The 56122-nt window shown below is 73.0% G+C and carries 49 protein-coding genes, 1 tRNA gene and 3 pseudogenes (2 of these 53 cut by a window edge); 25 read left to right on the top strand and 28 right to left on the bottom strand.

The features are described from left to right. Together ACFY0O_RS16320 and ACFY0O_RS16315 are read right to left on the bottom strand one after the other, a co-directional pair. On the bottom strand, positions 1–1304 hold the 5' portion of the coding sequence (locus ACFY0O_RS16320; protein WP_388947353.1) for an AMP-dependent synthetase/ligase. Its footprint begins 520 nt before the window's first position; the window shows 1304 of its 1824 coding nt (coding positions 1–1304); its start codon is at positions 1302–1304; the stop codon falls past the left edge of the window. A 176-nt stretch (positions 1305–1480) separates the two neighbouring features. Next, a complete protein-coding gene (locus tag ACFY0O_RS16315) occupies positions 1481–2332 on the bottom strand; it encodes a LysR substrate-binding domain-containing protein (RefSeq protein ID WP_358897073.1) in 852 nt (283 codons plus the stop codon). Between the two features lie 143 nt (positions 2333–2475). Here ACFY0O_RS16315 and ACFY0O_RS16310 point away from each other — a divergent pair, with 143 nt between their 5' ends. Together ACFY0O_RS16310 and ACFY0O_RS16305 are read left to right on the top strand one after the other, a co-directional pair. Beyond that, entirely contained in the window at positions 2476–3528 is a 1053-nt protein-coding gene (locus ACFY0O_RS16310; protein ID WP_388947352.1) for a bile acid:sodium symporter family protein, read from the top strand. Positions 3529–3537: 9 nt separating this feature from the next. Further along, on the top strand, positions 3538–3969 hold the full coding sequence (locus ACFY0O_RS16305; protein ID WP_388947351.1) for a (2Fe-2S) ferredoxin domain-containing protein: 432 nt from the start codon (positions 3538–3540) through the stop codon (positions 3967–3969). A 60-nt stretch (positions 3970–4029) separates the two neighbouring features. On the opposite strand, the gene fdhD is transcribed toward ACFY0O_RS16305, so the two are convergent. Then, the gene (fdhD, locus tag ACFY0O_RS16300) at positions 4030–4875 is read right to left on the bottom strand and encodes a formate dehydrogenase accessory sulfurtransferase FdhD (protein ID WP_388947350.1); all 846 of its coding nucleotides are present in this window, start codon (positions 4873–4875) and stop codon (positions 4030–4032) included. Positions 4876–5107: 232 nt separating this feature from the next. Here fdhD and ACFY0O_RS16295 point away from each other — a divergent pair, with 232 nt between their 5' ends. Together ACFY0O_RS16295 and ACFY0O_RS16290 are read left to right on the top strand one after the other, a co-directional pair. Further along, positions 5108–6049 (top strand): beta-ketoacyl-ACP synthase III, encoded by a 942-nt coding sequence (locus ACFY0O_RS16295; RefSeq protein ID WP_388947349.1) that lies wholly within the window; start codon positions 5108–5110, stop codon positions 6047–6049. 162 nt (positions 6050–6211) lie between these two features. Beyond that, positions 6212–6299, top strand: a tRNA-Leu gene (locus tag ACFY0O_RS16290). Positions 6300–6387: 88 nt separating this feature from the next. On the opposite strand, the gene ACFY0O_RS16285 is transcribed toward ACFY0O_RS16290, so the two are convergent. Next, on the bottom strand, positions 6388–7374 hold the full coding sequence (locus ACFY0O_RS16285; RefSeq protein ID WP_388947348.1) for a tyrosine-type recombinase/integrase: 987 nt from the start codon (positions 7372–7374) through the stop codon (positions 6388–6390). Positions 7375–7927: 553 nt separating this feature from the next. Between ACFY0O_RS16285 and ACFY0O_RS16280 the strand changes: the two genes are divergently transcribed. Then, on the top strand, positions 7928–9301 hold the full coding sequence (locus tag ACFY0O_RS16280; protein ID WP_388947347.1) for a DUF3987 domain-containing protein: 1374 nt from the start codon (positions 7928–7930) through the stop codon (positions 9299–9301). A 75-nt stretch (positions 9302–9376) separates the two neighbouring features. Here the strand turns inward: ACFY0O_RS16280 and ACFY0O_RS16275 are convergent, their stop codons facing one another. The 6 genes and pseudogenes from ACFY0O_RS16275 to ACFY0O_RS16250 form a co-directional block, all read right to left on the bottom strand. Next, positions 9377–9808 (bottom strand): hypothetical protein, encoded by a 432-nt coding sequence (locus ACFY0O_RS16275; RefSeq protein WP_388947346.1) that lies wholly within the window; start codon positions 9806–9808, stop codon positions 9377–9379. Positions 9809–9878: 70 nt separating this feature from the next. After that, a complete protein-coding gene (locus tag ACFY0O_RS16270; protein ID WP_388947524.1) occupies positions 9879–10310 on the bottom strand; it encodes a hypothetical protein in 432 nt (143 codons plus the stop codon). A gap of 163 nt (positions 10311–10473) precedes the next feature. Next, the gene (locus tag ACFY0O_RS16265; RefSeq protein WP_388947345.1) at positions 10474–10695 is read right to left on the bottom strand and encodes a hypothetical protein; all 222 of its coding nucleotides are present in this window, start codon (positions 10693–10695) and stop codon (positions 10474–10476) included. Between the two features lie 289 nt (positions 10696–10984). Then, positions 10985–11833, bottom strand: a complete 849-nt coding sequence (locus ACFY0O_RS16260; protein WP_388947344.1) for a helix-turn-helix domain-containing protein — start codon at positions 11831–11833, stop codon at positions 10985–10987. Positions 11834–11859: 26 nt separating this feature from the next. Next, complete coding sequence (locus ACFY0O_RS16255; RefSeq protein ID WP_388531291.1) at positions 11860–12390, bottom strand: DUF6879 family protein; 531 nt, start codon at positions 12388–12390, stop codon at positions 11860–11862. Continuing rightward, positions 12365–12598 (bottom strand): annotated as a pseudogene (locus ACFY0O_RS16250) (hypothetical protein); the annotation flags it as partial. The gene ACFY0O_RS16255 and the pseudogene ACFY0O_RS16250, both read right to left, overlap by 26 nt. A gap of 377 nt (positions 12599–12975) precedes the next feature. Between ACFY0O_RS16250 and ACFY0O_RS16245 the strand changes: the two are divergent. Continuing rightward, positions 12976–14628, top strand: a complete 1653-nt coding sequence (locus tag ACFY0O_RS16245) for a serine/threonine-protein kinase (protein WP_388947343.1) — start codon at positions 12976–12978, stop codon at positions 14626–14628. Positions 14629–14944: 316 nt separating this feature from the next. On the opposite strand, the pseudogene ACFY0O_RS16240 reads toward ACFY0O_RS16245, so the two are convergent. Both ACFY0O_RS16240 and ACFY0O_RS16235 read right to left on the bottom strand, forming a co-directional pair. After that, a pseudogene (locus tag ACFY0O_RS16240) lies at positions 14945–15688 on the bottom strand (IclR family transcriptional regulator C-terminal domain-containing protein); the annotation flags it as partial. A gap of 788 nt (positions 15689–16476) precedes the next feature. Beyond that, a complete protein-coding gene (locus ACFY0O_RS16235; RefSeq protein WP_388947342.1) occupies positions 16477–17079 on the bottom strand; it encodes a sigma-70 family RNA polymerase sigma factor in 603 nt (200 codons plus the stop codon). Positions 17080–17424: 345 nt separating this feature from the next. On the opposite strand from ACFY0O_RS16235, the gene metG reads away from it, so the two are divergent. Together metG and ACFY0O_RS16225 are read left to right on the top strand one after the other, a co-directional pair. Beyond that, entirely contained in the window at positions 17425–19140 is a 1716-nt protein-coding gene (gene metG / locus ACFY0O_RS16230) for a methionine--tRNA ligase (RefSeq protein WP_388947341.1), read from the top strand. Positions 19141–19314: 174 nt separating this feature from the next. After that, complete coding sequence (locus ACFY0O_RS16225; RefSeq protein ID WP_388947340.1) at positions 19315–20721, top strand: glycosyltransferase 87 family protein; 1407 nt, start codon at positions 19315–19317, stop codon at positions 20719–20721. A gap of 660 nt (positions 20722–21381) precedes the next feature. Here the strand turns inward: ACFY0O_RS16225 and ACFY0O_RS16220 are convergent. The 3 genes from ACFY0O_RS16220 to ACFY0O_RS16210 are packed head-to-tail and all read right to left on the bottom strand — an operon-like array spanning position 21382 to position 24926. Beyond that, on the bottom strand, positions 21382–22053 hold the full coding sequence (locus ACFY0O_RS16220; protein ID WP_388947339.1) for a response regulator: 672 nt from the start codon (positions 22051–22053) through the stop codon (positions 21382–21384). Then, the gene (locus ACFY0O_RS16215) at positions 22041–23354 is read right to left on the bottom strand and encodes a sensor histidine kinase (protein ID WP_388947338.1); all 1314 of its coding nucleotides are present in this window, start codon (positions 23352–23354) and stop codon (positions 22041–22043) included. Before ACFY0O_RS16215 ends, ACFY0O_RS16220 begins: the two co-directional genes overlap by 13 nt. Positions 23355–23396: 42 nt before the next feature. Continuing rightward, the gene (locus ACFY0O_RS16210; protein WP_388947337.1) at positions 23397–24926 is read right to left on the bottom strand and encodes a YfcC family protein; all 1530 of its coding nucleotides are present in this window, start codon (positions 24924–24926) and stop codon (positions 23397–23399) included. A gap of 288 nt (positions 24927–25214) precedes the next feature. On the opposite strand from ACFY0O_RS16210, the gene ACFY0O_RS16205 reads away from it, so the two are divergent. Further along, positions 25215–25781: a hypothetical protein gene (locus ACFY0O_RS16205; RefSeq protein WP_388947336.1), complete on the top strand. Its 567-nt coding sequence runs from the start codon at positions 25215–25217 to the stop codon at positions 25779–25781. Between the two features lie 75 nt (positions 25782–25856). Then, the gene (locus ACFY0O_RS16200) at positions 25857–26633 is read left to right on the top strand and encodes a hypothetical protein (protein ID WP_358897053.1); all 777 of its coding nucleotides are present in this window, start codon (positions 25857–25859) and stop codon (positions 26631–26633) included. 39 nt (positions 26634–26672) lie between these two features. Here ACFY0O_RS16200 and ACFY0O_RS16195 read toward each other — a convergent pair whose 3' ends face one another. The 3 genes from ACFY0O_RS16195 to ACFY0O_RS16185 form a co-directional block, all read right to left on the bottom strand. Continuing rightward, entirely contained in the window at positions 26673–27863 is a 1191-nt protein-coding gene (locus tag ACFY0O_RS16195) for an MAB_1171c family putative transporter (RefSeq protein ID WP_388947335.1), read from the bottom strand. Then, positions 27860–28417 carry a toxin-antitoxin system, toxin component gene (locus tag ACFY0O_RS16190; RefSeq protein WP_388947334.1) on the bottom strand — a complete coding sequence of 186 codons (558 nt, stop codon included), beginning with the start codon at positions 28415–28417 and terminating at the stop codon, positions 27860–27862. The genes ACFY0O_RS16195 and ACFY0O_RS16190 overlap by 4 nt, the downstream gene beginning before the upstream one ends. Before the next feature lie 64 nt (positions 28418–28481). After that, complete coding sequence (locus ACFY0O_RS16185; protein WP_358897047.1) at positions 28482–29150, bottom strand: helix-turn-helix transcriptional regulator; 669 nt, start codon at positions 29148–29150, stop codon at positions 28482–28484. A gap of 335 nt (positions 29151–29485) precedes the next feature. Here ACFY0O_RS16185 and ACFY0O_RS16180 point away from each other — a divergent pair, with 335 nt between their 5' ends. The 3 genes from ACFY0O_RS16180 (at position 29486) to ACFY0O_RS16170 (ending at position 34048) form a co-directional block, all read left to right on the top strand. Beyond that, positions 29486–30358: a helix-turn-helix domain-containing protein gene (locus tag ACFY0O_RS16180; protein WP_388947333.1), complete on the top strand. Its 873-nt coding sequence runs from the start codon at positions 29486–29488 to the stop codon at positions 30356–30358. 190 nt (positions 30359–30548) lie between these two features. Beyond that, the gene (locus ACFY0O_RS16175) at positions 30549–31907 is read left to right on the top strand and encodes a 6-phospho-beta-glucosidase (RefSeq protein WP_388947332.1); all 1359 of its coding nucleotides are present in this window, start codon (positions 30549–30551) and stop codon (positions 31905–31907) included. A 164-nt stretch (positions 31908–32071) separates the two neighbouring features. Further along, positions 32072–34048: an MDR family MFS transporter gene (locus ACFY0O_RS16170; protein WP_388947523.1), complete on the top strand. Its 1977-nt coding sequence runs from the start codon at positions 32072–32074 to the stop codon at positions 34046–34048. On the opposite strand, the gene ACFY0O_RS16165 is transcribed toward ACFY0O_RS16170, so the two are convergent. Continuing rightward, positions 34045–34548: an NUDIX hydrolase gene (locus tag ACFY0O_RS16165; RefSeq protein ID WP_388947331.1), complete on the bottom strand. Its 504-nt coding sequence runs from the start codon at positions 34546–34548 to the stop codon at positions 34045–34047. The two genes, ACFY0O_RS16170 and ACFY0O_RS16165, sit on opposite strands and share 4 nt — an antisense overlap. 187 nt (positions 34549–34735) lie before the next feature. Here ACFY0O_RS16165 and ACFY0O_RS16160 point away from each other — a divergent pair, with 187 nt between their 5' ends. Continuing rightward, positions 34736–36244, top strand: coding sequence for an FAD-dependent oxidoreductase (locus tag ACFY0O_RS16160; RefSeq protein WP_388947330.1), 1509 nt, complete (start codon positions 34736–34738; stop codon positions 36242–36244). Here ACFY0O_RS16160 and ACFY0O_RS16155 read toward each other — a convergent pair. After that, positions 36236–36451, bottom strand: a pseudogene (locus ACFY0O_RS16155) (DUF664 domain-containing protein); the annotation flags it as partial. The gene ACFY0O_RS16160 and the pseudogene ACFY0O_RS16155 sit on opposite strands and share 9 nt — an antisense overlap. A 69-nt stretch (positions 36452–36520) precedes the next feature. Beyond that, positions 36521–37582, bottom strand: coding sequence for an ATP-dependent DNA ligase (locus ACFY0O_RS16150; RefSeq protein ID WP_388947329.1), 1062 nt, complete (start codon positions 37580–37582; stop codon positions 36521–36523). A gap of 75 nt (positions 37583–37657) precedes the next feature. Between ACFY0O_RS16150 and ligD the strand changes: the two genes are divergently transcribed. Beyond that, positions 37658–38689 carry a non-homologous end-joining DNA ligase gene (gene ligD / locus ACFY0O_RS16145; protein WP_388947328.1) on the top strand — a complete coding sequence of 344 codons (1032 nt, stop codon included), beginning with the start codon at positions 37658–37660 and terminating at the stop codon, positions 38687–38689. Positions 38690–38739: 50 nt separating this feature from the next. Here the strand turns inward: ligD and ACFY0O_RS16140 are convergent, their stop codons facing one another. Continuing rightward, positions 38740–39675 carry a GDSL-type esterase/lipase family protein gene (locus ACFY0O_RS16140; protein ID WP_388947327.1) on the bottom strand — a complete coding sequence of 312 codons (936 nt, stop codon included), beginning with the start codon at positions 39673–39675 and terminating at the stop codon, positions 38740–38742. Between the two features lie 116 nt (positions 39676–39791). On the opposite strand from ACFY0O_RS16140, the gene ACFY0O_RS16135 reads away from it, so the two are divergent. After that, positions 39792–40034 (top strand): WhiB family transcriptional regulator, encoded by a 243-nt coding sequence (locus ACFY0O_RS16135; protein WP_388947326.1) that lies wholly within the window; start codon positions 39792–39794, stop codon positions 40032–40034. Positions 40035–40049: 15 nt separating this feature from the next. On the opposite strand, the gene ACFY0O_RS16130 is transcribed toward ACFY0O_RS16135, so the two are convergent. From ACFY0O_RS16130 to ACFY0O_RS16115, 4 genes are all read right to left on the bottom strand, one after another. Continuing rightward, entirely contained in the window at positions 40050–41021 is a 972-nt protein-coding gene (locus tag ACFY0O_RS16130) for an acyl-ACP desaturase (RefSeq protein WP_358897022.1), read from the bottom strand. Between the two features lie 243 nt (positions 41022–41264). Then, positions 41265–42911 (bottom strand): ABC-F family ATP-binding cassette domain-containing protein, encoded by a 1647-nt coding sequence (locus ACFY0O_RS16125; RefSeq protein ID WP_388947325.1) that lies wholly within the window; start codon positions 42909–42911, stop codon positions 41265–41267. 195 nt (positions 42912–43106) lie between these two features. Beyond that, positions 43107–43523, bottom strand: coding sequence for an SsgA family sporulation/cell division regulator (locus tag ACFY0O_RS16120; protein WP_388947324.1), 417 nt, complete (start codon positions 43521–43523; stop codon positions 43107–43109). 179 nt (positions 43524–43702) lie between these two features. After that, entirely contained in the window at positions 43703–44152 is a 450-nt protein-coding gene (locus ACFY0O_RS16115) for a (4Fe-4S)-binding protein (protein WP_388947323.1), read from the bottom strand. Between the two features lie 74 nt (positions 44153–44226). Between ACFY0O_RS16115 and ACFY0O_RS16110 the strand changes: the two genes are divergently transcribed. Next, on the top strand, positions 44227–45345 hold the full coding sequence (locus tag ACFY0O_RS16110; protein WP_388947322.1) for a WD40/YVTN/BNR-like repeat-containing protein: 1119 nt from the start codon (positions 44227–44229) through the stop codon (positions 45343–45345). Positions 45346–45394: 49 nt separating this feature from the next. On the opposite strand, the gene ACFY0O_RS16105 is transcribed toward ACFY0O_RS16110, so the two are convergent. Next, positions 45395–45694 carry a YciI family protein gene (locus ACFY0O_RS16105; protein ID WP_388947321.1) on the bottom strand — a complete coding sequence of 100 codons (300 nt, stop codon included), beginning with the start codon at positions 45692–45694 and terminating at the stop codon, positions 45395–45397. Between the two features lie 25 nt (positions 45695–45719). Here ACFY0O_RS16105 and ACFY0O_RS16100 point away from each other — a divergent pair, with 25 nt between their 5' ends. Further along, positions 45720–46412 carry an endonuclease V gene (locus tag ACFY0O_RS16100; RefSeq protein ID WP_388947320.1) on the top strand — a complete coding sequence of 231 codons (693 nt, stop codon included), beginning with the start codon at positions 45720–45722 and terminating at the stop codon, positions 46410–46412. 76 nt (positions 46413–46488) lie between these two features. Here the strand turns inward: ACFY0O_RS16100 and ACFY0O_RS16095 are convergent, their stop codons facing one another. Then, a complete protein-coding gene (locus ACFY0O_RS16095; protein WP_388947319.1) occupies positions 46489–47700 on the bottom strand; it encodes a saccharopine dehydrogenase family protein in 1212 nt (403 codons plus the stop codon). A gap of 96 nt (positions 47701–47796) precedes the next feature. Here ACFY0O_RS16095 and ACFY0O_RS16090 point away from each other — a divergent pair, with 96 nt between their 5' ends. The 7 genes from ACFY0O_RS16090 to ACFY0O_RS16060 all read left to right on the top strand — a co-directional run. Further along, a complete protein-coding gene (locus ACFY0O_RS16090) occupies positions 47797–48183 on the top strand; it encodes an MmcQ/YjbR family DNA-binding protein (protein ID WP_388947318.1) in 387 nt (128 codons plus the stop codon). Positions 48184–48304: 121 nt separating this feature from the next. After that, positions 48305–49444: a CaiB/BaiF CoA transferase family protein gene (locus ACFY0O_RS16085; protein WP_388947317.1), complete on the top strand. Its 1140-nt coding sequence runs from the start codon at positions 48305–48307 to the stop codon at positions 49442–49444. Continuing rightward, entirely contained in the window at positions 49444–50469 is a 1026-nt protein-coding gene (locus tag ACFY0O_RS16080) for an LLM class F420-dependent oxidoreductase (protein ID WP_388947316.1), read from the top strand. The genes ACFY0O_RS16085 and ACFY0O_RS16080 overlap by 1 nt, the downstream gene beginning before the upstream one ends. Positions 50470–50477: 8 nt before the next feature. Continuing rightward, the gene (locus ACFY0O_RS16075; protein ID WP_388947315.1) at positions 50478–51620 is read left to right on the top strand and encodes an acyl-CoA dehydrogenase family protein; all 1143 of its coding nucleotides are present in this window, start codon (positions 50478–50480) and stop codon (positions 51618–51620) included. Between the two features lie 56 nt (positions 51621–51676). Next, positions 51677–52891: an acetyl-CoA C-acetyltransferase gene (locus ACFY0O_RS16070; protein ID WP_358899481.1), complete on the top strand. Its 1215-nt coding sequence runs from the start codon at positions 51677–51679 to the stop codon at positions 52889–52891. 45 nt (positions 52892–52936) lie between these two features. Next, positions 52937–55108 carry a 3-hydroxyacyl-CoA dehydrogenase NAD-binding domain-containing protein gene (locus ACFY0O_RS16065; RefSeq protein ID WP_388947314.1) on the top strand — a complete coding sequence of 724 codons (2172 nt, stop codon included), beginning with the start codon at positions 52937–52939 and terminating at the stop codon, positions 55106–55108. A 137-nt stretch (positions 55109–55245) separates the two neighbouring features. After that, positions 55246–56122, top strand: the 5' portion of a protein-coding gene (locus ACFY0O_RS16060; protein ID WP_388947313.1) for a hypothetical protein. 2 nt of this gene lie beyond the right edge of the window; the window shows 877 of its 879 coding nt (coding positions 1–877); the start codon lies at positions 55246–55248; only part of the stop codon is in view: it crosses the right edge, with 1 base visible at position 56122.

Genomic DNA, 56122 nt, shown 5'->3' with positions numbered 1-56122 from the left:
AGGTAGCCGGAGAAGACATGGGGGCCGTGCAGCCACACCTCCCCGTCCTCGGCGATGTGCACCGTGGTGCCGGGGATCGGCGGCCCCACCGTCCCGTACTTCACCGCCCCCGGCGGGTTCGCCGTGGCCGCCGCGCACGACTCCGTCAGCCCGTACCCCTCGAACACCGTGATCCCGGCGCCGTCGAAGAACAGCCCCAGCCGCCGCGCCATCGCCGAGCCGCCCGACATCGCGTGCCGCAACCGCCCGCCCAGGGCCTCGCGGACCTTGCCGTACACCAGCTTCTCGAACAGCTGGTGCTCCATCCGCAGCGCCGCCGACGGCCCCGGCCCGGTCCCGAACGCCTTCTGCTCCCGCGCCTGCGCGTACCGCACCGCCGTCTCCACCGCCCGGTCGAAGGGCCCCGCCCGCCCCTCCGCCTCCGCCGCGCGGCGCGCCGCCGCGAAGACCTTCTCGAAGACGTACGGGACCCCCAGCACGAACGTCGGCCGGAAGGCGGCCAGATCGGGCAGCAGCTCCGAGGCGGCCACCGCCGGCTGGTGCCCGAGCTTGACCCGCGCCCGGACGGCGGCCACCTCGACCATCCGCCCGAAGACGTGCGCCAGCGGCAGGAACAGCAGGGTGGACGGCTGCTCGCCGGGGCCCGCCCGGAACACCGACTTCCAGCGGGCGACCAGCGTGTCGGCCTCGAACATGAAGTTCGCGTGGGTGAGCACGCACCCCTTGGGGCGGCCCGTCGTCCCCGAGGTGTAGATGACGGTGGCGACCGCGTCCGGGGTCACGGCCCGGCGGTGCCGGTGCACCACGTCCTCGTCCACCCCCCGCCCGGCCGCCACCAGTTCGGCCACCGCCCCCGCGTCGAGTTGCCACAGCAGCCGCAGCCGCGGCAGCCGCTCGATCACCGAACCGACCGTCATCGCCTGGTCCTCGTCCTCCACGACGCACCCCGTGCAGGAGGAGTCGTACAGGATCCAGTGCACCTGCTCCGCCGAGGAGGTCGGATAGACCGGGACCGGCTGGGCCCCGATCGCCCACAGCGCGAAGTCGAACAGGGTCCACTCGTAGCGGGTGCGCGCCATCACCGCGACCCGGTCCCCGAACCGCACCCCCTGCGCCAGCAGCCCCTTGGCGAGTGCGAGCACCTCCCCGGCCAGCTCCCCGGAGGTCACGTCCCGCCACACCCCGGCCGTCTTGCGGCCGAGCGCCACCCCGTGCGGGTCCTGTCCGGCATGCTCGAAGACCACGTCGGCCAGGCCGCCGGCCGGCGGGCCGCTGACCACGGGGGGCACGGTGAACTCGCGCAACATTCCGCTCCTTGGGTCCCGGGCGCCGAGACGCTACCCCACCGCCCCCTCCGCCCGGCACCCCTGCGGAAACCTCCACAAGATCCCCTCGCCCGGCGCCCCCGTGACCTGCGCACTCACCGACCACGGGGGCGAGCGCGCGGCCCGCCCGGGCCGGCCGCGACCGACCGCCCGCCCTACGCCGGCCGGCTCAGCCGGTCCCCGCCCGCCAGCACCGCGGCCGCCAGGGCCTCCGCCGCCGGGGTCGGGCGGCCGCCCTGCACCAGGGCGAACTCCACCGGCCCCAGCTCCGGCAGCCCGCCCACCCGCACCAGACCCGGTGGGATCAGTCCCCGGGTGTGCGCCATCACCCCGAGCCCCGCACGGGCCGCCGCGATCAGCCCGCTCAGGCTCCCGCTCGTACAGGCGATCCGCCAGGCCCGCCCCTCCCGCTCCAGCACCTCCAGCGCCCGCGCCCGCGTGATCCCGGGAGGCGGGAACACGATCAGCGGTACCGGCCGCTCCGGGTCCGGCCGCAGCCCCTCCGCCCCGATCCACACCATCCGGTCCCGCCACACCAGCCGGCCCCGCTCGTCCCCCGGCCCGCGCCGCTTGGCCAGCACCAGGTCCAGGCGGCCCTCGTCCAGCCGCTCGTGCAGGACGCCCGACAGCTCGACCGACAGCTCCAGGTCCACCTCGGGGTGCTCGTGCCGGAACCCCTCCAGGATCTCCGGCAGCCGCGTCAGCACGAAGTCCTCCGACGCCCCGAACCGCAGCCGCCCCCGCAGCCGGGTCCCGGCGAAGAAGGCCGCCGCCCGCTCGTGCGCCTCCAGGATCGTGCGCGCGAAGCCCAGCAGCGCCTCCCCGTCCTCCGTCAGCGCCACGCTGTGCGTGTCCCGGGCGAACAGCGGCCGGCCCGTGGCCTCCTCCAGCCGCCGCACGTGCTGGCTGACGGTGGACTGCCGCACCCCCAGCCGCCCCGCGGCCTGGGTGAAGCTCAGCGTCTGCGCCACCGTGAGGAAGGTGCGCAACTGGACGGGGTCGTACACGCCCCCAGCGTAGTACCGCTCATCACGGCACGCGATGGCAGTCAGAGCGGTGTGCGCATTTCCCGATGACCGCGCACCGGCGACGATGGAAGCCGCCCGCCGCCACCGAGCGCGCCCGGAACGACAGCAAGCGAGCCAAGCCCATGCGACGCCCCCGACCCCCCGCCCGGCTCCCCCTGGACCCCTACGTACTGGCGCTCCTCGCCACCGTGGGCCTCGCCGCGCTGCTCCCCGCCCGGGGCCCCGCCGCCACGGCCGCCGACGGCGCCTCCACCGCCGCCGTGGCCCTGCTCTTCTTCCTCTACGGAGCCCGGCTCTCCACCCGCGAGGCCCTCGACGGACTGCGCCACTGGCGCCTCCACCTCACCGTGCTGGCCTGCACCTTCCTGCTGTTCCCGGCCCTCGGCCTGGCCGCCCGGCTCCTCGTCCCCACCCTGCTGACGCAGCCCCTCTACAACGGACTGCTCTTCCTCTGCCTGGTCCCCTCGACCATCCAGTCCTCCATCGCCTTCACCTCCATCGCCCGCGGCAACGTCCCCGCCGCGATCTGCGCCGGCTCCTTCTCCAGCCTCGCCGGCATCGTCGTGACCCCCCTGCTCGCCGGCGCCCTGCTCGGCGGCGACACCGGCGGCTTCTCCGCGGACTCCCTCCTGAAGATCGTCGTCCAGCTGCTGCTCCCCTTCCTCCTCGGCCAGGGCCTGCGCCGCTGGGTCGGCGGATTCCTCACCCGGCACAAGCAGGTCCTCGGCTACGTCGACCGGGGCTCGATCCTCCTCGTCGTCTACGCCGCCTTCAGCGCGGGCATGGCCGCCGGGGTCTGGCACCGGGTCAGCCTCCCGCGCCTCGGCGTGCTGATGGCCGTGGAGGCCGTGCTCCTCGCCGTCATGCTCCTCGTCACCTGGTACGGGGCCGCCCGCCTCGGCTTCGGCCGCGCGGACCGGATCGCCATCCAGTTCGCCGGGTCGAAGAAGAGCCTGGCCGCCGGACTCCCCATGGCCAGCGTCCTGTTCGGCGCGCAGGCCTCCCTCGCCGTGCTGCCGCTGATGCTCTTCCACCAGATGCAGCTGATGGTGTGCGCCGTCCTCGCCCGCCGCCGCGCCGGCGACCCGCGGGAGCCGGACGGCACCCAACTCCCGGACCACCCTGTGGCGGAGGTCTCGCCCCGGCCCCAACACCCGGCCGCGCGGGGCCGGTAACGTGCGGCGGTGACCTGGATACGCCCGCTCGCCGCCCACGCCCCCCGCCCCTGCACCCTCGTGGTCTGCCGGGGCTGCTGCTGCGGGGACCCCCGCAAGAACCCCGGCACCGACCACGCCGGCCAGCTCGCCCGGCTCCGTGAGGCCGCCGACGCCTCCGGAGGCCGGCTGGCCGTCCGGACCAGCGACTGCCTCGGACCCTGCGAGCGGGCCAACGTGATCGTGGTCCAGCCCACCACCGAGGCCCGCCGCCGGGGCGCCCGCGCCGTCTGGTTCGGCTGGGCCCTGGACGACACCGCGACGCAGGAGATCATCGCCTGGGCCGAGTCCGGCGGCCCGGGCGCCACCCCGCTCCCCGCCACCCTCGACCTGCACCGCATCGACCCCCCGGAGCCGAAGCCGGCCGAGTCCGCGCCGCGCCGGGGCAGGCGCCGGAAGTAGGCGGTGTCGTGTGGACCAGGCGTCGCGAGCCCGGCCTGGTCCACACGACACCGTCTGGGGCTACTCCGCCTCGGGGGCGGGCAGGAGGATCCGCTCCTCACCCGCGTAGATGTTCATGTCCGGCCCCCGCAGGAAGCCCACCAGGGTCAGCCCCGCGTCCGCCGCCAGGTCCACCGCCAGCGAGGACGGCGCCGACACCGCCGCCAGCACCGGCAGCCCGGCCATCACCGCCTTCTGCGCCAGCTCGAAGGAGGCCCGGCCCGACACCAGCAGCACCGCCCCGGCCAGCGGCAGCCGGCCGGCCTGCAGCGCCCGCCCGACGATCTTGTCCACGGCGTTGTGCCGCCCCACGTCCTCCCGCACGTCGAGCAGCTCGCCCTCCGCCGAGAACAGCCCGGCGGCGTGCAGCCCGCCCGTGCGGTCGAAGACCTTCTGCGCCCCGCGCAGCCGGTCCGGCAGCTCCGCGAGCAGCTCCGCGCGCACCCGTACCGGATCGGCCGCGAGCCCCGGGAAACGGGTCGCCGTGCGCACGGCGTCCAGGCTGGCCTTGCCGCACAGACCGCACGAGGAGGTGGTGTAGACGTTGCGCTCCAGCGTGATGTCCGGCACCGGAACCCCGGCCGCCAGCTGCACGTTGACCACGTTGTAGGTGTTGGAGCCGTCCTCCGTGGCCCCTTCGCAGTAGGTCACGGCCTGGACGTCCGACGCCCGCGCGATCACGCCCTCGCTGACCAGGAAGCCCGCCGCCAGCGCGAAGTCGTCACCGGGGGTGCGCATCGTGATGGCCAGCGGCTTGCCGTTCAGCCTGATCTCCAGCGGCTCCTCCGCGACCAGGGTGTCCGGCCGGACACCGGCCGCCCCGCCCCGGACCCGTATGACGCGGCGCCGTTCGGTGACCCGTCCCATAGCGATCAGCCCCGCCCGTTCCGTACTGCGTCCCGTACTGCGTCGTGCACCGGATCGCGCACCTGACGAGGACATTCTCCCGGATCGCGGACGGGCCCGGTCTCCGGGCTGGGGGATGCTGGGAATTCTCCAAATTCCGAGGCCCCAATCCTGTCGGGTTGCACGCAGACGTACTCATCGGTAGCAGGAGAAGGTGAATGATCCTGTCTGCCTACAAAGGGGGATCCCGCCCATGACCGGTTCACGCGTGGTGGCGCTCGGGCACTACCAGCCCGCGAAGGTGCTCACCAACGAGGACCTCGCGGGCATGGTCGACACCAGCGACGAGTGGATCCTCTCCCGCGTCGGCATCCGGACCCGGCACATCGCCGGCCCCGACGAGCCGGTCGACGAGCTGGCCTACCAGGCCGCGGCCAAGGCCCTCGCCAACGCCGGCCTGATCCCCGACGACATCGACCTCGTCCTCGTGGCCACCTCCACCGCCATCGACCGTTCCCCCAACATGGCCGCCCGCGTCGCCGCCAAGCTGGGCATGGCCAGCGCGCCCGCCGTGATGGACCTCAACGTCGTCTGCTCCGGCTTCACCCACGCCCTGGCCACCGCCGACCACGCGATCCGCTCCGGTTCCGCCACCCGCGCCCTGGTCATCGGCGCCGACACGATGGCCGGGATCACCGACTGGAGCGACCGCACCACCTGCGTGCTGACCGGCGACGGCGCCGGAGCCGCCGTCGTCGAGGCCTGCGCCGAACCGGGCGTCGGACCGGTGCTGTGGGGCTCGGTCCCGGAAATGGGCCACGCGGTGCGCATCGAGGGCACCCCGCCGGTCTTCGCGCAGGAGGGCCAGTCCGTCTACCGCTGGACCACCAGCCGGCTGCCCGCCCTGGCCCGCAAGACCTGCGAGAAGGCCGGGATCACCCCCGAGGAGCTCGCCGGGGTCGTCCTGCACCAGGCCAACCTGCGGATCATCGAACCCCTCGCCGCCAAGATCGGCGCCGTGAACGCCGTCGTCGCCCGCGACGTGGTCGACTCCGGCAACACCTCGGCGGCCAGCATCCCGATGGCCCTCTCCAAGCTGGTCGAGCGCCGCGAGATCCCCAGCGGTGCCCCCGTCCTCCTCTTCGGCTTCGGCGGCAACCTCTCCTACGCCGGCCAGGTCATCCGCTGTCCCTAGGGGGCGCCCCCCGGCCGCCGGGCGCGCTGTCCCGGGGAGGTGCCCGGCCGCAGGTCAGCGCGGCGTGGCGGGCCGCGGGCCGGGCCGGATATCTGGTCGGAGGGCCGCCGATCCCCTGCTATTGTTGTCCATGTCGCCGCGGGAAACCGGGGTCGGCCACCGGTCCGGGTGGCGGAATGGCAGACGCGCTAGCTTGAGGTGCTAGTGCCCTTTATCGGGCGTGGGGGTTCAAGTCCCCCCTCGGACACCAGCTGAGACCCCACTTCATGTGGGGTTTTCTGCTTTTCTGGGCGGTGGCGTGACCAACCACGTGACCAACGGCCCAGAGATTCCCCAGGTCAGACCAGGGACGACAGGCCGAGTCGGCCCGCACCGGAGGCGGCCAGTCGGCGCGCTCCGTCCTTACGAGAGTGCCCGTACCGGGCCATCGTGTAGCCCGGCGAGTGGTGCCGGACGTTCGCGGAGACCTCTACGGGGTTCTCCCCGGCCTCCAGGTCGTTCGTGACCTTGCTGTGCCTCCAGTCATGGATTCGGAAGTCCTCCGGCAGGTGCAGGCGCGTCCGGAGGGTGCGCCAGCGTGCCGAGACCTTCTCGGGGTCCTGCGGGCCTCCTGCCTCACCCCGGTAGAGCTTGAAGCCGTCCCGGGCGAACACCAGGTCGTGATCCGTCCACGCGGGGCCGAGCCGCTTCCGCTCCTCGTCCTGTCGCTGCTTCTGCCACTTGAGGACGTTGATCACGGACTGGTCCACGTAGATGACGGCGTTGTCGTCGCCGTCCTTGGTCAGCTTCCGAAGCCGGTAGGCGTTACCCTCCTCCACCACGACCCAGCCCAGTTCGATGGAGCCCTCGTCCCAGTTCACGAGGGACCACTTCATGCCAAGGGCCTCGCTGCGGCGGACGCCGGTTGCGGCGTAGACGGTCCACAGCGGGGCGTCCCGGAGGCAGTGGTGAGTCAGGCCCCCGTCACAAGCCCGGTTGCCGCACGGCTCCCACACCGTCCCCAGGAACCGGGCCGTCTGCCCGTCGTCCAGGGTGGGGTACTTCTGCTCCTGGGCCCGGATCTGCCGGGCCGTGGGCGGGTGCGCCGTCGCCGCCGGGTTGGCGGGTATCAGCTTGGGCACCGCCGCCCCGAGAGCACCCGAGAGGATGTTGTGGACGTGCCGGACGGACTTGGCCCCGAGCGGCTTGCCCTTGTTCGTCGAGCACGGCGCGGTCTCCAGCAGCCGGTACAGGTCGTCAAGGGTGTCGTCCGTGACCTCGCACAGCTTCACGCCACCGATGTGCGGCTTGATGTGCAGACGGATCTTCGTCTCGTACCCGGCCACGGTCGTTCCCTCCTTTCTGTGGGTGCTCAGCCACTTGTCGAGCCACGGAAGAACGGTTGGCCGAACCTCCCCGTCCAGGGTCGTGTCCCGATGAACGTTCGCCATGCCTTCGAGCTGGCCCACCGGGAGCCTGTCCAGGGAAAAGCGGCAGCGGCCTGAGTGTCGCGCCCACGGTGACGGCCGCTGACTGCGGCCGTCACCCCGGGCCCCGTGATCTGAGCGTGTGGAAGAGCGCCAAGGCATACGGGGCCGAGTCGAAACCGTCCAAGGGCAACTGCACGCCCGGTTCCTGGATCACCTGGACCACGCCCAACGGCAGGCAGCGCACGGGGGTCGTGAGCAACGACCCCGCCACGGTGGCCACCGTGAGGCGACATGTCCCGATGGACAAGGTGACCCGCTGTACCGCCGTGATCATCCCGGCGGACGGGGGCGACGCGCTCCCACTGCTGCGTAAGACAGCCAAGGAACCCAACGCTCAGACCAAGGACGAGGGCCGGTGGCGGTCCGTCGCCCCTCTCAACCGAACCAACTCCCAGGAAGCGACAGCAGCATGAGCAGCCCCGTTCTGTACGGTCCGATCGGCCGAGCAGTCCGCAAGATCGCCCCGTTCCTCGAAGCGGACGCCCTTGGGGTGTACGTGGCCGCCCTGTCGATGTGGTCGGCCGCCATCAGCGGCACCGTCAAGGTCTCCTCCCGTGGCTCCGCCCGCCCCGCTCTGCTGTGGTCCGCTCTGGTGGCCGGCACGGGGCGCGGGAAAGGGACCGCGCTACGGGCAGCGCTTCACGTCCTGGACCCTTCCCTGGGACGCTTCCTCGCTACGCACACCACATCCGGGATCACTTCCGGTGCCAGTCTCGTCCATCACCTGTGGGAGCAGCAGGAAGCGACCGCCGAGACGGAGCACGGGCGCGACATCCGGGCCCTGGTGGTCGAGGAGGAATGGACGGAGGTCTTGAAGCGGGTCAAGCGCGACGCGTCGTTCACCACGAAGCTCCGAGCGGCGTGGGACGGGGCGACGCTCCGCAACACGACCAAGGAAGAGGCCCAGGAAATCCGAGATCCCGCCATGGTCCTTCACGCGCATATCACTCCGTCCGACTGGGCCAAGTACGTAGGCGAGTCGGAGGCGGCCGGAGGGTCGTACAACCGCATCCTGCCCTTCCTGCTCGGTGCGGTCCCGATGCTCGACGATGACCGCGTGAGCCTGCCCAAGGTGGACGGACGGGAACTGTCCGACGCTTACGGATGGGCCACCGCCCGACCACGCGTGATCACCCTCTCCGAGGACGCCCGCCCGCTCTGGCGGATCGTGAGGCGCTACGCCCGCATCCTGGCGGAATCCCTGCCCGAGGCTCAGGCCGTGTACGTCGAACGGACCGCAGAGCAGACCCTCAGGGTCGCGGCCTGCCTCGCCGCGTCCGACTGCTCCGAGAACATCACGGAAGAGATCCTGTCGGCCGCCTTCACCCTGGTTCGCCGTTCCGTCCAGGACGCGGTACGGATCACCAAGGGAGCCGACGCCCCGAGGGCGAAGCGGCAGCCGATCAGCCTCTCGGACAAGGTCCGGGCCCGCATCGAACTGCACGGCGGACGCGCCACCTCCTCCCAGGTCCTCCCGTACGTGGGGGCGAGCGCCGAAGAGGTCAAGGCCCTGCCCGGAATCGTCGTCACCGTGGAACGGTCGGGGAAGACGGGCCGACCTGCGACCGTTTTCACGCTCCGCGGTGACACTTCCGTTCACACAGAGCAGCCGAACCCTTCTCCCACCCCACAGCCGGCCAGCGCGGAGCGTGAGGAGAACCGCGCCACAGTGGTCCGCCTGGACTCCTACCGCCCGACCCCGAAGCCCGTTCCGGTGGACGTGCCGGTGAAGCGGTCCGCTTCTCCGGTCTCCGCTTCCAACCCGTTCCGCGCTCTGCTCTAAACAGTCCACCAAACCAATCAAGCCCCGGCCGATCGGCCGGGGCTTCTTTCGTTGGTTCGGCTACTGCAACCTGAGCTACGCTCGGTAGAGCGAAGGACGCTCAGCTACCTGATCCGGGCTGAGACCGTCCACGGTCAGGTTGCCGGTCCACAGATGATCTCGGTTGGCGTAGGTGGCTTCGAAGCTGACGCGCTTCCCACCGGGCTCCAGCTTCCAACCCTGGTCAGGGAACTGCGCGATACGGTCGCTGCCGCAGACGAACGCCCGGGTCGCCTGGATCAGGATCCACTGTGCGAGTTCGGTTTCCTTGGCTGCGGGCCTGCCGCAGGAACGGGCCATCTGCCACAGCCGTGGCCACTCGACACCAGGGGTCAGAGGGCCGATCACGGCCACGTCCCCGATCCGTCGTTCGTCGAGATGGTGTGTGGCGTAGCCGAAGACCGTGCCGAACATCGCGAACACAGTGACCCGACTGCGTCCGGTCAGGCCCTCGTCATTGCTGCTCATCTTTGGAACCCTTGGCTGTGGCGGTCCGGGCGCCTTAGCCACGCCCGGACCGCTTCCGTTCAGTGGTGGCTCAGCAGCCGTCGCCGTCACCGCAGCACGCGGGCGGGTTGCAGTCCTTCGCCGCGCCCCACAGCCGTTCATCGACGTGGAACCCGGCGGCCCTGACGCGGTCCACCACGGAACCGATCAGCGGGCGGGTGCGGACGGTGGCCTTGGGCTCGTGTCCGAGGAAGAACCCGAACTGCTCGTCGCACCAGGTGGCGTACGCCTGGGTGTGGAGCACGAACGAGTGCCATCCGGGGTCGACGGCGTCGGACGGGGTCATGTCGAACGCGCGGGTGTCGCCCATGACCTTGAGGAAGGCAAGGGCCTGGTCCACGATCCGGCGGGCGGTGGACAGTTCGTGTCCGTATTCCTCCGCGCAGAACTCCGACACCTTCTCGAACAGCTCGGGACTGACGAGGTCCCGCCCGTGCCGTAAGGCGACGGGGGATTCCAGCATGGTCGTCACTGGTGGTTCCCTTCTGTGGTTGAGGACTGGCCGGTCAGGCGGCGGGCGGGGGCGGGAACTGCTCGCCGCCATCCTTCTCTCCGGGGTCGGTCATCTCTGCACCTCCTCTCGGTGCGTGTGCCGGCCGAAGTCCCGCCCCCGCAAGGGGCGGAAGTTAGAGGGGAGTTGCGGGCAGGCGAAGAGCTTCGGCGATCTGCTCAACCACATCGGCCGGGATCTTGCCGAAGTCCACGTAGGCCCCTCCGTTGTGGGTCACCGTGGGCCGAAGGCTGTTCTGCACGGCCTCAGAAACGCCGAGGGCGGCCAAGGCCGCGCGTATGGACTCCGAAGCGTTTTCGGCTCGGCCCCAGGAGTCCCGCCACGTCTGCATTTCCATCAGTGGCCCGTACCGTGCATCCGCATGAGGATGTCGCAGTCCGTAGAAGTCGTCTGGTCGCTCTCCAGCTCTGCGGCCTTACGGAGCTGTGCCAACCGCGCGCACTCCGGGCAACCCGGAACCGGCCGGGGGCGCGGTCGCAAGGGGACGGTCCCCGGGTCTTCATGCCTCTGAGTGGGTTCCGTCTTCATCGCGCCGCGCCCCTCCCGATCGCTTCCAAAGTCGATGGAACGACCCTAGGAAGTGGCGAATCCACGCGGCTACGCTCTTGCACGAGCTTGCACGGGAACTACCCGAGAGACGTAATCGCCTCTGAGATCAGAGCCCGAGCGGCAGCACCGTGTACCGCGATCTTGGACAGCTGTGAGAACGCCTTCGCGTAGGTGGCAACCTCGCTGGGGGCAGTCACGTTCACGGCGGCCGTGAGCAGCTCGACGCTCGCTTGGCGGCTGTCGAACAGGTAGAAGGCTTCCAGGGGCCAGACACGGCGCTGAGTCGTGAACGGGATGACTCCAAGGCTCACGTTCGGCAAGGCCATGACTGCCAGGAGATACCCGAGCTGGCCGGCCATGGTGGCCTCGTCGCCGATCCGGTAGCGGAGCACCGTTTCTTCCAGGAGCAGAGCGAACCGGTGGTCACCCTCGTGGAGAACTCGTGAGCGTTCGATCCGGGAGGCGGCGGCCGTCTCCGAATCGTCTGGGGTTCCTTGGAAGGCCGCGATGGTCGAGAGCAGGGCCGCTGCGTACGCCTCGGTTTGAAGCATCCCAGGGACCACGTTCGAGCAATACACGCGGAAGTGGCGCGTTTGCTCGTACAGGGGAACGACTTCCTCTTGTGCCCGGCGCATGCCGTGCCGGTGGAGCTTCTGCCAGTGCACGTACATCTGATCGGCTTGCCGATTCGCCGCGATCAGGTCCTCTACCTGGCCCTCAGCTCCGCACGCCTTGCACCAGGCGCGGATGTCGGCGTCAGACGCGGGTGTCTTGGCCCGCTCGATGCGTGACGACTTGGCCGGACTCCAGCCACAGCGAAGAGCCAGCTCATGCCCGGTCAGCTCCGCCTCTCTGCGCAGGCCCCCGAGACGGGCGGCGATGGCTTCACGGGCAGCCTGGGCACTGGACGAGGGGGATGCAGACATGAGTTGGCTCTTCGCGATTCGTCAGGTCAGACCGAGTACTTCTCGTGTGGGATACCGCGCTCCCACACTGTCTCGAACGCTGCGGAGGCCAGTGCTGCAACGGCTGGTTCGGACCGTACCTCCCAACCGGGCTCGGACCAGCTCCCCTCCCCGGTGAAGTGGTTGAAGAGCACGATCTCCCCGTCGAACACCCAGCAGTCGTTCCCAGGGAGTGCGATGTCGGAAGCCTGACGGCGGGGGAGCCAGCGAACCTGTTCCCCGGCGTGGAGGTTCACCACGGTGCCAGCATGCTCGTACCGGATGTACTCCGTGACCGGCTCCGACACCACACGGGCCCGGCGGACGACGACTCCCCGGGCCACGGTGCCGCGAATCAAATCAACCCAGGGCGCCCAGTAGGCAGAGGCAGGGTCCACGTCGCGTTGGCCTGTGCGCTGCCAGTTCTCGAAGTCCTCGGCCTCGTCGCCCACCCCGTACGAGTCGCGCATCTCCAGGTGCAGCGCCGAGTGCCGGGCCGCCGCCAGCAGCTCGTTAAAGCCCGGTTCCTTCTGCGACATCGCACGCCTTCCTCAGCATCGGCACCATGCGGGCCGGAATCCGGATCACTGCTTCGTGTGGCGGAATGCCCGGCGCATGGCCGGGAACCTCGAACGCGGCGCACTCCGCCTCTAGCTTCTCGTCTGGCTTCCAGCCTTGAAGCACCAGCTCCCCCTTCTCCTCGTCCACCCATACGGTGGGGGAACCCTGCTGCCCCGTGTCTGGATCTTGTCGAGTGGCTTACGCCAACTTGCACGAGCTTCGTTGCGGCGGCATCGGAGCGTCAAGGCTGACTGCCGCTCGCAGAGCCCTCGTGAGCGGTTCTCGGCCATGCGGCAGGCCCGCCCATCAGGCGTTGGCTACGTGACCAACGCATGACCAACAGCGGGCGGGAACGGACGGGAACGCCAGGTAGCGGTGACCAACCGCGCCATCGGTGAAGGGCCTTCTGGAGTACGTTTCCCCAGATCAGAAGACAAAAGGGCTGGTGCCCGAGAGGAGAGTTCAAGTCCCCCCTCGGACACAGACAGAGAACCCCACTTCGGTGGGGTTCTTTTTCGTGTTCCGGAGCGGAGCCCGGTGGCCGGATCCGCCGGTGCGGCATCATGGGCCCGACCGGGTCGAGGGGGAACAGCGTGCCGCAGGACGCACCGCGCAAGGACGTCGTGATCGCCGGGCGGTACCGCCTGGGGAAGAGGCTGGGCCGCGGCGGCATGGGGACCGTCTGGAGGGCCTCCGACGAGCTCCTGGGACGCGCGGTCGCCGTGAAGGAACTCCACGTCGGCGAGGACGCGGAGACGGCGGGGGCGCTGCGCGAGGCGCGGACCGTCGCCCAGGTCAGGCACCCGCACGTGGTCGTCGTGCACGACGTCGTCGAGGACGACGGCCGGCCGTACATCGTCATGGAACTCGTCGAGGGCGGCTCGCTCGCCGACCGCCTCACCACCAGCGGCCCCCTGGACACCGGGGAGACCGCCCGCGTCGGACTCGCCCTGCTCGGGGCCCTGGACGCGGCCCACGGGCGCGGGGTGCTCCACCGCGACGTCAAGCCCGCCAACGTCCTGATCGAGGCCGGAACCGGACGGGTGGTGCTCACCGACTTCGGCATCGCCCGCCTCGCCGGCTCCACCACCATCAGCGAGACCGGCGCGTTCGTCGGCTCACCCGAGTACACCTCTCCCGAACGGATGCAGGGGGCCGACGCCGGCCCCGCGTCCGACCTGTGGTCCCTGGGCGCCCTGCTGTGCGCCGCGCTGACCGGCGAGTCCCCCTTCCACCGCGACTCGCTGGGCGGGGTCCTGCACGCCGTCGTCCAGGACGAGATCCGCCCGCCCGCACAGGCGGGCCCCTTGGCCCCGCTGGTCCGCGGCCTGCTCGAACGCGACCCGGCCCGCCGGCTGGACGCGGCGCAGGCGCAGCGGATGCTGTCGGCGTACGTGACCACCGGCACCCTCCCCGTCCTCGGCCCCGCCCCCGAGCGGCCCGCCGGCCCCGCCCCGGCGGGCTACACGCCGACCGAGCGCGCCACCGTGCCGAGCGCCCCCGCGCGGGCGGGGACGTCCCGGCCGGGTCTGCACGGCGGAGTGGTCGCCGCGCTCGTCGTGGCGGCCGTCGCCGGCGCCGTGGCCGTGACCTCCCTGGTCTCCCGCCCGGAGGGCGGCCAGGACACCGCGCGGGACGACCGGCCCGGCCCGACGGCCCCCGCCGCGACCGCCCCGCCGCTCCCGGCCGTGGGCCCGGCCGCTTCCCCCGCGCCCGCGACGGCGACCGCGACCACCACCGTGACCGCGCCGGCCCCGGCCCCGCCCGCCGGGAAGCCCGCGCCCGCCGGATACCGGTGGGCCGCCGACCCGGCGGGGTTCGTCCTCGCCGTGCCCCAGGACTTCCAGCGCACCACCGACGACCAGCGGGTCTTCTACGTCTCCCCGGACGGGGCGATCCGGATCGGCATCAAGGTGACCTCCGCCGCGCCGGGCGGGCCGCTCGCCGCGATGCGGCGGTCCGACACGAACGGGCCGTCCAACAACCCCGGCTACCGCGACGCCTCGGTCGTCCCCACCACCCACGACGGACTGCCCGCGGCCCTGTGGGAGTTCACCTGGGACGGGTTCAGCACCGCCGAGGGGCCACGGCACACCTACGACCTGGGCTGGGACCGGAACGGACGGATGTACGACGTCTGGGTCTCGGCCCCCCTCGGCCGCCTCGCCCAGGCCAGGGCCCACTTCGACACCGCCCTGGACTCCTTCAGGCCCTAGCCGCCCCGGCCGCCCGGGCCGGCCCTCAGGTGCCCAGGACCAGCAGCCCCTCCTGGGCGGGGAGGCTGCCCGGGGCCAGCGGGCCCAGGGTCTGCGGCAGCGCCAGGCGCGGGCCGTCGCCCTCCTGGCCGGTGCCGAACAGGTACGCCGCCCCCGAGGCGGAGTCGCTGACCAGGTGGGGGCCGGCGGCCGACGCCGCGAACCGGGTCAGCCGGGTCCGGAACAGCCGGCCCAGGTGGCGCAGGGTCTCCGGGGCCGGGGCGGCGTCCGGGGCGGGCGGGGCCCCCGCCGGGGCGTCCGGCGGGATGGCGCCCGACAGCAGCAGCGCCAGCAGCACCGGCACCGCCTTGCGCCGCAGGGCCTGCGTGGCCTCGTGCAGGCGGTGGGCGTGGGCGGCGGGCAGGGAGAGGGCCAGGCTGCCGGCGGCGCCGCCCGTGGCGATGGGCACCGCCGCGCAGACGACCCCGGGGGAGTACTCGCGCAGGTCGAAGACGGGGGCCCCGGGGGCCACCGAGTCGAGGGCGCTGAACAGGACCCGGCTGTCGGTGATGGTGTGCGGGGTGAGCCGGGCCGGGCGGTGGCGGGCCACGTGGTCGGCCCGGACCTCGTGGTCGAGCTGGGTCAGCAGGCACTTGCCGACCGCGCTGGCGTGCGCGGCGGCCCTGAAGTCCACCCACTCCCGCACCGGCGGCGCCCCCGGCCCGTCCGCCATCTGGGTGATCCGGACCTCGCCCTCCGCGTACCGGCTGAGGTAGACGGCGGCGCCCGCGCTGTCCCGCGCCAGCGCCAGGGTGCGCTGGAGCTGACCCGCCAGACCGCCGCCGCCCGGGGCCGCGAGCCGGTCCAGGGCCGGGCCGGGCGCGTACACCCCGGCCCCGGGGCGGAAGGCGTACTCCTCCTCGCACAGCATCGACAGCAGCGGCCGCAGCGCCGCCTCCGTCAGCCCGGCCCCCCGCGCGAGCTGCCCGGCGCGCACCCCCAGCGGGTGCCGCTCCAGGACCCGTACGACGTCCAGCGCGCGGCGCGCCTGCGCCAGGGCCTCCCCGGTGTCGTTCCGCACCGCCGTGCCCCGGGCGGCCGCGGTCAGCGCGGGGTGGCGCAGCGGGCCCGCGGTGGGGCGGGGCCGGGGCGCCGGGAGCGGGGGCGGCGCCAGGAACGCGGCCAGCACCCCGGGAAGCTCCGGCCCGGGCAGCGGCACCGGGCCCAGATCGGCATCGTCGCACTGGACGACGTACCGCAGGACGGCCGCCTGGGCGCACAGCCGGACCTCGCGCAGCTCCCGGCGGCCCCCGGGCCGGAAGCCGCGGCGGCACAGCTCGCGGGCCCACAGGCGGGCGTCGTGGTGCTCCCCGCGCCGGGAGTGGTCCAGGAACAGGCAGTGGGCGGCGGGGGCGGTGCGCGCGCTCCCCGAACCGGCGGCGAACTGCCACCAGAACCGGGCGCCCTCGCGCAGCCCCGCCAGGTGCAGCAGGCAGCCGAAGACGAGCGCTCCGGGCGGGTCGGCGTGGCCGCCGTCGACTTCCACGAAGCGGCCGAGGTCGCGGCGCGCGAGCGGATCGCAGACCACGGCGAGGCAGGCGGCCCGCAGGTCCCGGCGGGCCCGCTCGGAGTCCAGCGGACGGTCCCGGGCCGGGTCGGCCCAGCCGAAGGGGCGCCGCCTGCTGCGGCCGGCCGGCGCGGCGGGGGCGCCCGAGGCGCGGGGGACGCGCAGCAGGCGGGCCTCGGCGGCGCCGAGGTCGTAGTGCGGGTAGCGGTCGCGCACGGCCGCGCGCAGCAGGAACTCGGACAGGGGGCGCCGGCCCGCGGTGCGGCCGCCCTCCGCCCCGGTGCGGTCGCCGTCGGCGGCGCTCATGATTCGGGGGCGGCGTCGAGCAGCCGCGCGAGGCGCCGGTGGGCCTGGCCGAGCTGCGAGCGGACGGTGGCCTCGTCGACGCCCATCACGGCGGCGGCCTCGCCCGGGGTGCACTGGAGCCCGTAACGCAGCATCACGGTGTCCCGCTGGCGCTCGGCGAGGCGGGAGACGGCCTGGTAGAAGCGGATGGTGTCGGTCAGTACCTCGTACTGGTCGGGGTGGGCCTCCTTGAGGGCCGCCTCGAAGGCGCTGATGTCCATCGGCTCGGGCCGGCGCAGGCGGGGGTCGCGGCGCCGCTGCCAGTCGACGATGCGCTGCTTCAGCACGGTCCAGGCGTAGGCGTCGAGGCGGTCCATGTGCAGCATGCGGAGCCATTCGTGCATGATCGAGTCGAAGGTGGCGTCCACCGCGTCCTCGGCGTCCGCGTCGGAGCCGAGCTGGAGGTACGCGAAGCGCATGTACGCGGGCCGCCGGTTGCTGTGGAAGGCCCAGTACGACAGGCGCGCGGTCGGGTCCCACTGGCTCATGGGCGTCGGCTGCCGCCGCCGGCTGGGCAGCCCCACGGCCCCGCCGGACTCCTCCGGTCCGCCATCGTTCACCGTTCCCCACCTCATCCCCTGGTGCCGGTCCATGAGAGCACCACCGGCGCACTCGGGGGGCGCGGATGAGGAAGCTGAAGGGATTACGTCGGGCGGTGACCGGTTGGTGAGCGATCCCGATCAGGCGGAGGGCCGGTCGGTACGTACGCATATGCAGAGGCATATGCCGAGGTGCAAGCCGGGCCCCGGCGTCCGCCCTCCGGATACCGGTCGGGGTCCGTGCCCGCGGTTCGATACGATGAACCGCCTCACCATGCGTACACGGCAGGGCACGCCCACGGCAGGTCCGAGGGGGGCCGCCGCCGCATGGATCCGTAGAAATGAACTGAAATGGAGCATCCGAGGATGGCTCGACACCTGATCACCAGCGCGCTTCCCTACATCAACGGGATCAAGCACCTGGGCAACATGGTCGGGTCGATGCTTCCGGCGGATGTGTACTCCCGGTACCTCCGCCAGCGCGGCCACGACGTCCTGTACATCTGCGCCACCGACGAGCACGGCACGCCCGCCGAACTCGCCGCCAAGGAGGCCGGGATCTCGGTCGCCGAGTTCTGCGCGCAGGCCCACGACGCCCAGAAGGCGGTCTACGACGGCTTCGAGCTGTCCTTCGACCACTTCGGCCGCAGCTCCTCCGCGCAGAACGCCGAGATCACCCAGCACTTCGCGCGGCAGCTCCAGGCGAACGGCTTCATCGAGGAGCGCGCGATCCGGCAGGTGTACTCGCCCGCCGACGGCCGCTTCCTGCCCGACCGCTACGTCGAGGGCACCTGCCCGCACTGCGGCTACGACAAGGCCCGCGGCGACCAGTGCGAGAACTGCACCCGCGTCCTCGACCCCACGGACCTGATCGACCCCCGCTCGGCCATCTCCGGCTCCACCGAGCTGGAGGTCCGCGAGACCAAGCACCTCTTCCTCCTCCAGTCCAAGCTCCAGCACGAGGTCGAGGCCTGGGTCGCGCGCCACGAGGAGGAGTGGCCGCAGCTGGCGTCCTCCATCGCCCGCAAGTGGCTGACCGAGGGCCTGCACGACCGCGCCATCACCCGCGACCTCGACTGGGGCGTCCCGGTCCCGGCCGACACCTGGCCCGAACTGGCCGCCGAGGGCAAGGTCTTCTACGTCTGGTTCGACGCGCCGATCGAGTACATCGCCTCCACCAAGGAGTGGGCCGACGCCGACCCGGCCAACCGCGACCACACGTCCTGGTGGTTCGAGGCCGATGACGTCCGCTACACCCAGTTCATGGCCAAGGACAACGTCCCGTTCCACACGGTGATGTTCCCGGCCACCGAGCTCGGCACCCGCGAGCCCTGGAAGATGGTCGACTACGTCAAGGCCTTCAACTGGCTGACGTACTACGGCGGCAAGTTCTCCACCTCGCAGAAGCGCGGCGTCTTCACCGACCAGGCGCTGGAGATCCTCCCGGCCGACTTCTGGCGCTACTTCCTGATCGCCAACGCCCCCGAGTCCGACGACTCGTCGTTCACCTGGGAGCACTTCGCGGCCACGGTCAACAAGGACCTCGGCGGCACCCTCGGCAACTTCGTCAACCGCGTCCTGACCTTCTCCCGCAAGAAGTTCGGCGACGAGGTCCCGGCCGGCAGCCCCGCCGGCGAGGCCGAGGCGAAGCTGGGCGAGCAGATCGCCGAGCTGCTGGCCGAGTACGAGGGCCACATGGAGACCCTCCAGTACCGCAAGGCCGCCGCCGCGCTGCGCGCCCTGTGGTCCGCGGGCAACGCCTACCTGGACGAGAAGGCCCCCTGGCTGGAGGTCAAGACCGACCTGGAGGCCGCCGCGCTGACCCTGCGCACCGCGATGAACCTCATCCACCTCTACTCGGTGGTCTCCGAGCCGTTCATCCCGGCCTCGGCGCGCGCCATGCGCACCGCGTTCGACCTGCCCGGCGACACCGCGACCTGGGTGACCCCGGAGCAGGCGAAGGCGCTGGACGCGGTCCCGGCCGGGACCCCGTTCACGGTGCCGCCGGTGCTGTTCGCCCGGGTCACCGAGGAGGACCTGGAGTCCTACCGCGAGCGCTTCGGCGGTTCCCCGGAGGCCTGAGGCCCGTGTGAACGCCGCCCGAAGGGCGCGACCCCGTCCGGGGCCGCGCCCTTCGGCGCGTCCGAACCCGGCCGGGGACGGGGGCGGACGGGGCGGAGGGTAGGGAAAACCCCACCGTGAAAGCTCCGCCCAGGCGTGCAGACCCGGCCGGCGCGGCGCGGCTGGAATGGGCCCATGACCCCTTCCCGTACCGCCCGGTGGACCGCCGGCTGGCTGCTGGCCGCCGTGTGGGCCCTGTCCTTCCCGCTGTTCTCCGCCCTGGCCCCGCACCGCCTGTGGGGCTGGTGCGCGGCCGCCGGATACCTCGCCGCCGCCGCGGCCACCGCCCTCGGCCGGCGCCGGGAGGCGCTCGGCGCGGCCCTGCTGGGTGCCGTCGCCGTCCCCCTCCTGTACCTGGTCCTGACCGGGCAGGGGCAGTCCGAGGTCGGCGTGATCGAACGCTCCGGGCGGCTCCTCCTCGACACCGGGAAGACGTACGTCGACCACCCCGCCGGGGTCGGGGAGTACACCCCCTACCTCCCGGCCATGTCCCTCCTCGGCGTCCCCCGCGCCCTGCTCGACGGCGCCTTCGGCGGGGGCGGGGGAGGGGCCGTCCGACTGCTGGGCGACGCCCGCATCTGGTGCGCGGCCGTCCTGGCCGGCGGCATGTGGGCCGGCCGTCGCCTCCTCGGCGCGGCCCCCTCGCCCCTGCTCCCGCTGCTGGTGGCTTCGCCGGTGGTGGCACTTCCGCTGGCGGTGAGCGGGGTGGACCTGCCGCTGGCGGGCCTGTGCTGCCTCGCCCTCGCGGCGGCCGCCTCGGGCCGCCCGGGGGCGGCCGGGGCGGCCCTGGGGGCGGCGTGCGCCCTGAAGTGGACGGCGCTGCCCGCGGTGGCGGTGGCGGCGGCCCTGCTCGGCTCCCGCTCCGGTGCCCGGGCGGCGGTCCGCTGCGCGGTGGCGGCGGGAGCGGTCACGGCCGCCCTGGTGCTGCCGGGCGCCCTGCTCCAGCCGGCGGAGCTGTGGCGGCAGGTGTTCGCCTTCCCGACGGGCCGGGCCGAGGTGGCGACCCCGGCGGGCAGCCCGCTGCCGGGGCACCTGCTGGCGGGGCTCGGGCCCTGGGGCTGGTACCTGACGGTGGCCCTGCTGGCGCTGGGCGGGCTGGGGGTGGCCCTCTCGCTGTGGGTGCGCCCGCCGCGCACGGTGGTGGCCGCGGCGGACCGCCTCGCGCTGGGGCTGACCCTGGCCTTCCTGCTGGCCCCGGCGGGGCGGTTCGGCTACCTGGCGCTGCCGGCGCTGCTGGTGGTGTGGGCCCGCTCGGCCGCCCCGGCGCGGGGCGTGCCCTCGCGGGTGGTGGCCCGGTCGGGGGCGCCGGGTCAGGGCGCGGCGGTGGCGCCCTCGTACCGGTCCACGTTCCGCCCGACCGCGTCCTGGAGCGGTCCCAGCCGGTCGGCCAGCCGCTGGAGGTCGGCGCTCCGGCCGTCGGACCACTGCCCGAGCCCGACGACCGCGACCCGGCCGACGCCGGTGAAGGACTGCACCCGTCCCGTCCCGGGTCCCGGGAGGGCCAGGCCGGCTCCGGGCGACGGGACGGGTACGCCGACCTGATGGTCCTCGTGGGCCTCCGTCAGCCCGGTCACCACCCTCAGCGTGTCCCGGGGGTCCGCCAGGGTGAAGACGGCGAGCCCGAACCGGTCGTCCCGGGCGTCCTCGTAGAGGGCGACCTGCTCGCCGACGCAGCCCTTGCCCTCGGCGATCATCGCGGCGAGGCGCGGGCCGACGGAGTCCGCTTCGGTGCAGGAGCCCAGCACCTTCGCGTCGACCCGGGTGAACGTGCCGCCGGAGCCGTCCGGGACCTCGGGCGGGAACACCTCGGCCAGCGGGACCATCGGCCGGCCCGCGGCCGAAGGGGCCGGGGCCGCGGGGGCGGGGGTCGCGGTGGCGGCGGGGGTCCTCCTGGGCCTGGCGGTCACGCGCTCCTCGTCGGCGGGGTCCGACATCTCCAGCGTGACCAGGGCCAGGACGCCCATCAGCAGGAACAGGCCGAGGACCAGCGGCCACGTCCGCGTGCGCCCCGCGGCGGACTCGTGGATCGAGGCACCGCGGACGAAGTCCTCGTCGAGGACCACGTTCCACTCGTCCTCGTCCGGGCCGTCCGGTCCGTCCGGGCCGCCGGGCGCGGGGGGCATCGCATCGTTCTTCGCCACCCTGCGACCCTAGTAGCCGTCCCACCGGTCTGAACACCCGCAGGTCACGGCCGACGGGAGGTCAGTCCGCGGCGGCCCGCGCGCCCGCGCGGCGCAGGTGGGCGAGGACGGCCAGGACGCGGCGGTTGCCCTCCGTCGGGTCCAGGTCCAGTTTGGTGAAGATGCTGCCCGCGTGCTTCACCACCGAGGCCTCGGTGACGAACAGCCGCGCCGCCAGGGCCTGGTTGTTGAGCCCCTCCGCCATCAGGGCCAGCACCTCCCGTTCGCGCGGGGTGAGCCGGTCGAGGGGGTCGTCCGCCGGCCGGGGCGCCAGCAGGACCCGGACCACCTCGGGGTCGATGACCGTCTGCCCCTCGTGCACCCGCCGCAGGGCGTCGAGGAACTCCTCGACCTCACCGACCCGGTCCTTGAGGAGGTAGCCCAGCCCGGCCGCCGAACCGCCGCCGAACAGCTGCGTGGCGTAGGCGGTGGCCACGTACTGCGACAGCACCAGGACCGGCAGCGCGGGGTCGGCGCAGCGCAGGGCGAGCGCGGCCCGCAGCCCCTCGTCGCGCAACCCGGGCGGCATGCGCACGTCCGTCACCACCACGTCGGGCCGCTCGGCCTCCACCGCCCGCAGCAGGGCGGGGGCGTCGCCGACGGCGGCGAGGACCCGGTGGCCGCCGAGCGCCAGCAGCTCCGTCAGCCCCGCGCGCAGCAGGACGGAGTCCTCGGCCAGGATCACCCGGAGCACGGCACCTCCACCCGAAGCTGTGTCGGCCCGCCGACCGGGCTGCTCACCGTCAGCCTTCCCCGCAACATCGCCACCCTGTCCGCGAGCCCCGCCAGGCCCGCCCCAGCGCCGGGATCGGCCCCGCCGCGGCCGTCGTCCGTGACGGTGAGCGTGAGCCGGCCGTCCTCGACCCTGCCGGCGACGCCGACGCGCGAGGCGCCGCTGTGCTTGGCCGCGTTGGCGAGGGCCTCGGTGACCGTGAAGTACGCCGTGACCTCGACCGGTTCGGGCAGCCGGGGCACCTCCAGGTCCACCGTGACCGGCACCGGATGGCGCAGCGCCACCTCGGCGACGGCCGCGGCCAGCCCGTGGTCGGTCAGCACCTGGGGGTGCATCCCCCGTACGAGGTCCCGCAGTTGGGCGAGGGCCAGCTTGGCCTCGTCGCGTCCCCGGCGCACCAGGGCGGCGGCCGCGTCGGTGCCGGGGGCCTTGCGCAGCTCCAGCTCGGCGAGGCCCAACGTCATGCTGAGGGCGACGAGTTGCTGCTGGGCCCCGTCGTGCAGGTCCCGTTCGATGCGGCGCCGCTCCGCCTCGAAGGCCTCCACCAGCCGGACCCGGGAGCGGGTCAGCTCCAGGACCCGGGCGTCCTCCTCGCGCGGCCCGAGCAGCAGCCGGGCCGTCCGCACCTGCACCCCGGTGATCAGCGCGGCCGCGTACGCGGCGAGGGCCAGTCCGGCCAGGCCGACGGCGGTGCCGCCGAGGGCCTCCAGCGGGCCGGCCGCCGCCTCGCCGGGTATCAGCATCACCGGCTCCGGGGCGAGGACCCACACGATCACGGGGGAGGCCACCAGCATCAGCGAGAGGGCCACCAGGGCCAGCACCCCGAACCCGGCCGCCCCGAAGACCAGCCCGAACAGCACGGCGTACCCGAACTCCCGCCAGGTGGCCCGCTCGCGCAGCCGCGTCCGCAGCCAGGCCCCCGCTCCGGCGCCGGCGAGCGAGGTGTGCGGATCCGCGACGGGTTCCGGCTCGACCCAGCGCAGCCGCCGCCGCTCCAGCTCCCCGAGGGGCACCGCCCCCGCCGGGGCCCCGGCCAGCAGCGCCAGCCCGATCCCCGCGACCGCCAGCAGTACCCCGAGCCCGAGCAGCAGCGCCAGCGCGCACAGCACCCCGTACCCCAGCGCGAACCCGCTGCCGAGGTAGGCCCAGCACCGCCAGGGCCACCAGGACACCAGGAACCGCAGCGGCCGCCGCAGCGACCGCCAGACCGCGACGGGCGGTTCGAGGGGCAGGGCGGGGTCTGGAGCGGTGGATCCGGGCACGGGTACCACCCTAGGTGATGGCGTACCGCCCCCGACGGGCCGTCACACGGCCGCCCCCAGCGCCACGAACCCGCAGATCAGCACCAACAACACGGCCAGCAGCGGCCAGACGAAGCGCAGGTAGGTGTCGTAGCCCACCTTCGCGAGGGCGACCCCGCCGATCGTGACGGCCGTTGTCGGGACCCAGAGGTTCATCCAGCCGCTGGCCGCCTGCCAGGCGGTCACCACCACTGCCCGGGAGACCCCCGCGAAGTCGGCCAGCGGGGCGAGCACGGGCATGGCCAGGGTCGCGTGGCCGGAGGTGGAGGGGATCAGGAAGGCCAGCGGCAGGTTGACCAGGAAGACGATCACCGCGAAGAGCCCGGACGAGGTCCCCTTCACCACGCCCTCGATGGAGTGCAGGACGGTGTCCGTGATCCGCGCGTTGTTCATGATCACGGTGACCCCGCGCGCCAGCATGATCACCAGTGCCGGGGAGACGAAGTCAGCGGCCCCGCGGATGATCGTCGAGCTGAGCCGCGCCTCGCCCAACCGCGCCACCAGCCCCACCAGCACCGCCGCGCACAGGAACAGCGCCGACAGCTGCGGGAAGGACCAGCCGAGCTCCCAGGCGTACGGGGTGGCGTCGGCCCTCCCGGTCAGCGCGCTCGACCACGGCACCACCGAGAAGATCATGAAGGCGAAGACCAGGACGAGCAGCACCAGCACCGCCTGGTGCAGCCGCGTGAGCCGGGGCTCCGCGTCCGCGTCGGCCTCCGCCTTGAGCGTCAGGTCGCCGGGGAGGAACCCGCACAGGGACCGGTCCGGGTTCCGCTGGACGCGGCGCGCGTAGCGGATGACGTAGAGGACGGTGACGGCGGTGAGCACCACCCACATGGCGAAGCGCAGCACGATGCCGTCGCCCAGTGAGATCCCCGCCGCAGAGGAGGCCACTCCGGTGGCGAAGGGGTTGACGGTGGAGCAGAGCACGCCGATGCCGGCGCCCAGGATCGAGGCGCCGACCGCCACGAGCCGGTCGTAGCCGAGCGCCAGCATCATCGGCACCAGCAGCCCGTAGAAGCCGAGCGTCTCCTCGGCGAAGCCCTCGACGGTGCCGAGGACGGAGAAGACCACCATCACCGCGGCGATCAGCAGGGCCCCCCGGTCGCGCAGCCGGTGCGCGAGGCGGGCGATGCCCCGGTCGAGGGCGCCGGTCTCGAAGACCACGGTGATGAACGCGCCGATGGCCAGGACGAACAGGAAGACCCCGGCACTGCCGTACAGGGCGCCCGTCAGGCTCGGGCCGACCTCGTGGGTCGCGGGGTCCTGGATGCCGTAGAGCCCGTTGACGGGGGCCAGGAAGAGGTCGTTCAGGCGGTCGGTGAGGCTCCGGTCGCCCGCCACCCGCCGGTAGGTGCCGGCGATCGGAGCGCCGTCGGCGCTCCGGTCGTACCGGCCCGCCGGGATCAGGAAGGCCAGCAGCCAGATCGCGACCGTGACCAGGGCCAGGACGGTCAGGGCACTGGGGAGGCGCAGGCCCCGGGCGGGGGCCGCGCCCGCCTGCTCCGGGCCGCCGGCCGGGGGCGCCGTCACCGGTGCGCCCCCGCCGGACCCCGCCCGCCGTCCGCCATCCGTGCCACCGTCCCTCGGCCGAGCCGTGAACCCCTTCCTCCGAGCATGGGCCGGGGCGGCGGCGGGCGCGGGGGTGGAGTGGTCCGTCAGGGTGAGCGGGCCCGGCGGCGCGGGCCGCACGCGTCACCCGCCCGGCCCGAAGTCACCCCTCGGACAAGGATCTTGACCCGTCCGGCGCGTGTCGAACCGGGCCCTTGATCGTTTCTTCAGCCGTAACCCCCATATCGGCTGCCGAATCGGAGGACCGCGGTGACGGCTTGGCAGTACTACGCCGGGGCGGGCATGGTGGCCGCGCTCTGCCCGCTGCACGGCCACGTGGCGGTCGCCGGCGACGGGCACGGCAGTGGGGCCCGGGTCGACATCTGCGTCCCGGCGGGGCGGCCCGCGCGGCCGCCCATGCCCCCGCCGCCCGTGGCCCGGCCGGGCAGCCCGGCCGTGGTCCCGCCCGCCGTACGGGTACGGGTGCCCGGCGCCGAACGGCCCGCCGTGCACCACCCCGGCGAGGCGCCGGGCCTGCCCGGGACCCCGGAACCCGGGCCCCCGGCGCCGGACGGCGTCGCGCAGCCGGCCCCGGCTCCGCCGGCGTCCCCGCCGGACGCGCGGCCGGCGCCGGCCGCAGCCTCCGGTCCGGCCGCGCCCGGGACCGCCGCGCCGGCGCACGCCTTCCACGTGCGCCCGTACCGCTCCGTGGCCCTGGAGCGGCGCGGCCCGAACGGGCTGAGCACCATGATGCTGATGGTGGTCGTCACCACCCCGGCCGTGCTCGCCGCCGCCGCACTGCGCCCCCGCTCCAAGAGCCGCGGCGCGGCCTCCTGAGACACCGCCGCACCGCGGCTCCGAGCGGCTCCGAACCGCCGGCACACCGACGCATCCACGAACGGGAGATCCCTCGTGTCCGAATGGCTGGTCCTGGCCATCGCCATGGCGCTCGTCTGCGCCCTCGTCCTCGCCATGACCGTGATCCGGCACCGCCGGGTCGCGGACGACGAGGACACCAGCGAAACCCCCGACGTCATCGAGTACATGACGATGATGGTCGGCGTGGTGTACGCGATCGTCCTGGGCCTGGCCATCGCGGGGGTCTGGGAGGCGCGCGGCGCCGCCGAGGACAGCGTGCGCCGCGAGGCCCAGTCGCTGTACGAGGTGACCCAGCGGGCCGACGTCTACCCGGCGCCCGTCCGCGACCGGATCCGCGGCGAGGTGGACGCGTACGTCGCGCACACCGTCAACGTCGACTGGCCGCGCCTGGTCGCCGGCCGGGAGGCCTCCCCCGAGGGCGCCCAGCTGCTCGGCAAGCTGCGCACCGACGTCACCCACCAGAGCCCCGCCAACGAACTCCAGGCACAGGCCTACCAGCCGCTGCTCGACCAGATCGCGGCCGCCGACGACGCCCGGCACTCGCGCACACAGAGCGACGAGTCCACCCTGCCGAGCGTGGTCTGGGTCGGGCTGCTGGTGGGCGGTGTCGTCACCATCGGGCTGATCTTCACCCTGCAGATCCGCCGCTCGGGCCGCGAGCTGCTGCTGGCGGGCCTCTTCAGCGCCCTGATCGTGTTCCTGCTGTTCATGGTGTGGAGCTTCGACGCCCCCTTCGGGCGGGCCGGCACCGACTCCGCGGGCGCCTTCCAGGACCTGTTCCCGGCCCTGTCGGTGACGGCGTCCCGCTGAGGCCCCCGGGCCTCCCGCGGTTCCGCGGCCCCGGCGGGTTCAGCCCCCCGCCGGGGCCGCCTGCCGCCGGGCGGCGGCCACCAGCGGCGAGTGCCGCAGCGCGTGCGAGATCCGGACGAGGTCACGCGGACCGTCGGCGGTGACGAGCACCCGGTCGGCGGCCGCTTCCTCCTCCTCGGTCCCGGCCACCGCCTGCGGGTCGGCGGCGCAGACCAGTACGGCGGCCGCCACCATCGCCGCGTCCGCGACGGCGCGGGCCGTCTCCTCGTCCGCCCCGGCCTGCAGGGCCCGTGCGTAGGCGGTGTCGCGGTGGCGCCGGTCGAAGCAGGGGCCCAGCCTCAGGAACCCGTCGTGGATGTCGGACTCCCGCTGGATCACCCGGATCTCGGCCGGGGACCACCAGGACATCCGCACCCCCGGCGTGTCGCTCGGCGCGGTGCTCTGCACCTCGTGCCACAGCGCCCCCAGGTGCCGGTAGGTGCTCCAGGTCCGCCAGCTGTCGGACACCCGCTGGTAGAGCAGGGGCAGTACGAAGCCGACCGAGCTGACCAGCGCGCCGGCGGAGGCCAGCGGCGGGGCGACGAAGGTGCTCAGGAAGTCCAGGTCGTGGCCCAGCCAGCGGGCGGCGACGGCGGACATCTTCGCGGCGTCGTAGGCCAGGCTGATGGCGTAGCCGGAGACGATGATCAGCAGGCCGGCCCGGAGCCAGCCGCAGACCTGGAGGGACCAGCGCCAGCACATCGAGACCATCATCATCACGGCCACGTTGTGCGCCAGCAGGTAGGAGGCGACCATCAGCCGGATGTAGGGGGTGTTCGCGTAGTACGTGTCGAAGTCGCGCAGCCGCTCGACGGGGGCCGAGCCGAGGGCGAACAGGATGACGATCGCCGTGATGACCACGGAGTAGCCGGCGATCCAGCGCATCGAGGTGTGCCGGATGTCCTCGGCCGGACCGCCGCGCCAGTTGAACACCAGGACGAGGCAGGAGGCGCTGAAGGCCGTCATCAGGCAGTAGACGAGGGGGGCGGAGAAGTTGGGGATCCCCGTCCACCGGTTGACGGCCTCGATGGTGGGCGGGGCGGCGAAGGTGAAGACCGCGCCGGCGAGGAGGAGCAGGAAGCAGACCGACCGCAGGAGCGGATCGCGCCAGTTGGTGCGCAGGGCCGGCAGCTTGCAGACGAGGGAGATCGCCATCGCCGCCGCCGGGATGTAGTAGTCCGGTCCTTTCAACGGTCGTTCCTGTGCCCCCGGTAGCCGAGGGAGGTCTCGATCCGTCCCGCCAGCTCGTCCCGGCGGCCGGCCGGGCGTCCGCCGGAGGACCCGGCCAGCCAGGTGCGGCATCTGCTGCCGAGGAGGAGGCCGAAGGTCTCGGCCTCGGTCTCCTCCCGGACGTCGGCGCGGGTGCGCGCGGCGACGCTGCGGACCGTCTCGCCGAGGTCGGCCCCGTCGGTCAGCAGCCGGGCCGCGACGGCGGCGCCGTCGACGTGGTGGCTGCAGTGGCCGGCCTGCATGTGCCACAGCTCGTGGCCCAGGATCACCAGCTGGTGGTCCGGCGCGGTGCGCTCCTCTATCACGACCAGGTCCCGGTCCGCCATGTCGAGCCACAGGCCGCTGGCGGTCCCCTGCGGGAACGCCGCCATCCGGAACTGCACCGGGCGGCCCCGGTGCCTGCTCATGCCGTCGCAGAGGGCGGTGTAGAGGTCCACGGGTTCCACGGGGCCGGCCAGCTTGATGCCGGACACCAGCTCCGCGCACAATCGCCGCTGCGCTCTGCCTATGCTCACCGTTCTCCCCGTCGACGCGGATCCGGATCAGGACTCAAGGATCAGATCCAGACTTTCGACTGGGTCATGATTCGTTCGGTTTGACGCTTTCGAGAAGCATGTCCAGCCATTCGGTCACCTTGTCCCGGTGCTTGTCGCTGGGCAGTTGGGCGGCGCGCCAGGCGATGCCCCGGACCCCGTGGTTCTGCAGGAGCCGGGCGAGCGGGTCGCCGGCCGCGGCGGCCTCGGCCGGCACGGGCTGGCGCTCGCGTCCCGCGAAGTCCTGGAGGAGCTGCTGCTCGGTGCGCTGGAGGGCGTCGGTGAGCGCGTCGGCGTCATGGGCGGTGAGGAAGCCCGCGTGCACCCCGAAGAAGCGCTGGATGGCGTCGCAGTGCTCCATGGTGGGCCGCCGGTCGCCGTTGATGAGGGCGCCCGCCTGCTGCCGCGACATCCCGGCGCCGTCCGCGATCTCCTGCTGGGTGTAGCGGCGGCCGTTCGGTTTCACCCGGGTGCGCCGGAGCAGGTCGAGGCGCTGGAGGAAGCGCGCCTGGAGGTCGGGTTCACCGGCCCGCCTGCCGTCCAGGAGGGACCTGATCACGTCCGTGGGGACCCCGGAGGCCTCCGAGAGGCGGCGGAGGTCGAAGACCTGGTTCGGGTCGCGGCCCATTTTGTTCGCCAGCTCGGCGACCCGCGTGACGGTTGCCGCCAGGGGCGCGTTGGCCACCGCGACGGGAGCCGGGAAGCCGTCTGTCACCAGTGGTTCTCCTAGATCGCGCGAGGTCAGTGGGCACGTGGTCGGCCTCAGGGAATCTATCCGGTTTGTTTTGGGAGAGCCATAACTTGCCACAGCTGTGGCGCGAATGAGCTGTCGCCAGGCTGGAATTGCCACAATAGTTGACACTCGAATGAAGTCGGTAGCAGGATCGCCACACGGAAATGAAGATCCAGACCGTTGAGGAGGGGGAGCTCTCGGTGCCACATCTCGCAGCGGTGGGCCCGTCTGATGGCCTCGTCCGAGCCGGTGAGGAGCGCCTGGCGGGCGACGAGTCCGCCCGTGGCGCAGTGCGGTCGGAACGGCGCAAGGAGATTTTGCGCCAACGCCGCGAAGAACTGGGCCTGAGTCAGGAAGACCTCGCGGCGCGTCTGCGTATCAGCGTACGCGCGTACGGGAACTGGGAACGCGGCCTGGTCAAGGAATGGACGGACCGCAAACTCCTCGCCCTGGCCGAGGCCTTGGAGATGAGCGAGCGGCAGTGCTTCTGGCTCTTCCGGATCATGGTCGACCGGGACCCGCCGCCCACCTGGCGCGCGGCCGAGGAGAACCGGCTGCCCCAGGACCCGGCCCAGCGCGACTACCTGGTCGACTACGCGGCCCTGATGGAGGCCGTGCCCTACCCGAGCTTCCTGGTGGACCACCGCTGGGACGTGGCCCTCACCAACTCGGCCTTCGACCGCCTCTTCCAGACGGTGAGACCGCACCCCACGGCCCTGCCGGACGACAACTTCCTGCGCTTCGTGCTGTTCCATCCGGACGCCGCGGCCGTGCTGGAGGACCACGAACCGGCCTGGTGCGTACCGCTGCTGGCCCAGTTCGCCACCGCGCTGGCGGCCGCCCCGGAGGACGAGGGGCTGCGCAGCATCCGCCAGGAGGTGGCCCGCGACCCGTTCATGGAGGCGGCCTACCGCTACGGAGTCCCGCACTGGCTGACCACGCACGGGCAGGAGGCCGCCGAACAGGACGGCGCGGTGCGCACGGTGCGCCACCCCGACCCGGGCTGGGGCCTGGTGCGCTGCCGGATGGTGGCCGAAACCAGCCGGATGCTCGACGGCATGGGGCTGACCCGGATCACCCTGGTGCTCTCCGCCCCGCAGGGCCTGCCGACCGGCCCGGTGCGCGGCGGCGCCCGGTTCCCGCAGCAGCAGGGGGTCCGCCTGCGGGCGGTCCCGACGCTGGGGGAGTAGCCGGCGGGATCCGGCGCCGCTCCGGCCTGCCACGGCCGGGCGCCGAGGATCGCGTGCGAGCATCGGATGCCACGATCGGCGACATCGAGTGGATGTCGCCGATCGTGGCATTCGTGCCGTCGCCCGGGGCGTCCCGCCCCGGGCCGTGGCGGTGTGGGGTACCTCGAAAGGCCGGAAGGACGGTAGGGGCGTGCGGTTGACCATCCTCGGCGGGGGCGGATTCCGCGTCCCGCTCGTCTACGGAGCGCTGCTCGGCGACCACGCGGAGGGCCGGGTGACCCGGGTGACCCTCTACGACGAGGACCCCGCGCGGCTCGCCGCGATGGCCCGGGTGCTCGCGGACCAGGCCGCCGCCTCGGGAGCGGCGGACGCCCCGGAGGTCACCGCCACCCGGGACCTGGACGAGGCCCTGCGCGGGGCCGACTTCGTGTTCTCCGCCATCCGCGTCGGCGGCCTGGAGGGGCGCGCGGCGGACGAGCGGATCGCCCTGGCCGAGGGGGTGCTCGGCCAGGAGACGGTGGGCGCGGGCGGGATCGCGTACGGGCTGCGGACCGTTCCGGTGGCCCGGGAGCTGGCGCGCAGGATCGCCCGCACCGCCCCGGACGCCTGGGTCATCAACTTCACCAACCCGGCCGGGGTGGTCACCGAGGCCATGTCCGAGGAACTGGGCGGCCGGGTCATCGGCATCTGCGACTCGCCGGTCGGCCTCGGCCGCCGGATCGCCCGGCTGCTGGGCGTGGCCCGCCCCCAGGAGGCCTGGATCGACTACGTCGGCCTCAACCACCTGGGCTGGGTGCGCGGCCTGCACGTGGGCGGGCGCGACCAGCTGCCCCGGCTGCTGGCCGACGACGGGGCGCTGGAGTCCTTCGAGGAGGGACGCCTCTTCGGGGCCGAGTGGCTGCGCTCGCTGGGCGCGATCCCCAACGAGTACCTGCACTACTACTACTTCAACCGGGACACGGTACGGGCCTACCAGGAGGCCAAGCAGACCCGCGGGGCATTCCTGCGCGACCAGCAGCGCGGGTTCTACGCCGAGGCCGGCCGGGCGGGGCAGTCCGCCGGGGCGGCGCTGGCCGCCTGGGACCGGACGCGGGCCGAGCGCGAGGCCACGTACATGTCCGAGAACCGCGAGGTGGCGGGCGTCGGGGAGCGCGAGGAGAGCGACCTGGAGTCCGGCGGCTACGAGAAGGTGGCCCTGGCGCTGATGCGGGCCATCGCCCGCGACGAGCGGGCCACGCTCATCCTCAACGTCCGCAACGGCTCGACCCTGTCCGTGCTGGACGCCCAGGCGGTGATCGAGGTGCCCTGCCTGGTCGACGCGAACGGCGCCCACCCGGTGTCGGTGGCCCCGCTGCCGCTGCACGCGGTGGGACTGGTGACCTCGGTGAAGGCGGCCGAGCGGGCGGTCCTGGCCGCCGCGGCGAGCGGCTCGCGGGCGGACGCGGTCAAGGCCTTCGCGCTGCACCCGCTGGTGGACTCCGTGTCCGTGGCCCGGCGGCTGCTGGAGGGGTACGCGGCGCAGCACCCGGGGCTGTCCTACCTGCGCTGAGCCGGGCCGCCAGGCGCCCGCGGCGGGTTCCCCCGTACGGCGGCTTGCGGCATGCGGGGAGGGCGGGCGGCTGTGACAGTGCGAGGGTGACCACTGCCCCCGCCGCGGCCGCGGCGCCGCCCGTGCTCGACCGGCGGCGGCGCAACGTCGTCTTCGGCACGATCATGCTCGGCGTGCTGCTGGCCGCCCTCGACCAGACGATCGTGGGCACCGCGCTGCCCACGATCGTGGGGGACCTCGGCGGCGGGGACCACATGGCCTGGGTGGTGACCTCGTACCTGCTGGCGGAGACCGTCGCGACCGTGCTCGTCGGCAAGTTCGGCGACCTCTTCGGCCGCAAGGTCGTCTTCCAGGTCTCCGCGATCGTCTTCATCACCGGCTCCTTCCTCTGCGGGCTCGCCGGGAACATGTCCCTGCTGATCCTGTGGCGCGGGGTCCAGGGCATCGGCGCCGGCGGCCTGATGGTCACCTCCATGGCGCTGATCGCGGACGTGGTGCCGCTGCGCGAGCGCGGTACCTACCAGGGCGCGATCGGCGCCGTCTTCGGCGTCGCCACCGTCATCGGCCCGCTGCTCGGCGGGCTGTTCACCGACCACCTGAGCTGGCGCTGGGCCTTCTACGTCAACGTGCCCGTCGCGGTGCTGGTGGTCGCGGCCGCCGCGCGGACCATCCCCTCGGTACGGGCGCGGGGCCGGCCCCGGATCGACTACCTGGGCATCGCCCTGGTCGCGGTGGGGTCCAGCGCGCTGATCCTGGCCACCAGCTGGGGCGGCAACGAGTACCCCTGGACCTCCGGGGTGATCGTCGGGCTGCTGGCGGGCGGGGTGCTGGCGCTCGCGCTGTTCTGCCTGGCCGAGACCCGGGCCGCCGAACCGATGCTGCCGATGCGGCTGTTCCGCAACCCCGTCTTCACCGTGTGCTCGGTGCTCAGCTTCGTCGTCGGCTTCGCCATGCTCGGCGCGATGACGTTCCTGCCGACCTACCTCCAGTACGTGGACGGGGACTCCGCCACCCTGTCGGGCGTACGGACCCTGCCGCTGGTCGTGGGCCTGCTGATCGCCTCCGTCTTCAGCGGCAACGTCACCAGCAGGACCGGCCGGTACCGGATCTTCCCCATCGTGGGCTGCGCGGTGATGGGAGCCGGCCTCTACCTGCTGTCGCGGATGGACGCGGACACCGGGGCGTGGCTGGAATCCGTCCACATGTTCGTGCTCGGCGCCGGGATCGGCCTGTGCATGCAGGTGCTCACGATCGCCGTGCAGAACACCGTCGACTACGCCGACCTCGGCACGGCCACCTCCGGCGTGACCTTCTTCCGCACACTGGGCAGCGCCTTCGGGACCGCCGTGTTCGGGACCATCTACGCCAACAGCCTGGCCCCCGAGCTGAAGGCCGCCGTGGCGGGTGCCGCCCGGGCCACCGGCCAGGACCCGGCGCGGCTCGCGGCCGCCGCGCAGAGCCCGCAGGGGGTGCACGCGCTCGACCCGGCGGCGTCCGGCCCGATCGTCGGCGCGTACACCGAGGCCCTGCACACCGTGTTCCTGTGGACGGTGCCGGTGGCGGCCGTCGGCTTCGTCGTCGCGCTGTTCCTCAAGCAGGTCCGGCTGCGCGACAGCGCCCGCGCCGCGTCCACGGACATGGGCGACGGCTTCGCCTCGCCGGCCACGGCCTCCGGGGACTCGGCCAAGCTGCTGGAGCTGGCGGTGGGCAAGCTGGTGCGGAACATGGGCCCGCAGCAGGCCCGGGGGATCGTCGAGGCCTCCGACACCCGGCTGGACATGGCCGGGGCGTGGGCGGTCATGCAGGTGGACCTGCTCACCCGTACGGTCGGGCACGCGGGCCTGGGGCTGATCGCCTCGCGCCGGTCGCTGCCGCCGGAGGTGCTGCTGCCGGTCTTCGACCGGATGGTGGAGGAGGGCTACCTGACCCGGCAGAACGGATTCTTCAGCCTGACGCGGGGCGGGCAGCGGGAGGCCGACGTCATCTCCGCCGCGTGGGCGCGGTGGCTGGGCGACCAGCTGGAGCGCGACCGCGGCCGCCCGCGCAGCGCGGAGCTGCGGGCGGCGGCGGACGCGATCGCCAAGCGGCTGCTGGCCGAAGACCTCCGCGAGGGGAACTTCGCGCCCCGCCAGGGGGTCTAGGTCTTGTCCGCCGGCCGGGCGGCGTAGTCGTGGCCGGGGGCCTCGGGCAGGGAGGTGAGACCGGGCTGCCAGGCGTGCAGGACCGCCGCCGAGGGGGCGTACAGGGCTGCCGGGATCTCCTCGGGGGCGAACCAGCGCCACCGGGCGATCTTGTGGGGTTCGGTGACGGCCGGGGTGCCCTCGGCTGAGCGGGTCAGGGCGGCCGCCGTCAGCCGGGTCACCTCGGTCTCCGTGGCGGCGATCTGGACGGCCAGGACCTCGATCGCCTCCGGGGCGGTGCGCAGGGACGTCTCCTCGGCGAGCTCGCGCGCGGCGGCCTGCTCGAAGCCCTCCCCGGGGTCGACCTTGCCGCCGGGCAGTTCCCAGCGCCCGTCGTGCGCCTGGCCGAGCAGGACCCGGCCGTCGGGGCCGAGCACGATCAGGCCGACGCCGACGACGGCGTTGGGCTGGGGGACGGCCCGGGCGGCGCCGGCTTGGGCTTCGGGGCGTTGGGGAGTCACGCGAGGCTCTCCTGTCCGTCGTGCGGCGGTGGAACGGTCATTGTCCCATCCACCGCCGTCAGGAGACGGGGCGTCAACCCGGGGCGCGGCCGACCCCTCGGACGGGTGTGCGAGTTTCGGCCAGGGGCCGTGCGTGCAGGCTCTGGCGGTCCGATCGTCGTACGTACCTCGGCTCAGGGGGCGCGCAATGGCACATGTGCTGGTGATCGGCGGCGGGGTCGCGGGACTCGCGACGGCCCTGCTCGCGGCCCGCCGGGGACACACCGCCGAGGTCTTCGAACGCGACCCCCGGGCCCCCGCCGCCACCCCCGCCCGGGGCTCCCTCGAACGGGACTTCTTCGACCGGGACTTCTTCGGCTGGCAGCGGCCCGGCGTCCCCCAGGCGACCCAGCCGCACGTCCTGCTCGGCGCCGCCCGCGCCGTGCTCCGGGCCGAGCTGCCCGACGTGTACGCCGCCATGCTCCGGCTCGGCGCCCGCGAGCGGCACGAACTCGACTGGTTCGACACGAGACCCCCCGAGCTCCCCGGCGACGAGGACCTGGTGCTGGTCCAGACCCGCCGCATCGTCCTGGAGAGCGCCCTGGCCACCGCCCTGCGCGCGCAGCCGGGCGCGGTGGTGCGCCACGGGGAGCCGGTCATGGGGCTCACCGCGACCGTGGGCCCGCAGCCCCGGATCACCGGCGTGACCACCCCCGGCGGCGGGTACCGGGGCGATCTGGTGGTGGACGCGGCGGGCCGGCGCGGCGGTTCCGCGTCCCTGCTGGCCACGGCCGGCTGCCGCCCGGGCACGGTCGAGCGGCACCGGACCGGCCTCGCCTACTTCTGCCGCTGGTACCGGCTGCCCGACGGCGTGGACGAGGGGCCGCGCCGCCCCTGGACGGTGACCGGCGGGGCCTTCGCGGGCTGCGCCGTCTTCCCGTCCGACAACCGGGTCTTCGCCGTGACCGTGTTCGCGCACACCGGCGACCCCACCCGGGGCGCCCTGCGCGACCCGGCCGTCTTCGAGGCCGCCGCCCGGGCCTTCCCGCCCGGCGCGGCCTGGCTGGGGCTGGGCGCCGAGCCGCTGTCGGGGGTACTGGCCACGGCGGGGCTGGACAACCGGTGGAGCCCCCTGGCCGACGGGCGCGGCCCGGTCGTGAGCGGGATGGTCCCCGTCGGGGACGCCCTCACCCACACCAACCCGACCCTGGGCCAGGGGACCTCGCTCGCGCTGTGGGCGGCCGACCGGGTGACCCGCACCGCCCACCGCGACCCCGGATCCCCCGGCTTCGCCGCCGGCTACCACGGCTGGGCGCTGCGCACGCTGAAGCCCTGGTTCGACTTCCAGGCGGGCGCGGACGCCGCCGTCGGGCAGCGGTTGGCGGCCGGGGCGGGGGCCCTCGTGCCGGGCGGCGGCGCGGGGAGCCTTCGGCCGGGCCTCGCCGGGCGGGCGCGGGAGGCGGCCGCGCTGTTCGAGTGCGCGCTGGAGGACCCGGAGGTGATGCGGGCCCGGGCCAGGGTCCGACACCTGGCCGAACCGCCCGCACGGGCCTACGCGGACCCCGCCGTCCGGGCCCGGGTGGCGCGCTGGCTGGCGCGGCGCCCCGGCTGGACGCCGAACGCCGTGGGCCCGGACCGCGCCTGGTGGGAGCACCTCACCGCCCCCGCCACCCCACCCCCTCAGCCGGCCCCGCCCACCACCCCGGCCAGGTCGTAGCCCGGTCCGGCCGTCGACGCCCTCGGGCAGGATGTCGGCGTGCCCGGCGTGCCGGACGGTCTCGCCGGGGACATGGACCAGGACGGCGAACAGGTTCGGGTTCGGACAGGGCTCCGACCACCAGGGCACGTGACCGGGGGCGTCGAGTGCGAGCTCGTCGAGCGTCGCGTCCGAGTGTTCCCAGGTGCGCCGGTAGAACCCGATCATGTGGCACGAGCCTGCCACGGGCAGCTCATGGCTTCAAGATCCCGTGCACGGTCCGCGACTGCGAGGAGTTCAGGAGCCCAGCACCTCGGCCAGGTCGTAGCCGACGACCTCCTCCAGCTGCTCGTACGTGCAGCTCTCCGCGGTGCGGTCCGGGCGCCAGCGGACGAACTGCGCGGTGTGGCGGAAGCGGTCGCCCTCCATGTGGTCGTACCTCACCTCGCAGACCCGTTCGGGACGCAGCGGGACCCAGGACAGGTCCTTCTTCCCCGTCCAGCGGCTCTGCGCGCCGGGCAGCCGGGCGTTCTCGTGGGCGGCCTCCTCGGTCCAGGAGGCCCACGGGTGCCCCGTGGCGTCCGGCATGCGCAGCGGTTCGAGCTCCTCGACGAGTTCGGCGCGGCGCTTCATGGGGAAGGCGGCGCAGACGCCCACGTGCTGGAGCGCGCCGTGGGCGTCGTACAGGCCCAGGAGCAGCGATCCGATGATCGGACCGCTCTTGTGGAAACGGAAGCCCGCGAGGACGACGTCGGCCGTACGCTCGTGCTTGATCTTGAACATCAGGCGGGCGTCGGGCCGGTAGGGCAGATCGAGGGGTTTCGCGACGACCCCGTCCAGCCCGGCGCCTTCGAACCGCTCGAACCACTCCCGCGCGAGCGCGGGGTCGGTGGTCGCGGGCGCGAGATGCACGGGGGGCCGGGCTGTGGACAGGACGTGGACCAGGGCGCTGCGGCGGTCGGCGAGCGGGGTGTCGAGGAGGGACTCGTCGCCGAGGGCGAGCAGGTCGAAGGCGACGAAGCTGGCCGGGGTGGCCCGGGCGAGCAGCTTCACCCGGGAGGCGGCCGGGTGGATCCGCTCGGTCAGCCGGTCGAAGTCCAGCCGCCCGCCGTGGACGATCACGATCTCCCCGTCCACCACGCAGCGGTCCGGCAGGTTCTCCTTCAGCGCCGCCACCAGCTCCGGGAAGTACCGGTTCAGGCTCTTGCCGGTGCGGCTGCCGACCTCCATCTCGTCCCCGTCGCGGTGGACGATCGCCCGGAAGCCGTCCCATTTGGCCTCGTACTGCATGCCGGGCGGGATCTTCGCCACGGATTTGGCGAGCATCGGCTTCACGGGCGGCATCACCGGCAGGTCCATACCGCCGATTCTGCGGTGGTACGTCCGGGCCCGCTCGGTGTGCGCGTCCGCCCGTGCCCGCCTACCGTGGCGCCCATGGGTGCTGGCGCGGGCGGTGCGATCGAACTCGACGCGGGCGGCCGGGCGGTACGCCTGTCCAGCCCGGACAAGGTGTACTTCCCGGAGCGCGGGTTCACGAAGCGGGACGTCGCCGAGTACTACCTGGCCGTCGCCCCCGGGATCGTCCGCGCCCTGCGCGACCGCCCCACCACCCTGGAGCGCTACCCCGAAGGGGTGGAGGGCGAGTCCTTCTTCCAGAAGCGGGCCCCCAAGAACCTGCCCGACTGGATCCCGACCGCCCACATCGCCTTCCCCAGCGGGCGCACGGCGGACGAGATCTGCCCCACCGAGCCGGCCGCCGTCCTGTGGGCCGCCAACCTGGGCTGCCTCACCTTCCACCCCTGGCCGGTGCGGCGCGGGGACACCGACCGGCCGGACGAGCTGCGCATCGACCTGGACCCGCAGCCGGGCACCGACTACCACCACGCGGTGGCCGCGGCACACGAACTGCGCGCCCTCCTGGACGAGGTGGGGCTGCGCGGCTGGCCCAAGACCTCCGGCGGACGCGGGCTGCACGTCTTCGTACCGATCGAGCCGCGCTGGACCTTCACGGAGGTCCGACGGTGCGCGATCACCCTGGGCCGGGAACTGGAGCGGCGGATGCCGGGGAAGGTCACGACGGCCTGGTGGAAGGAGGAGCGCGGCGAGCGGATCTTCGTCGACTACAACCAGACCGCCCGCGACCGGACCATCGCCTCGGCGTACTCCGTCCGCCCCCGCCCGCACGCCCCGGTCTCGGCGCCCCTGCGCTGGGAGGAGGTGGACGACGCGGAACCGCGCGACTTCGACATCGCGACGATGCCGGCCCGCTTCGCCGAACTGGGCGACCTGCACGCCGACATGGACGAACACGCCTTCAGCCTGGACCCCGTCCTGGAACTCGCGGCCCGCGACGAACGCGACCACGGCCTGGGCGACATGCCGTACCCGCCGGACTACCCGAAGATGCCGGGCGAACCCAAACGCGTCCAGCCGAGCCGCGCGAAACACCAGGACCCGCACGAGTAAGCCGCCATAGGGTGCACCCATGCCGGCCCCCGCCCCCACCGATCCGGCGGTCAGTCGGACGTGAGGTGGCGGTAGAGGGTTTCGTGGCCCTCGGGGGAGGGGTGGATGCCGTCCGTGAGGAGGTCGGGGCGGCTGTGGAGGGGGGCCCACAGGTCGATGTGGTCGACATGGTGCTCCGTGCACCAGGCGCGCAGGGTCTCGCGCAGGGTCAGCGCGCGGGCCTCGGTGAAGCGCAGCCCCTCGTAGTCGGCCGTGCGGGACTCGTCCAGCCAGAGGGGGCCGAGGACGACCAGGCGGGCCCCCCGGTCCCGGGCCGTGGCCGCCAGGGAGGCGAGGCTGTCTGTCAGGCGGCCCGCCAGTCCGTCGGGGGTCTCGTGCGGGGCGGAGGCGGGGACGGCCGAGTCGTTGATGCCGGCGGCGATCAGCAGGGTGTCCGGGCGGCGGGCGGCGAGGAGGGCCGGGGTCTGCTCGGCGACCTCTGCCAGGGTGCTGCCCGGCACGGCCAGGTTGAAGACCCGGTGGTCCCGCTCGTTCACGGCGATGTGCCGCGCCGCCAGCCGGGCCGCCCAGCCGCCCCGCGGGTCGCAGCGCCCGTACGCGATGCTGTCGCCCGCGATCACGATCCGGGCCGCCGGGCGCAGCGGATCCGCGTCCAGGTAGGCCCAGGCGCTCTCTCCGGAGGCCAGCAGCACCCGCCGGCGGACGTAGTCGTCCACCTCGTAGGCGTCGGCGGCGGCCAGCTCCGCGTCGGTCAGGCGCAGGACGACGCCCTCGACCACGGAGCCCAGCCGGCACTCCAGGGTCAGGTGGACGTCCAGGCCGCTGGCCGCGATCACGTCCGGGTCGGTGATCTTCAAGGGTCGGGTGGCGTAGCCGGCGAGCGCGGCCGGCGCGGCGGGCACGGTCCGGCCGAAGAGGGCCGTCTGGACGTGCGCCTCCTTGAGCGTGCCGAAGGAGAACAGGGCGTGGGGGCGTGACTCGGTCACCGTGAGGACCGGGGCCTTTCTTCAGACGATGATCATCACTTCACCCTATCGGCCCCCTCGGGCGGTGTTGATCGGGCGTTGATCGGATGTACATCGGCCCCGTCCAGGATCGCCGCATGTCGATGAACACCACCACCACCGCCGCCCCCGCCTGGTACGACCTCGCCCTGTGCGCCCAGACGGGCCCGAGCTTCTTCTTCCCGGACCCGGGCTCCTCCGTCCAGGACGCGAAGCGGCTGTGCGGGGAGTGCGAGGGCAGGGCGGCGTGCCTGGAGTACGCCCTCGCCAACGACGAGCGCTTCGGCGTCTGGGGCGGCCTCTCGGAGACCGAGCGGCAGGCCCTGCGCCCGCGCGGCTGAACCGCCCGGCGGGCCTCAGCCCTTGCGGGCGGCCAGGCGCGCGGCGCGCGCGGCCAGGCGCTCGTCGAACTTGCGGGCCTCGGTGTCCAGGCCGTTCATGAACAGCCCGAGCTCCTCCTGGGCCTTCTGCCCCTCCGGACCCAGCCCGTCGATGTCCATGATCTTGAGGAAGCGGATCACGGGGCTCAGCACGTCGTCGTGGTGGATCCGCAGGTTGTAGACCCCGCCGATCGCCATCTGCGCGGCCATCCGCTCGAAGCCGGGCATACCGTGTCCGGGCATCCGGAAGTTGACGACCACGTCGCGCACGGCCTGCATCGTCAGGTCGGGGGCGATCTCGAAGGCCGCGCCCAGCAGGTTCCGGTAGAAGATCATGTGCAGGTTCTCGTCCTGCGCGATGCGGGCCAGCATCCGGTCGCAGACCGGGTCGCCGGACTGGTGGCCGGTGTTGCGGTGCGAGATGCGGGTCGCCAGCTCCTGGAAGGCCACGTACGCCACCGAGTGCAGCATCGAGTGGCTGTTGTCCGACTCGAAGCCCTCCGACATGTGCTGCATCCGGAACGCTTCCAGCTTGTCCGGGTCCACGGCGCGCGAGGCCAGCAGGTAGTCGCGCATCACGATGCCGTGGCGCCCCTCCTCGGCCGTCCAGCGGTGCACCCAGGTGCCCCAGGCGCCGTTGCGGCCGAAGAGCGTCGCGATCTCGTGGTGGTAGCTGGGCAGGTTGTCCTCGGTCAGCAGGTTCACCACCAGCGCGATCTTGCCGATGTCGGTGACCTTCGACTGCTGCGGGTCCCAGGCCTCGCCGTCCTCGAAGAAGCCCGGGAAGTTCCGGCCGTCGCTCCACGGCACGTACTCGTGGGGCATCCAGTCCTTGGTGACCTTCAGATGGCGGTTGAGCTCCTTCTCGACCACCTCTTCCAGCGCGTACAGCAGCTTGGCGTCGGTCCACGCCTCCGAGCTGCCGAGGTGGGGAGAGGTGATCGTCACGGGTGCTCCTGGGGACAAAGCGAAATACCTACGGTTCCGTAGCCTACGGTCTCGTAGGTTAAGCGCGACATCAGGGCGAGCCAAGCCCCAGCCGTGGTTGTGTCCGGCTACATCCCGTTATCTACGCAGTTCGAGGGTGTGGCAGGGGCTTGCTGAAGGGTGAGAATCACGCCAGAAGGTGGCCGGCCCCTCCGGCCTTGACGGTCGGAGGGGCCGGAACGGGGGCCGTGGCGGCCCGGTGGATCAGTCCTGCCAGAGCGAGGCGCGGACCTCTTCGGCGGTGGTCGCCCGCAGCCCCCGCTCGCCGTCGAGCAGCAGCCACCGGGTGATCCCGACCGACTCCAGGAACGGCACGTCGTGGCTGGCCACGATCAGCGCCCCCTCGTACGACTCCAGCGACTCCCCGAGCCGGCGCACGCTCGCCAGGTCCAGGCTGTTCGTCGGCTCGTCCAGCATCAGCAGCTGCGGAGCCGGCTCCGCCAGCAGCAGCGCGGCCAGCGCCGCCCGGAACCGCTCGCCGCCCGAAAGGGTGCCGGCCGCGCGGTCCGCCCGGCCGCCCCGGAACAGGAAGTGCGCGAGCCGCGCCCGGATCAGGTTGTTGGAGGCGTGCGGGGCGAATCGCGCCACGTTCTCCGCCACCGAGCGCTCGTCGTCCAGCACGTCCAGCCGCTGCGGCAGGAACCGCGCCGGAACGTGCGCCACCGCCTCACCCGACACGGGAGCCAGCTGCCCGGCGATGGTCCGCAGCAGCGTCGTCTTGCCGGAGCCGTTCGCGCCGACCAGCGCGATCCGCTCCGGACCGCGCAGCTCCCACTCGCCTTCCACGCCCGCCCCGTGGGCCGGCCGCAGAGCGGTCAGGGTCAGCACCCGCCGGCCCGGGGGGACCTGCGTGGCGGGCAGCTCGATGCGGATCGCGTCGTCGTCGCGCACCGCCTCCACCGCCTGGTCCAGCCGTTCGCGGGCGTCCGCCAGCTTCTCGGCGTGCATCGTGTGGTGCTTGCCCGCCGACTCCTGGGCGGCGCGCTTGCGCCCGTTCATCACGATCTTCGGTTCGCGCTTGGTGTCGTACATCTTCTGCCCGTAGCGCTTGCGGCGGGCCAGTTTCATCTGGGCGTCGGCCAGTTCGCGCTTCTGCCGCTGGACGTCGGCCTCGGCGACCCGGACCATCCGCTCGGCCGACTCCTGCTCGGCGGCGAGCATCTGCTCGTACTCGCCGAAGTTCCCGCCGTACCAGCGGACTTCGCCGTCGCGCAGGTCGGCGATCTGGTCGACCCGCTCCAGCAGCTCCCGGTCGTGACTGACCAGCACCATCACCCCCGACCAGGACTCGACGGCCGCGTACAGGCGGCGCCGGGCCCGCAGGTCCAGGTTGTTGGTGGGCTCGTCCAGCAGCAGGACGTCCGGCCGGGCCAGCAGCAGGGCCGCCAGCCGCAGCAGGACGCACTCGCCGCCGGAGAGTTCGCCGACGGTGCGGTCCAGGCCGATGCCGGCGAGCCCGAGCTGGTCGAGCACGGCCAGGGCCCGTTCCTCCACGTCCCAGTCGTCGCCGACGGCGGCGAAGTTGGCCTCGGTGGCCTCACCCGCCTCGATGGCGTGCAGGGCCGTGCGGGCCGCGCGGATACCGAGTGCCTCGTCGACGCGGAGGGCGGTGTCGAGGGTGGCGTCCTGCGGGAGGTAGCCGAGGGTGCCGGCCACGGACACCTGACCCCCGGACGGGGTCAGGGCGCCGGCGACGAGCTTCAACAGGGTGGACTTGCCACAGCCGTTGAGCCCGATCAGGCCGGTGCGGCCGGGGCCGACGGTCCATTGGAACCCGTCGAAGACGGGGGTTCCGTCGGGCCAGTCGAAGGAGAGGGCGGAGCAGGTGACGAAGGTGGGGGTATGACTCATGGAGGCCTCCAGGTTGCGTGAGTGGTGCGTGCAACGCGGGGAGACAGCCGACTGTCACAAGAGGTGTGGTCGTGGTGGTCGGTGTCTCGGACCTCAGAAGAGCAATGTCCTACTCCGTTTCGGCGGCAATGTGGCACGGACGAAATTACGGGCGGCCGGAGCCGCCCGCAACCGAATAACGCCGCCTTGGCAGGCTCAGCAGGAGCCGCGCATCAGCTCGTCCAGGCTGTGGTCCATGTCCAGGTAGCGGTGCTCCAGCCCCGGCGGGACGAGCTCGCGGGAGCGCTCCAGGAATCTCTGGATCTCGGCCGTGCTCATCAGCACGATCGCCACCCCCTCCGGAGCGTGGAACTCGACGGTCGTGCGGTCCCCGTCGTACGGGCGCACGCGCACGTCGCCGCAGCCGGCCGGGTGCTGGATCCCGGACATCAGCAGCTCCCGCGCGAAGGTCCACGAGACCTCGACGCCCTCCAGCGTGGCGAGCGCGGGGAAGGCCATGCGGACGGCGAAGGGATCCGAGCGGTCGTAGCAGAGGGTGACGGGGACGGTCTCGACCTTCGGGGCGGTGGCGACCAGTCGTGCCTGTACGGCCTGCTCGATGACAGTGATCAAGGCTCGCTCCCTTGCAGCGGATCTGCTGCCGGGCTGTGGGGTGGAACCCGGCAACCGGATAGACGCCGGAATCGGCAAATCCGTGCAGGGCGGATGACGTGAGCTGCATCACCGATTGGCCGGATCCCGCCCGTGTGATCGCACAGAGTGATCGGGAGGGGGGTGTGGGGAAAGGGGTCTCACTCCTTTCCGCAGGCTCCCGAGTGATCGCAATAAGGCTGGTTACCGCTCACTCCACAGGCGCAAAGCACCGCTCTGGTCTCCGTCCGCACCGCTCCCGTGGCGGTGGTCACGCTGAGTTGTCCCCGCAGGAACAGTTGGCCGAGAGGCGACCGTACGACGCTGGTCGGCCGGTCCCCCTCCTCCGCCGGGCCGGCGGACAGCCGGTACTGCAGCGCCCCGGACGGACAGCGCCGGACCACCTCGGCGACCCGCTCCGGCGCGGCCCCGTCCGGCTGGATCCAGGGACGCAGGCCGGTGTCGAACACCTCGGGCAGCCCGCCGACGCACCGGGCGGCGTGCAGGCAGCGGCCCGCGTCGTAGGTGACGGTGATCCCCGCGCCCGCGTACGCCTTCGGCCGCGCGGGCCCTGCCGGCTCGTCCGGCTGGTCTGTCTCGATGGAAGCCATGGGCCCACGCTGGGAACGCGCGGCCCGGAACGCACCCTGGACGGCGAAATACGGGTGCGTTAGCTTCCCGCGCCATGAGACTTCTGGCAGTTGGCATGTGCGCGGCGGTCCTGTCGGCGGCGGTGACGGCCGGGCCCGCCCGGGCGGACGCCGGAGCGGGGCCCGGAGCCGAGGACCTCTCCGCCGCCGGGCTCCAGGGCGTCGGCTGGGCCCTCAAGGACACCGGGGCGGCGGCCGTGAACGGGGTCCGCTTCCGCGGGCTGGCCGCCGTCGACCGGCGCACGGCCTGGGTGGCCGGCACCCGGGGCACGGTCCTGCGCACCAGCGACGGCGGCCGCACCTGGCAGGACGTGTCGCCGCCCGGGGCGGTCGCGGACGGGCTGGAACTGCGCGACATCGAGGCCTTCGACGCGCGGCGGGCGGTGGCCCTGTCCATCGGGGAGGGCGTCGCCTCCAGGATCCTGCGCACCGAGGACGGCGGAGCGACCTGGACCGAGGCCTTCCGCAACCCCGACCCGCGGGCCTTCTACGACTGCCTGACCTTCTTCGACTCCCGGCACGGGCTGGCGGTGAGCGACCCGGTGGACGGGAAGTTCCGCATCCTGGCCACCGACGACGGCGGGCGCGGCTGGCGGGTACTGCCGGACACTGGCATGCCGGCGGCCCTCCCGGGCGAGGCCGGTTTCGCCGCGAGCGGGCAGTGCCTGGTGGCCTCCGGGCCGCACGACGTCCGGCTGGCCACCGGGGGCGGGGCGGCCGCGCGGGTGCTGCACTCCGCGGACCGGGGGCTGACGTGGCGGGTCGCCGACTCCACCGTCCCCGGCGGGGATCCGGCGCGCGGCGTCTTCGCCCTGGCCTTCCGCGACCGTTCGACGGGCCTCGCGGTCGGCGGCGACTACCGCACGGGCCAGGCCTCGCCCCAGGCCGCGGCCCGCTCCACGGACGGCGGCCGCAGCTGGACCCGGGCGGCCACGCCACCGGCCGCGTACCGGTCCGGCGCGGCCTGGTACCCGTACGGGCGCACGGTGGCCCTGGCGGTGGGGCCGACGGGCACGGACGTCACGGCGGACGCGGGGCGGAACTGGCGGCCGCTGGACGGGGGCTCGTTCGACACGGTCGCCTGCGCGGCGGACGGGGGCTGCTGGGCGGCGGGGGAGAAGGGCCGGGTGGGTCGCCTGGAACGGCTCCGCTGACGCGGCCCGCCGCGCGGTGCGAAGCTCCCCGCCCCGCGCGGCGGGAGCGCTACGAGGGGAGGGACTCGCGGACCGAGGAGAGGTCCGCGGAGGTCTTCGTGGCGATGAACTCCGTGATCCGGTACTCGCACACCCCGGCCACCACGAACGGATCCCCGGCCGCGATCGTCTCGATCTCCGCCCGCGACACCCCGCCGGCCAGGATGACCCCGCCCTGCCGCGGGACCTGGCGCCCCGAGGCGAGGAACACGCCGGACGCGTAGTACCCGTCCAGCCACGCGACGTGCGCGTCCAGCTCCTCTTCGACGGCTTCGATGGGCGCGATGTAGGTGAGCTCCATGACGAACATGATCGTCAGGCTACCCTCGCACTCCATGACACGTGTGAAGACCCCCGCCGACGAAGCCGAGGCCCGGGCGATACAGGACGAACTGCGCGAGGGCCTGGTGCTCGACGAGCCCGGCCCGGAACCCGGCCGCGGGCTGGTCGCCGGGGTCGACGTGGCCTACGACGACGACCGCGACCTCGTCGCGGCCGCCGCCGTCGTCCTCGACGCCGCCACCCTGGAGGTCGTCGCCGAGTCCACCGCCGTCGGGCAGGTCAGCTTCCCCTACGTGCCCGGCCTGCTGGCCTTCCGCGAACTGCCCACCGTCCTCGCGGCCCTCGACGCGCTCCCCATCATCCCCGGCCTCGTCGTCTGCGACGGCTACGGCCTGGCCCATCCCCGCCGCTTCGGCCTCGCCTGCCACCTCGGGGTGGTGACGGGCCTGCCCAGCATCGGCGTCGCCAAGAACCCCTTCACCTTCACCCACGAGGAGCCCGGCGCCCCGCGCGGCGCGACCTCGCCGCTGCTCGCCGCCGACGGCGCGGTCGTCGGGCGGGCGCTGCGCACCCAGGACGGGGTCAAGCCGGTGTACGTGTCCGTCGGCCACCGCGTCTCCCTGGACAACGCCTGCGCCCACGTCCTCGCCCTGAGCCCCCGTTACCGGATCCCCGAGACCACCCGGCACGCCGACTCCCTGTGTCGGCGGGCCCTGCGCGAGGCCATCGGACGAACCGTCATCTGATCTCATTGATCACCGACGGACGGTGTGCGAAGCTGCCGCCCCCAAGGGGGCGGTGGCGGGAAGGCGTGCCGGCGGCCTACGACTCCGCCGCCACCCGGAAGCGGATGCCGGCCTTCTGTAGGCGGTCCAGCAGGGCGTCACCCATCGCCACCGCCGTCGTCAGCTGGCCGCAGGCCTCCGGCAGGGCGTCGTACGCCAGGCACAGCGCGGACTCCGCCAGCATCTTCGCCGTCTCCCCGTAGCCCGGGTCCCCGCCCGACACCTCGGTGAACACGCGGCGTCCGCCGCCCTCCCCGACGAAGCGGACGGTGAACCAGCTGCGGGCGCGCCGCTCCGCGTCCGGGCCGTTGCCCGGCTCCCAACGGGCCATCAGCCACCGCCGCGCCGCCGGGACCTGGGCCAGCGCGGCCGCCGCGCCCAGCGCCGCCGTCCCGCCCAGGGCCACCGGCAGGTGTCGCACGGAGGCGTAGTGCCGGTAGCGGAAGTCCGGCCCGTAGCGGTCCAGCGCGGCCGCCGACCGGGTCACCACCCGGGGGTCCAGCGTGGGCAGCGGCAGCGCCCAGGTCCCGGTCTCCCGGCTGAACCTCGGCACCCCCACCGGGCCGCGCACCCGCCGCCCCGGCAGCCGGGGCTGGTACAGCCTGCGCTCCCGCGCGGCGGCCAGGGTCTGCGGGCCCCGGCCCAGGGCGGTGAGGGCCGAGGCCAGCGTGCCGCCGGAGGCCAGCGCGGAGGAGCGGACGAACCCGTCCACCCGCAGCGGCACCCCGTCCGGCAGCAGTCCCACCGTGAAGTACGCCCCCAGGTCGGCCGGTACGGAGTCGAACCCGCACGCGTGCACCAGCCGCGCCCCCGTCTCCCGGGCCCGCGCGTCGTGCGCCACGTACATCCGGTCGACGAACTCCGGCTCCCCGGTGAGGTCCACGTAATCGGTACCCGCCTCCGCGCAGGCCGCGACCAGCCCCGCCCCGTACCAGACGTACGGCCCGACGGTGGTGGCCAGCACCCGGGTGGCGGAGGCCAGTTCGCGCACCGCGCCCGCGTCGGCGGCGTCGGCGCGCAGCAGCGGCAGGCCGGCGCAGGCCGGGTTCAGGGCGGTCAGCCGCTCGCGCAGCCGCTCCAGCCGGCCGGGGTCGCGCCCGGCCAGGGCCCAGCGGCAGCCCGCCGGGGCGTGCCGGGCCAGGTACTCGGCGGTCAGCGCCCCGACGAAGCCGGTCGCGCCGAAGAGCACGAGGTCGAAGTCCCGTTCGGGACCCGGATGAGGGCGGCTGCGGCGGACGTGCTCGGTCATGGAACGTTCCTCCCGGCTGGTGTCGGTGGCTGAGGCTAGCGTGAGAGTCGACTGTCCGTGCGAGCAGGTGTGACCTGCGGTAAGTAGGAGGGTGCGATGAAGGCTGCGGTGCGCAAGTGGGAGACGGTGCGCGCGTTCGCACGGGGCCTTCCGGAGGCCGTGGAGGAGCATCCCTGGGGGCCCGAGGACGGGGTGGTGAAGGTCAACAAGAAGATCTTCGTCTTCCTGGGGAACGCCGACGGCCCCGAACCGCCGGGCCTCTCGGTCAAGCTCAAGGACGAGACCCTCCACGGGCACGCGCTCGCCGCCCCCGGCGCCCGGCCCACCGGGTACGGCCTCGGCCGGTCGGGCTGGGTGTCGGTGCCGCTGGGGGAGCCGGGGGCGCCCTCGGCACAGGTGCTGTGCGAGTGGGTGGAGGAGAGCTACCGCACGGTCGCGCTCAAACGCCACGTCAGGGAGCTGGACGCGAGACGCCCGGCCTGACGGCGGGGAAGATCGAGCCAAACGGCTAAGCGCTTGCTCTTGTGCTGAGTGGGACGCCTTCCTAGCATCGCTGGTGTTACATCAGTTGTGTCACACACGCACCAGGGACGCTGGGGGCCCCATGACAGAGGCGAAGGCGAAGACAGGGACCGGCCCGCTCGCCGGGGTGCGCGTCGTGGAACTGGCGGGCATCGGGCCCGGCCCGTTCGCCGCCATGCTCCTCGCCGACCTCGGCGCCGACGTCGTCCGCGTCGACCGGCCCGGCGGCGGCGGGCTCGCCATCGACCCGGCCTACGACGTCACCAACCGCAACAAGCGCTCCGTCCTGGTCGACCTCAAGTCCCCCGACGGCCCCGCCCGGGTGCTGGAACTGGCCGAGCGGGCCGACGTGCTCATCGAGGGCTTCCGCCCGGGCGTCGCCGAGCGGCTCGGCGTCGGCCCCGAGGACTGCCTCGCCCGCAACCCGAAGCTGGTCTACGGCCGAATGACCGGCTGGGGCCAGCAGGGCCCGCTCGCCCACACCGCCGGGCACGACATCGCGTACATCGCCGTCACCGGCGCCCTCGGCATGATCGGAAGCCCCGACGGGCCCCCGGCCGTCCCCGCCAACCTGGTCGGGGACTACGCGGGCGGCTCCCTCTACCTGGTCATCGGCGTACTCGCCGCGCTCCGGCACGCCCGCACCCCCGGCGGCACCGGCCAGGTCGTGGACGCGGCGATCGTCGACGGCACCGCCCACCTCACCGCCATGATCCACGGGATGGTCGCGGCCGGCGGCTGGCAGGACCGGCGCGGCGCCAACCTCCTCGACGGCGGCTGCCCCTTCTACGGCACCTACGAGACCTCCGACGGGCAGTACATGGCCGTCGGCGCGCTGGAGCAGCAGTTCTACGACACCTTCGTCCGCCTCCTCGGCATCGCCGACGAGGCCCCCGCCCGCAAGGACCTGGCCCGCTGGGGCGAGCTGCGCGAGGCCGTCGCCGCCCGCTTCAAGACCCGTACGCGCGCCGAGTGGACCGAGGTCTTCGACGGCACCGACGCCTGCGTGGCGCCCGTCCTCTCCCTGGCCGAGGCCCCGCACCACCCGCACCTCGCCGCCCGCTCCACCTTCACCGACTTCGGCGGGATCACCCAGCCCGCCCCCGCACCCCGCTTCTCCGCCACCCCCACCGCCGTGACGAGCGGTCCGGCGCGGCCGGGGGCCGACACCGCGTCCGTGGCCCGCGACTGGGACCTGCCGGGCCTGACGAAGGGCACCTGATGGAACTGTCCATGCTCCTCGACTACGCGGGCGACCCGCGCCGGGCCGCCGACGAGGCCGCCGCGCTGGAGTCCGCCGGCCTCGACGCCGTCTGGGTCGCCGAGGCCTGGGGCTTCGACTCGCCGACCATCATGGGGTACCTGGCGGCCCGGACCGAGCGGATGAAGATCGGCTCGGCCATCGTCAACGTCTACTCCCGCACCCCCGCCCTCATCGCCCAGACCGCCGCCGGACTCGATGCCATGTCGGGCGGCCGGGCCCTCCTCGGCCTCGGCGCCTCCGGCCCCCAGGTGATCGAGGGCTGGCACGGCAAGCCGTACGACAGGCCGCTGGGCCGCACCCGCGAGACCGTCGAGCTGTGCCGGCGCATCTGGCGCCGCGAGACCATCGACCACCACGGCATCACCGACATGCCGCTGCCGCCCGAACGCGGCGGCCGGCACGGCAAGCCGCTGAAGATCCTCACCCGCCCGGTCCGCGACCGCATCCCCGTCTACGTCGCCTCCCTCGGCCCGGCCAACGTGGCCCTGACGGCCGAGATCGCCGACGGCTGGCTGCCCACCCTCTTCCTCCCCGAGAAGGCGCACGCCGTCTGGGGGAGCGCCCTCGCCGAAGGCGCCGCGAAGCGGCCCGCCGAGCTCGGCCCGCTCCAGACCGTCGCCGGCGGCCTGCTGGCCATCGGCGAGGACGCGGCGAAGGCCCGCGACCTGGCGCGCCCGCAGATCGCCCTGTACGTGGGCGGCATGGGCGCGGTCGGCCGCAACTTCTACAACGACCTCGCCGTGGCCTACGGCTACGAGGAGGAGGCCCGCACGATCCAGGAGCTCTACCTCTCCGGCCGCAAGCGCGACGCGGCCGCCGCCGTCCCCGACGAGTTCTGCGAACTGATGACCCTCTGCGGACCCGAGGGGTACGTCCGCGAGCGCGTCGAGGCCTTCCGGGAGGCCGGCGTCACCATGCTCAACGTCACGCCCGTCGGCCCCGAGCCGGCCCGGCTGATCGAAACCGTCAAGAGCTGGCTCTAGGGGGACCCATGCAACGCCGCATCTACGACGCCGACCACGAGGCGTTCCGCGAGACCGTCCGCACCTTCCTCACCAAGGAGGTGCTGCCGCACTACGACCAGTGGGAGAAGGACGGCATCGTCAGCCGCGACGCCTGGCGGGCCGCCGGCCGACAGGGCCTGCTCGGTCTCGCCGTGCCCGAGGAGTACGGGGGCGGCGGCAACCCCGACTTCCGTTACGCGGCCGTCCTCGCCGAGGAGTTCACCCGCGCCGGAGCCCCCGGCCTGGCCATCGGCCTGCACAACGACATCATCGGCCCCTACCTCACCTCGCTGGCCACCGAGGAACAGAAGCGCCGATGGCTGCCCGGCTTCTGCTCCGGCGAGACCATCACCGCCATCGCCATGACCGAGCCGGGCGCCGGCTCCGACCTCCAGGGCATCCGCACCACCGCCGAGGACCGCGGCGACCACTGGCTGCTCAACGGCTCCAAGACCTTCATCTCCAACGGCATCCTCGCCGACCTGGTCGTCGTCGTCGCCAAGACCACCCCCGAGGGCGGGGCGCACGGCCTGTCCCTGCTCGTCGTCGAACGCGGCATGGCGGGCTTCGAACGCGGCCGCAACCTCGACAAGATCGGCCAGAAGTCCCAGGACACCGCCGAACTCTTCTTCAACGACGTCCGCGTCCCCAAGGAGAACCTGCTCGGCGAGCTCAACGGGGCCTTCGTCCACCTGATGACCAACCTCGCGCAGGAGCGGATGGGCATCGCCATGGCCGCCATCGCCGCCGCCGAGCACCTGCTGGAGATCACCACCGCGTACGTCAAGGAACGCGAGGCCTTCGGCCGCCCGCTCGCCAAGCTCCAGCACATCCGCTTCGAGATCGCCGAGATGGCCACCGAATGCGCCGTCACCCGCACCTTCCTCGACCGCTGCATCACCGACCACGCGAACGGCGAACTGGACCACGTCCACGCTTCCATGGCCAAGTGGTGGGCCACCGAACTCCAGAAGCGGGTCGCCGACCGCTGCCTGCAACTGCACGGCGGCTACGGCTACATGACCGAGTACCGCGTGGCGCGCGCCTTCACCGACGGCCGCATCCAGACCATCTACGGGGGCACGACCGAGATCATGAAGGAGATCATCGGCCGCTCCCTCCTCGGCTGACCCTCCGCCGCCCCCGCCCCCGCCGCATCCCGGACCTCCCCCGAAAGGCAAGACCTGTGAGCACCGAAGCGTACGTGTACGACGCGATCCGCACCCCGCGCGGCCGCGGCAAGGCCAACGGCGCCCTGCACGGCACCAAGCCCATCGACCTGGTCGTCGGCCTCATCCACGCCCTGCGCGAACGCAACCCCGGCCTCGACCCCGCCACCATCGACGACATCGTCCTCGGCGTCGTCGGCCCCGTCGGCGACCAGGGCTCCGACATCGCCCGTATCGCCGCCATCGCCGCCGGACTCCCCGACACCGTCGCCGGCGTCCAGGAGAACCGCTTCTGTGCCTCCGGCCTCGAAGCCGTCAACCTCGCCGCCGCAAAGGTACGTTCCGGCTGGGAGGACCTGGTCCTCGCGGGCGGCGTCGAGTCCATGTCCCGCGTCCCCATGGCCTCCGACGGCGGCGCCTGGTTCGCCGACCCGATGACCAACTGGGACACCGGATTCGTCCCCCAGGGCATCGGCGCCGACCTCATCGCCACCATCGAGGGCTTCACCCGGCGCGACGTCGACGAATACGCCGCCCTCTCCCAGGAGCGCGCCGCGACCGCCATCAAGGAGGGTCGCTTCGCCGGCTCCGTCGTCCCCGTCACCGACCGCAACGGCCTGGTCGTCCTGGACCACGAGGAGTTCGTCCGCCCCGGCACCACCGCCGACACCCTCGCCAAGCTCAAGCCCTCCTTCGCCGACATCGGCGACCTCGGCGGCTTCGACGCCGTCGCGCTGCAGAAGTACCACTGGATCGAGAAGATCGACCACGTCCACCACGCCGGCAACTCCTCCGGCATCGTCGACGGAGCCTCCCTCGTCGCCATCGGCACCCGCGAGGCCGGAGAGCGCAACGGACTGCGCCCCCGCGCCCGTATCGTCTCCGCCGCCGTCTCCGGCTCCGAGCCCACCATCATGCTCACCGGCCCCGCCCCCGCCACCCGAAAGGCCCTCGCCAAGGCCGGGCTGAGCATCGACGACATCGACCTCATCGAGATGAACGAGGCCTTCGCCGGCGTCGTCCTGCGCTTCGTCAAGGACATGGGCGTCTCCCTCGACAAGGTCAACGTCAACGGCGGAGCCATCGCGCTCGGCCACCCCCTCGGCGCCACCGGCGCCATGCTCCTGGGCACCGTGGTCGACGAACTGGAGCGCCAGGACAAGCGCTACGGCCTCGTCACCCTCTGCGTCGGCGGCGGCATGGGTGTCGCCACCATCGTCGAACGCGTCTGATCCGTCCTGATCCCTGATCCCACCTCTGACACGGAAGTAGCGAACATGAGCGAGTCCACCACGATCCGCTGGGAACAGGACGAGACCGGCGTCGTCACCCTCGTCCTCGACGACCCCAACCAGTCCGCCAACACGATGAACCAGGCCTTCAAGGACTCCATCGCGGCCGTCGCCGACCGCGCCGAAGCCGAGAAGGACTCCATCCGGGGCATCATCTACACCTCCGCCAAGAAGACCTTCTTCGCGGGCGGCGACCTCAAGGACATGATCGGGCTGCGCCCCGAGCACGCCCAGCTCGCCTTCGACACCGGCACCGAGATCAAGCGCTCGCTGCGCCGCATCGAGACCCTCGGCAAGCCCGTCGTCGCCGCCATCAACGGCGCGGCCCTCGGCGGCGGTTACGAGATCTGCCTCGCCTCCCACCACCGCGTCGCCCTCGACGCCCCCGGCTCCAAGATCGGCCTGCCCGAGGTCACCCTCGGCCTGCTCCCGGCCGGCGGCGGCGTCACCCGCACCGTCCGCCTCATGGGCATCGCCGACGCCCTCCTCAAGGTCCTCCTCCAGGGCACCCAGTACAACCCGCAGCGCGCCCTCGCCAACGGGCTCGTCCACGAACTGGCCGCCACGCCCGAGGAGATGCTCGCCAAGGCCCGCGCCTTCATCGACGCCAACCCCGAGTCCAAGCAGCCCTGGGACGTCCCCGGCTACAAGATCCCCGGCGGCACCCCGTCCAACCCGCGCTTCGCCGCCAACCTCCCGGCCTTCCCCGCCAACCTCAAGAAGCAGCTGAACGGCGCCCCCTACCCGGCCCCGCGCAACATCCTGGCCTGCGCCGTCGAGGGCTCCCAGGTCGACTTCGAGACCGCCCTGACCATCGAGGCCCGCTACTTCACCGAGCTGGTCACCGGCCAGACCGCGAAGAACATGATCCAGGCGTTCTTCTTCGACCTCCAGGCCGTCAACGCCGGCCGCAGCCGCCCCCAGGGCACGCCGCCCCGCAAGGTCCGCAAGGTCGCCGTCCTCGGCGCCGGCATGATGGGCGCCGGCATCGCCTACTCCTGCGCCCGCGCCGGCATCGAGGTGGTCCTCAAGGACGTCACCCCCGAAGCCGCCGCCAAGGGCAAGGCCTACTCCGAGAAGCTGCTCGACAAGGCCCTCGCCAAGGGCCGCACCACCGAGGCCAAGCGCGCCGAACTGCTGGCCCGCATCACCCCGACCGCCGTCGCCGCCGACCTGGCCGGCTGCGACGCCGTCATCGAGGCCGTCTTCGAGGACACCTCCCTCAAGCACAAGGTGTTCCAGGAGATCCAGGACGTCGTCGCCCCCGACGCCCTGCTCTGCTCCAACACCTCCACCCTGCCCATCACCGGCCTGGCGGAGGGGGTTTCGCGCCCCGCCGACTTCATCGGGCTGCACTTCTTCTCGCCCGTCGACAAGATGCCGCTCGTGGAGATCATCAAGGGCGAGCGCACCGGCGACGAGGCCATCGCCCGCGCCTTCGACCTGGTTCGGCAGATCAACAAGACCCCGATCGTGGTCAACGACTCCCGCGGCTTCTTCACCTCGCGCGTCATCGGCCAGTTCATCAACGAGGGCGTCGCCATGGTCGGCGAGGGCATCGAACCCGCCTCCATCGAACAGGCCGCCGCCCAGGCCGGCTACCCGGCCAAGGTGCTCTCCCTGATGGACGAGCTCACCCTCACCCTCCCGCGCAAGATCCGCAACGAGACCCGCAAGGCCTTCGAAGCCGAGGGCCGCGCCTGGACCGAACACCCCGCCGACACCGTCATCGACCGCATGGTCGACGAGTTCGAGCGCCCCGGCCGCAGCGGCGGCGCCGGCTTCTACGAGTACGACGAGAGCGGCAAGCGCACCCGCATCTGGCCCGGCCTGCGCGAGCACTTCGCCAAGCCGGACGCGGAGATCCCCTTCGAGGACATGAAGGAGCGCATGCTCTTCGCCGAGGCCGTGGACACCGTCCGCTGCCTGGACGAGGGCGTGCTCACCTCCATCGCCGACGCCAACATCGGCTCCATCATGGGCATCGGCTTCCCCGCCTGGACCGGCGGCGTGATCCAGTACATCAACGGCTACGAGGGCGGCCTGCCCGGCTTCGTCGCCCGCGCCCGCGAACTCGCCGCCACCTACGGCGAGCGCTTCACCCCGCCGGCCTCCCTCGTGGCGAAGGCCGAGCGCGGCGAGACGTACGCGGACTGACCGGCCCCTTCGCGCACACCGGGTGCCGAGATGCGACGGCACCCGGTGCGGCGCACCATGGACGGGGCACGTGTCCTTCTCCGACCATGCACAGCTGGGGGGAACACCCGTTCACGTACGAAGAAACGGGGAGACCCATGAAGAAATCCCTGGTGGCCGCCTTCGCAACCTCCGTCATGGCCGTCACGCTGGCCGCTCCGGCCACTCCCGCGACCGCCGCTTCGGCCTTCTGCAACCAGACGAGCCCGAGCACCTCCCTCGCGGCCTACAACAAGGACACCGGAGCCGTGGGCACCGGCACCCTCTCGGCCGGGCACTGGACCTACGGATCCAACATCAACGTGCCCGACGGGTACACGCACGCCGTCGCCAGCCGCGACTCGCTGCTGTTCTACAACGCCGACACGGGGGCCGGCGAGACCGGCACCTTCAAGAACGGCAAGTACACCCGCGTCCAGACCTACAACAACTTCTCGACCGGGTGGACCATCGTCGTGGCGTCGGGCGACTCCGCGCTCTTCTACAACGCGGACAACGGTCAGGGCGGCACCGGCACGCTCAAGAACGGCCGCTACCACCACGTCCAGTCGTACAACAACTTCAGCACGGGCTGGGACTCCATCGCGTCCTCATGCGACACGGCGGTCTTCACCAAGTCCGGCGAAGTCGGCTACGGCACCCTCAAGGGCGGCGTCTACACCCACAAGGGCCTCAGGAACACCGCGGACGACCTCGGCACCCTGGTCGCCACCAAGGACACGGTCCTCGCGCTGGAGAACACCGGTTCACAACTCAAGTACCGCACCGCCCGGGCGACCGACGGCAACGTCGGCGACTTCCGCGACATCGGCACCTCCGGCGTGTGGGAGGAGGAGGGCCGCACCGGGGACAGCCTGTTCTTCTACAAGACGGACGGCACCGCGTGGACCTCGAAGCTCAGCGGGAATTCCTACGCGAACGTCGGACCGCTCGCCAATGTCTCCTCGGACTGGTCGTTCCTCGCGGGCGGTGTGT

It is taken from the genome of Streptomyces sp. NPDC001594, assembly GCF_042893675.1.
In the GTDB taxonomy this organism is placed as follows: Bacteria; Actinomycetota; Actinomycetes; order Streptomycetales; family Streptomycetaceae; genus Streptomyces.
This window is presented reverse-complemented; position numbering and strand designations above follow the sequence as displayed.

Coding starts and splice junctions, on each gene's coding strand:
- ACFY0O_RS16125 (WP_388947325.1), bottom strand. CDS start 42,911: ATGAGTCATACCCCCACCTTCGTCACCTGCTCCGCCCTCTCCTTCGAC.
- ACFY0O_RS16295 (WP_388947349.1), top strand. CDS start 5,108: ATGACCGGTTCACGCGTGGTGGCGCTCGGGCACTACCAGCCCGCGAAG.
- ACFY0O_RS16100 (WP_388947320.1), top strand. CDS start 45,720: ATGACACGTGTGAAGACCCCCGCCGACGAAGCCGAGGCCCGGGCGATA.
- ACFY0O_RS16115 (WP_388947323.1), bottom strand. CDS start 44,152: ATGGCTTCCATCGAGACAGACCAGCCGGACGAGCCGGCAGGGCCCGCG.
- ACFY0O_RS16065 (WP_388947314.1), top strand. CDS start 52,937: ATGAGCGAGTCCACCACGATCCGCTGGGAACAGGACGAGACCGGCGTC.
- ACFY0O_RS16245 (WP_388947343.1), top strand. CDS start 12,976: ATGGGCCCGACCGGGTCGAGGGGGAACAGCGTGCCGCAGGACGCACCG.
- ACFY0O_RS16310 (WP_388947352.1), top strand. CDS start 2,476: ATGCGACGCCCCCGACCCCCCGCCCGGCTCCCCCTGGACCCCTACGTA.
- fdhD (WP_388947350.1), bottom strand. CDS start 4,875: ATGGGACGGGTCACCGAACGGCGCCGCGTCATACGGGTCCGGGGCGGG.
- ACFY0O_RS16135 (WP_388947326.1), top strand. CDS start 39,792: ATGTCGATGAACACCACCACCACCGCCGCCCCCGCCTGGTACGACCTC.
- ligD (WP_388947328.1), top strand. CDS start 37,658: ATGGGTGCTGGCGCGGGCGGTGCGATCGAACTCGACGCGGGCGGCCGG.
- ACFY0O_RS16080 (WP_388947316.1), top strand. CDS start 49,444: ATGGAACTGTCCATGCTCCTCGACTACGCGGGCGACCCGCGCCGGGCC.
- ACFY0O_RS16110 (WP_388947322.1), top strand. CDS start 44,227: ATGAGACTTCTGGCAGTTGGCATGTGCGCGGCGGTCCTGTCGGCGGCG.
- ACFY0O_RS16160 (WP_388947330.1), top strand. CDS start 34,736: ATGGCACATGTGCTGGTGATCGGCGGCGGGGTCGCGGGACTCGCGACG.
- ACFY0O_RS16260 (WP_388947344.1), bottom strand. CDS start 11,833: ATGTCTGCATCCCCCTCGTCCAGTGCCCAGGCTGCCCGTGAAGCCATC.
- ACFY0O_RS16090 (WP_388947318.1), top strand. CDS start 47,797: ATGAAGGCTGCGGTGCGCAAGTGGGAGACGGTGCGCGCGTTCGCACGG.
- ACFY0O_RS16265 (WP_388947345.1), bottom strand. CDS start 10,695: ATGGAAATGCAGACGTGGCGGGACTCCTGGGGCCGAGCCGAAAACGCT.
- ACFY0O_RS16255 (WP_388531291.1), bottom strand. CDS start 12,390: ATGTCGCAGAAGGAACCGGGCTTTAACGAGCTGCTGGCGGCGGCCCGG.
- ACFY0O_RS16075 (WP_388947315.1), top strand. CDS start 50,478: ATGCAACGCCGCATCTACGACGCCGACCACGAGGCGTTCCGCGAGACC.
- ACFY0O_RS16085 (WP_388947317.1), top strand. CDS start 48,305: ATGACAGAGGCGAAGGCGAAGACAGGGACCGGCCCGCTCGCCGGGGTG.
- ACFY0O_RS16270 (WP_388947524.1), bottom strand. CDS start 10,310: ATGCTGGAATCCCCCGTCGCCTTACGGCACGGGCGGGACCTCGTCAGT.
- ACFY0O_RS16275 (WP_388947346.1), bottom strand. CDS start 9,808: ATGAGCAGCAATGACGAGGGCCTGACCGGACGCAGTCGGGTCACTGTG.
- ACFY0O_RS16105 (WP_388947321.1), bottom strand. CDS start 45,694: ATGTTCGTCATGGAGCTCACCTACATCGCGCCCATCGAAGCCGTCGAA.
- metG (WP_388947341.1), top strand. CDS start 17,425: ATGGCTCGACACCTGATCACCAGCGCGCTTCCCTACATCAACGGGATC.
- ACFY0O_RS16225 (WP_388947340.1), top strand. CDS start 19,315: ATGACCCCTTCCCGTACCGCCCGGTGGACCGCCGGCTGGCTGCTGGCC.
- ACFY0O_RS16170 (WP_388947523.1), top strand. CDS start 32,072: ATGCTCGGCGTGCTGCTGGCCGCCCTCGACCAGACGATCGTGGGCACC.
- ACFY0O_RS16280 (WP_388947347.1), top strand. CDS start 7,928: ATGAGCAGCCCCGTTCTGTACGGTCCGATCGGCCGAGCAGTCCGCAAG.
- ACFY0O_RS16150 (WP_388947329.1), bottom strand. CDS start 37,582: ATGGACCTGCCGGTGATGCCGCCCGTGAAGCCGATGCTCGCCAAATCC.
- ACFY0O_RS16095 (WP_388947319.1), bottom strand. CDS start 47,700: ATGACCGAGCACGTCCGCCGCAGCCGCCCTCATCCGGGTCCCGAACGG.